This window comes from Salibacterium qingdaonense (assembly GCF_900114715.1).
Taxonomy (GTDB): Bacteria; Bacillota; Bacilli; order Bacillales; family Marinococcaceae; genus Salibacterium; species Salibacterium qingdaonense.
Map to the genome: position 1 here is coordinate 1 of NZ_FOTY01000004.1, position 57671 is coordinate 57671.

General features: G+C 46.5%; 53 protein-coding genes and 1 riboswitch (1 of these 54 running past the window's edge). Of the genes, 40 read left to right on the forward strand and 13 right to left on the reverse strand.

Annotated features, from left to right (window positions below; genetic code table 11):
• Window positions 1-379 precede the first annotated feature (379 nt).
• From BM058_RS04750 to BM058_RS04820, 15 genes are all read left to right on the forward strand, one after another.
• Complete coding sequence (locus BM058_RS04750; RefSeq protein ID WP_090926094.1) at window positions 380-718, forward strand: nucleotide pyrophosphohydrolase; 339 nt, start codon at window positions 380-382, stop codon at window positions 716-718.
• A 1-nt stretch (window position 719) separates the two neighbouring features.
• Window positions 720-1514 carry a 4-hydroxy-tetrahydrodipicolinate reductase gene (gene dapB / locus BM058_RS04755; RefSeq protein ID WP_090925888.1) on the forward strand — a complete coding sequence of 265 codons (795 nt, stop codon included), beginning with the start codon at window positions 720-722 and terminating at the stop codon, window positions 1512-1514.
• Between the two features lie 12 nt (window positions 1515-1526).
• Window positions 1527-1946 (forward strand): methylglyoxal synthase, encoded by a 420-nt coding sequence (mgsA, locus tag BM058_RS04760; RefSeq protein WP_090925889.1) that lies wholly within the window; start codon window positions 1527-1529, stop codon window positions 1944-1946.
• Entirely contained in the window at window positions 1939-2631 is a 693-nt protein-coding gene (bshB1, locus tag BM058_RS04765) for a bacillithiol biosynthesis deacetylase BshB1 (protein ID WP_090925890.1), read from the forward strand. The genes mgsA and bshB1 overlap by 8 nt, the downstream gene beginning before the upstream one ends.
• Window positions 2632-2642: 11 nt before the next feature.
• A complete protein-coding gene (bshA, locus tag BM058_RS04770; protein ID WP_090925891.1) occupies window positions 2643-3791 on the forward strand; it encodes an N-acetyl-alpha-D-glucosaminyl L-malate synthase BshA in 1149 nt (382 codons plus the stop codon).
• A 13-nt stretch (window positions 3792-3804) separates the two neighbouring features.
• Complete coding sequence (locus tag BM058_RS04775; RefSeq protein ID WP_090925892.1) at window positions 3805-4977, forward strand: hypothetical protein; 1173 nt, start codon at window positions 3805-3807, stop codon at window positions 4975-4977.
• Entirely contained in the window at window positions 4967-5932 is a 966-nt protein-coding gene (locus BM058_RS04780; protein ID WP_090925893.1) for a biotin--[acetyl-CoA-carboxylase] ligase, read from the forward strand. The genes BM058_RS04775 and BM058_RS04780 overlap by 11 nt, the downstream gene beginning before the upstream one ends.
• Before the next feature lie 58 nt (window positions 5933-5990).
• On the forward strand, window positions 5991-8801 hold the full coding sequence (gene dinG, locus BM058_RS04785; RefSeq protein WP_090925894.1) for an ATP-dependent DNA helicase DinG: 2811 nt from the start codon (window positions 5991-5993) through the stop codon (window positions 8799-8801).
• Window positions 8802-8816: 15 nt separating this feature from the next.
• Window positions 8817-10124, forward strand: a complete 1308-nt coding sequence (locus tag BM058_RS04790) for an amidohydrolase (RefSeq protein ID WP_090925895.1) — start codon at window positions 8817-8819, stop codon at window positions 10122-10124.
• A 33-nt stretch (window positions 10125-10157) separates the two neighbouring features.
• Complete coding sequence (locus BM058_RS04795; RefSeq protein WP_090925896.1) at window positions 10158-10634, forward strand: PepSY domain-containing protein; 477 nt, start codon at window positions 10158-10160, stop codon at window positions 10632-10634.
• A gap of 135 nt (window positions 10635-10769) precedes the next feature.
• A complete protein-coding gene (locus tag BM058_RS04800; protein ID WP_090925897.1) occupies window positions 10770-11957 on the forward strand; it encodes a pyridoxal phosphate-dependent aminotransferase in 1188 nt (395 codons plus the stop codon).
• 103 nt (window positions 11958-12060) lie between these two features.
• On the forward strand, window positions 12061-12756 hold the full coding sequence (locus BM058_RS04805; RefSeq protein WP_090925898.1) for a DnaD domain-containing protein: 696 nt from the start codon (window positions 12061-12063) through the stop codon (window positions 12754-12756).
• 15 nt (window positions 12757-12771) lie between these two features.
• Entirely contained in the window at window positions 12772-13434 is a 663-nt protein-coding gene (nth, locus tag BM058_RS04810; protein WP_090925899.1) for an endonuclease III, read from the forward strand.
• The gene (locus tag BM058_RS04815) at window positions 13427-13933 is read left to right on the forward strand and encodes a YpoC family protein (protein WP_090925900.1); all 507 of its coding nucleotides are present in this window, start codon (window positions 13427-13429) and stop codon (window positions 13931-13933) included. Before nth ends, BM058_RS04815 begins: the two co-directional genes overlap by 8 nt.
• 33 nt (window positions 13934-13966) lie before the next feature.
• Entirely contained in the window at window positions 13967-17563 is a 3597-nt protein-coding gene (locus BM058_RS04820; RefSeq protein ID WP_090925901.1) for a dynamin family protein, read from the forward strand.
• Window positions 17564-18255: 692 nt separating this feature from the next.
• Here BM058_RS04820 and BM058_RS04825 read toward each other — a convergent pair.
• Together BM058_RS04825 and recU are read right to left on the reverse strand one after the other, a co-directional pair.
• Window positions 18256-21018 (reverse strand): PBP1A family penicillin-binding protein, encoded by a 2763-nt coding sequence (locus BM058_RS04825; RefSeq protein ID WP_090925902.1) that lies wholly within the window; start codon window positions 21016-21018, stop codon window positions 18256-18258.
• An 87-nt stretch (window positions 21019-21105) separates the two neighbouring features.
• Window positions 21106-21699, reverse strand: a complete 594-nt coding sequence (recU, locus tag BM058_RS04830) for a Holliday junction resolvase RecU (RefSeq protein WP_090926095.1) — start codon at window positions 21697-21699, stop codon at window positions 21106-21108.
• Window positions 21700-21847: 148 nt separating this feature from the next.
• On the opposite strand from recU, the gene BM058_RS04835 reads away from it, so the two are divergent.
• From BM058_RS04835 to BM058_RS04850, 4 genes are all read left to right on the forward strand, one after another.
• Entirely contained in the window at window positions 21848-22102 is a 255-nt protein-coding gene (locus BM058_RS04835) for a DUF370 domain-containing protein (protein ID WP_090925903.1), read from the forward strand.
• Between the two features lie 150 nt (window positions 22103-22252).
• Window positions 22253-22732: a hypothetical protein gene (locus BM058_RS04840; RefSeq protein WP_090925904.1), complete on the forward strand. Its 480-nt coding sequence runs from the start codon at window positions 22253-22255 to the stop codon at window positions 22730-22732.
• A 41-nt stretch (window positions 22733-22773) separates the two neighbouring features.
• Window positions 22774-23145 carry a YppE family protein gene (locus BM058_RS04845; protein WP_090925905.1) on the forward strand — a complete coding sequence of 124 codons (372 nt, stop codon included), beginning with the start codon at window positions 22774-22776 and terminating at the stop codon, window positions 23143-23145.
• A gap of 20 nt (window positions 23146-23165) precedes the next feature.
• Window positions 23166-23996 carry a sulfurtransferase gene (locus BM058_RS04850; RefSeq protein WP_090925906.1) on the forward strand — a complete coding sequence of 277 codons (831 nt, stop codon included), beginning with the start codon at window positions 23166-23168 and terminating at the stop codon, window positions 23994-23996.
• Here the strand turns inward: BM058_RS04850 and BM058_RS04855 are convergent.
• The 4 genes from BM058_RS04855 to BM058_RS04870 all read right to left on the reverse strand — a co-directional run bounded on the left by BM058_RS04855 (window position 23993) and on the right by BM058_RS04870 (window position 27050).
• Window positions 23993-24604, reverse strand: coding sequence for a trimeric intracellular cation channel family protein (locus tag BM058_RS04855; RefSeq protein WP_090925907.1), 612 nt, complete (start codon window positions 24602-24604; stop codon window positions 23993-23995). The two genes, BM058_RS04850 and BM058_RS04855, sit on opposite strands and share 4 nt — an antisense overlap.
• 54 nt (window positions 24605-24658) lie before the next feature.
• Entirely contained in the window at window positions 24659-26335 is a 1677-nt protein-coding gene (locus BM058_RS04860; RefSeq protein ID WP_090925908.1) for an ABC1 kinase family protein, read from the reverse strand.
• 56 nt (window positions 26336-26391) lie between these two features.
• Window positions 26392-26721, reverse strand: coding sequence for a phasin family protein (locus BM058_RS04865; RefSeq protein WP_090925909.1), 330 nt, complete (start codon window positions 26719-26721; stop codon window positions 26392-26394).
• A gap of 149 nt (window positions 26722-26870) precedes the next feature.
• The gene (locus BM058_RS04870) at window positions 26871-27050 is read right to left on the reverse strand and encodes a hypothetical protein (protein WP_090925910.1); all 180 of its coding nucleotides are present in this window, start codon (window positions 27048-27050) and stop codon (window positions 26871-26873) included.
• A 290-nt stretch (window positions 27051-27340) separates the two neighbouring features.
• Between BM058_RS04870 and ilvA the strand changes: the two genes are divergently transcribed.
• From ilvA to BM058_RS04895, 5 genes are read left to right on the forward strand one after another with little or no spacing between them, the layout of a single operon-like run.
• Entirely contained in the window at window positions 27341-28588 is a 1248-nt protein-coding gene (ilvA, locus tag BM058_RS04875; RefSeq protein WP_090925911.1) for a threonine ammonia-lyase IlvA, read from the forward strand.
• Window positions 28589-28621: 33 nt separating this feature from the next.
• The gene (locus BM058_RS04880; RefSeq protein WP_177195438.1) at window positions 28622-29374 is read left to right on the forward strand and encodes a DUF3891 family protein; all 753 of its coding nucleotides are present in this window, start codon (window positions 28622-28624) and stop codon (window positions 29372-29374) included.
• Between the two features lie 26 nt (window positions 29375-29400).
• The gene (locus BM058_RS04885) at window positions 29401-29922 is read left to right on the forward strand and encodes a type 1 glutamine amidotransferase domain-containing protein (protein WP_090925913.1); all 522 of its coding nucleotides are present in this window, start codon (window positions 29401-29403) and stop codon (window positions 29920-29922) included.
• A 46-nt stretch (window positions 29923-29968) separates the two neighbouring features.
• On the forward strand, window positions 29969-30328 hold the full coding sequence (locus BM058_RS04890) for a thioredoxin family protein (RefSeq protein WP_090925914.1): 360 nt from the start codon (window positions 29969-29971) through the stop codon (window positions 30326-30328).
• Window positions 30303-30737, forward strand: coding sequence for a TlpA disulfide reductase family protein (locus BM058_RS04895; RefSeq protein WP_090925915.1), 435 nt, complete (start codon window positions 30303-30305; stop codon window positions 30735-30737). Before BM058_RS04890 ends, BM058_RS04895 begins: the two co-directional genes overlap by 26 nt.
• Before the next feature lie 91 nt (window positions 30738-30828).
• Here the strand turns inward: BM058_RS04895 and BM058_RS04900 are convergent, their stop codons facing one another.
• Complete coding sequence (locus BM058_RS04900; protein WP_090925916.1) at window positions 30829-31557, reverse strand: metallophosphoesterase family protein; 729 nt, start codon at window positions 31555-31557, stop codon at window positions 30829-30831.
• Window positions 31558-31751: 194 nt separating this feature from the next.
• Here BM058_RS04900 and BM058_RS04905 point away from each other — a divergent pair, with 194 nt between their 5' ends.
• Complete coding sequence (locus tag BM058_RS04905) at window positions 31752-32891, forward strand: conserved virulence factor C family protein (protein ID WP_090925917.1); 1140 nt, start codon at window positions 31752-31754, stop codon at window positions 32889-32891.
• A gap of 57 nt (window positions 32892-32948) precedes the next feature.
• On the forward strand, window positions 32949-33158 hold the full coding sequence (locus tag BM058_RS04910; RefSeq protein WP_090925918.1) for a hypothetical protein: 210 nt from the start codon (window positions 32949-32951) through the stop codon (window positions 33156-33158).
• Between the two features lie 54 nt (window positions 33159-33212).
• Here the strand turns inward: BM058_RS04910 and BM058_RS04915 are convergent, their stop codons facing one another.
• The 3 genes from BM058_RS04915 to BM058_RS04925 form a co-directional block, all read right to left on the reverse strand.
• A complete protein-coding gene (locus BM058_RS04915) occupies window positions 33213-34196 on the reverse strand; it encodes a DUF2777 family protein (RefSeq protein ID WP_090925919.1) in 984 nt (327 codons plus the stop codon).
• An 89-nt stretch (window positions 34197-34285) separates the two neighbouring features.
• Window positions 34286-35227 carry a hypothetical protein gene (locus BM058_RS04920; RefSeq protein ID WP_090925920.1) on the reverse strand — a complete coding sequence of 314 codons (942 nt, stop codon included), beginning with the start codon at window positions 35225-35227 and terminating at the stop codon, window positions 34286-34288.
• Between the two features lie 27 nt (window positions 35228-35254).
• The gene (locus BM058_RS04925; RefSeq protein WP_090925921.1) at window positions 35255-36304 is read right to left on the reverse strand and encodes a toxic anion resistance protein; all 1050 of its coding nucleotides are present in this window, start codon (window positions 36302-36304) and stop codon (window positions 35255-35257) included.
• 190 nt (window positions 36305-36494) lie between these two features.
• On the opposite strand from BM058_RS04925, the gene BM058_RS04930 reads away from it, so the two are divergent.
• The 5 genes from BM058_RS04930 (at window position 36495) to kapB (ending at window position 44582) form a co-directional block, all read left to right on the forward strand.
• Complete coding sequence (locus BM058_RS04930) at window positions 36495-36908, forward strand: DUF2203 domain-containing protein (RefSeq protein WP_177195439.1); 414 nt, start codon at window positions 36495-36497, stop codon at window positions 36906-36908.
• A 15-nt stretch (window positions 36909-36923) separates the two neighbouring features.
• Window positions 36924-37712 (forward strand): NRDE family protein, encoded by a 789-nt coding sequence (locus tag BM058_RS04935; RefSeq protein ID WP_090925923.1) that lies wholly within the window; start codon window positions 36924-36926, stop codon window positions 37710-37712.
• 215 nt (window positions 37713-37927) lie between these two features.
• Window positions 37928-42523, forward strand: a complete 4596-nt coding sequence (gene gltB / locus BM058_RS04940; RefSeq protein ID WP_090925924.1) for a glutamate synthase large subunit — start codon at window positions 37928-37930, stop codon at window positions 42521-42523.
• A 39-nt stretch (window positions 42524-42562) separates the two neighbouring features.
• Complete coding sequence (locus BM058_RS04945; RefSeq protein ID WP_090925925.1) at window positions 42563-44047, forward strand: glutamate synthase subunit beta; 1485 nt, start codon at window positions 42563-42565, stop codon at window positions 44045-44047.
• A gap of 157 nt (window positions 44048-44204) precedes the next feature.
• Window positions 44205-44582, forward strand: a complete 378-nt coding sequence (gene kapB / locus BM058_RS04950) for a sporulation phosphorelay system protein KapB (protein WP_090925926.1) — start codon at window positions 44205-44207, stop codon at window positions 44580-44582.
• A gap of 154 nt (window positions 44583-44736) precedes the next feature.
• Here kapB and BM058_RS04955 read toward each other — a convergent pair whose 3' ends face one another.
• Window positions 44737-46446 carry a PucR family transcriptional regulator gene (locus BM058_RS04955; RefSeq protein WP_090925927.1) on the reverse strand — a complete coding sequence of 570 codons (1710 nt, stop codon included), beginning with the start codon at window positions 46444-46446 and terminating at the stop codon, window positions 44737-44739.
• Between the two features lie 160 nt (window positions 46447-46606).
• Between BM058_RS04955 and BM058_RS04960 the strand changes: the two genes are divergently transcribed.
• From BM058_RS04960 to BM058_RS04985, 6 genes are all read left to right on the forward strand, one after another.
• Entirely contained in the window at window positions 46607-47821 is a 1215-nt protein-coding gene (locus tag BM058_RS04960) for a cystathionine gamma-synthase family protein (RefSeq protein ID WP_090925928.1), read from the forward strand.
• Between the two features lie 20 nt (window positions 47822-47841).
• Window positions 47842-49068, forward strand: a complete 1227-nt coding sequence (locus BM058_RS04965) for a M20 metallopeptidase family protein (RefSeq protein WP_245736847.1) — start codon at window positions 47842-47844, stop codon at window positions 49066-49068.
• Window positions 49068-50108 carry a homoserine dehydrogenase gene (locus BM058_RS04970; RefSeq protein ID WP_090925929.1) on the forward strand — a complete coding sequence of 347 codons (1041 nt, stop codon included), beginning with the start codon at window positions 49068-49070 and terminating at the stop codon, window positions 50106-50108. The genes BM058_RS04965 and BM058_RS04970 overlap by 1 nt, the downstream gene beginning before the upstream one ends.
• 27 nt (window positions 50109-50135) lie before the next feature.
• On the forward strand, window positions 50136-51578 hold the full coding sequence (locus tag BM058_RS04975) for an aldehyde dehydrogenase family protein (RefSeq protein WP_090925930.1): 1443 nt from the start codon (window positions 50136-50138) through the stop codon (window positions 51576-51578).
• An 80-nt stretch (window positions 51579-51658) separates the two neighbouring features.
• Window positions 51659-52870 carry a M24 family metallopeptidase gene (locus BM058_RS04980; RefSeq protein WP_245736849.1) on the forward strand — a complete coding sequence of 404 codons (1212 nt, stop codon included), beginning with the start codon at window positions 51659-51661 and terminating at the stop codon, window positions 52868-52870.
• 115 nt (window positions 52871-52985) lie between these two features.
• Window positions 52986-54353: a TRAP transporter large permease subunit gene (locus BM058_RS04985; RefSeq protein ID WP_090925932.1), complete on the forward strand. Its 1368-nt coding sequence runs from the start codon at window positions 52986-52988 to the stop codon at window positions 54351-54353.
• A 46-nt stretch (window positions 54354-54399) separates the two neighbouring features.
• Here the strand turns inward: BM058_RS04985 and yidD are convergent, their stop codons facing one another.
• Window positions 54400-54651, reverse strand: coding sequence for a membrane protein insertion efficiency factor YidD (yidD, locus tag BM058_RS04990; protein ID WP_090925933.1), 252 nt, complete (start codon window positions 54649-54651; stop codon window positions 54400-54402).
• 126 nt (window positions 54652-54777) lie between these two features.
• Window positions 54778-55665: a 4-hydroxy-tetrahydrodipicolinate synthase gene (gene dapA / locus BM058_RS04995; RefSeq protein ID WP_090925934.1), complete on the reverse strand. Its 888-nt coding sequence runs from the start codon at window positions 55663-55665 to the stop codon at window positions 54778-54780.
• A gap of 142 nt (window positions 55666-55807) precedes the next feature.
• Window positions 55808-55990: riboswitch (Lysine riboswitch) on the reverse strand.
• 214 nt (window positions 55991-56204) lie between these two features.
• On the opposite strand from dapA, the gene BM058_RS05000 reads away from it, so the two are divergent.
• The 3 genes from BM058_RS05000 to nfsA all read left to right on the forward strand — a co-directional run.
• Entirely contained in the window at window positions 56205-56477 is a 273-nt protein-coding gene (locus BM058_RS05000) for a hypothetical protein (RefSeq protein WP_090925935.1), read from the forward strand.
• Between the two features lie 49 nt (window positions 56478-56526).
• Entirely contained in the window at window positions 56527-56922 is a 396-nt protein-coding gene (locus BM058_RS05005) for a type II toxin-antitoxin system PemK/MazF family toxin (RefSeq protein ID WP_090925936.1), read from the forward strand.
• Window positions 56923-57047: 125 nt separating this feature from the next.
• Window positions 57048-57671, forward strand: the 5' portion of a protein-coding gene (nfsA, locus tag BM058_RS05010) for an oxygen-insensitive NADPH nitroreductase (protein WP_090925937.1). The gene runs 132 nt beyond the window's last position; the window shows 624 of its 756 coding nt (coding positions 1-624); it begins with the start codon at window positions 57048-57050; its stop codon lies beyond the right edge, outside the window.

The following is a 57671-nucleotide window of genomic DNA, read 5'->3' on the forward strand; positions in this document are numbered from 1 at the left end:
AACCGCGCTCGGTAAGGCAGCAGCGTCAATGGGCCCGCATGGTACGGATGACCGATATTCTCCGGGACCCGGCCCGGGCATCCAACGGGACGACAGCCGGTGTCATACCGCTGCATGCCGCCCATTCCACAGCGATGGGCCATATGGTAAAGAGCCTTTCCTAACCCTCGCTGGAAGGTCTGTTTTCGCCAGAAAGCAGACCTTCCGGCGAGGCCACCAAGCGGAGCGCGGTAGGAGATTCACGGTGTACAATAAGAGAGGGCCGGAAACTGCCGTCTTTCAGGCTTACCGAGAAAAACTTGACGCAGACACAAGGTGCCCGGTGATTGTCAAACGAATAGGAATTCGATACGATAAAAGGGAAGGTGAGGGATGGACCATGGATTCAAAACGAATGCAGGATATGCAGCAGGAAGTCGAAAAACATATCGGACAGTATAAAGAAGGGTATTTCAGCCCGCTTGCCATGATGGCCCGCTTATCAGAAGAAACAGGAGAACTGGCAAGAGAAATTAACCATTATTACGGAGAAAAGCCAAAGAAAGAATCAGAGCAGGACAAGCCGCTTGAGCAGGAAATGGGAGACATCCTATTTGTCCTCATTTGTTTTGCCAACTCTTTACATATCGATCTGGACGAAGCGTTTGACCTGGTCATGGACAAATTCCGGACGAGAGATGCCGACCGATGGACAATGAAAGAAGAAGGAGAGAAATAACATGACAAGCATTATTATTGCCGGACCACGTGGGAAAATGGGGAAAGAAGCTGTGCACCTCGTTCATGAGACCGAAGAATTTGAACTGGCGGCTGCTGTAGACTCCAGAAATGCAGGAAAAAAATTGCGCGACCTTGCCGGTATGCCGGAGGAGACTGCTCTTATTTATGACGATATGCAGACGTGCCTGGAAGAAACAGAGGCCGATGTTCTTATTGATTTGACGACACCGGAAGCTGGAAAGAAACACTTGGAACTGGCACTTGATTATTACGTGCGGCCGGTTGTCGGTACGACCGGTTTCAGCAATGAAGACATACAACGGCTGAGACAAAAATCCGAAGAAAAAGAAATGGGAGCTGTGATTGCCCCGAATTTTGCTGTCGGAGCTATCTTAATGATGAAACTCTCCCAGATGGCTGCCCGTTATTTCTCTGATGTGGAGATTATTGAAATGCATCATGACAATAAACTGGATGCCCCATCCGGTACAGCTTCCAAAACAGCGGACATGATTAATGAAGTCCGCACACCAAAACGACAGGGACATCCGGATGAAAAAGAGGAGCAGACCGGCGCGCGCGGAGCTGAAACAGATGGTATGCGGATACACAGTGTGCGTCTTCCGGGACTTGTTGCGCATCAGGAAGTGCTTTTCGGAGGGGCCGGTCAGTCTCTTAAGATACGCCATGATTCCTACAACCGGCAGTCTTTTATGCCTGGTGTTAAACTGGCAGTGGAGAGTGTCCTGCAGGTAAAAACACTCGTCTACGGTCTCGAAAATCTAATGGAATAGAGGTGCCTTCCGTTGAATATTGCTTTAATTGCGCATGATAAAAAGAAAGAAGACATGATCCGGTTTGTGCAGGCGTATGAACCGGTTCTGCGGAACCACCATCTGCATGCCACCGGTACAACGGGGTCCCGTATTGAAGCAGAAACCGGCCTTTATGTTCATAAGCATTTGTCTGGCCCTCTTGGCGGAGATCAGCAGATTGGAGCGCTCATTGCCGAGAACAATATGGACCTGATCCTGTTTCTCCGGGATCCATTGACGGCTCAGCCGCACGAACCAGACATAACAGCACTTCTCCGGCTTTGTGATGTGCATACCATACCGCTTGCGACCAATATGGCGACAGCTGAAGTACTTGTGAAAGGCCTGGATCATGGTATGCTTGATTTTCGAAATGTCCAACCGCCTAGAGAGGACGCAGGTTATGAATAAAAAAAGACTTCTTTGTATCGGCGCTCATCCGGACGATGTGGAAATTGGTATGGGAGCAGCAGCAGCGAATCATGCTGCAAAAGGCGATATAGTGTATGTATGCTCTTTAACGAAAGGAGAATTATCCTCCAATGGAACGGTGGAAATGAGACAGCAGGAAGCTGAAGACTCTGCCGCTGTTCTTAAGGTCTCCGGACGGTATCAGCTTGACTTTCCCGATAGAGCAATCACGAAAACACATGAACAGTACAATACCCTGATTGAGACCATCCGGGAGGTAAAACCTCATGTTGTGTTTGCTCCGTACTATGAAGACCGTCACCCTGATCATTCGGCATGCAGCGTTGTGGTGAAAGAAGCATTGTTTGATGCCGGGATTCGTAAATATCCTGAAGTGGCCGGCCCTCCACATAAGACAGCGGCTTTTTATTACTATTTTATCAACGGAATCGGGCTTCCCGACTTTTACGTTGACGCAGCGGCGTGGCAGCAGCACAAAGAAAAAGCTCTTTCCTGCTTTCAAAGCCAGTTTCAAAAAACTTCAGGCAGTGTATCTACTCCATTAACGGAAGGCTATGTCGAGAGTGTGCGGGCAAGAGACGCGGTTTTCGGAAAACAGGCCGGAACGGATTATGCTGAAGGTTTCAAAACTGCTTCGCCGCTCGTTTTATCTTTCATTCCGTAAAGGAGAACACTATGGCGTTTAAAATTGGCATAACATGTTACCCGACCGTCGGCGGTTCGGGAGTCGTGGCGACAGAGCTTGGAAAATTGCTGGCTGAAAAAGGACACGAAGTTCATTTCATTTCAACGAGCCTGCCGTTCCGCCTGAATCAAACAAATTCCAACATATATTATCATGAAGTGGAAGTGAATCAATACGAGGTGTTTCAATACCCGCCTTATTCCCTGACACTGGCGAGCAAGATGGCCGAAGTTGTAAAAAGAGAAGGGCTGGATATTCTGCATGTTCATTATGCCGTGCCTCATGCTGTTTGTGCGCTCTTGGCAAAAGATATGATTGATGATGATATCCAGGTCGTAACCACGCTGCACGGCACCGATATCACGGTACTTGGACACGATCCATCGTTAAAAGACATCATCCGGTATGCGATTAATAAATCCGATAAGGTGACGGCGGTGTCACACTCTCTCGTGCAGGAAACAAAACACATGCTGCAGACCTCAAAACCAATTGAAACAATCTATAATTTCATAGATGAGCGGGTGTACAGTGATGAAAACCCTCCGGAGGATCTCCGGCTTTCCTACGGTATTAAAACGGAGGACCGGGTAGTTATTCATATATCCAACTTTCGGCCGGTCAAACGGACGGTGGATGTTGTAAAAGCTTTTGCTGCCATGCATTCCCGTGTGTCGTCTGTATTACTGATGATCGGGGATGGTCCGGAGAAACAGGCAGCCTGCCAGACAGCTGAAGCCCTTGGCATTGCAGACCGGGTAATGTTTCTTGGCAGTCAAAAACAGATTGCGGATTTTCTGAATATCTCGGATGTTATGCTGCTTCTTTCTGAAAAGGAAAGCTTTGGACTTGCCGCTCTGGAAGCAATGGCGTGCGGAGTACCGGTGGTCGGCACTGACGCAGGTGGTATACCGGAAGTTATTGCTGACAGGAAAACAGGGTTTATCACACCGGTTGGGGAGCCGGAGGAAGCTGGAGCTGCAGGAGCAGAACTGCTGGAAGACCCTTCGCTGCATGAAATGATGTCCAGAAACAGCAAACAAAGGGCAGCTGAAGTATTTGGGTCAGAAAGCATCGTCCGGCAGTATGAAACGTTATATGAAGAGAGCGGATCTTCCAGGATAGTGCAGGAGAACTGAAGGTGGATGCGATATGAACAGGAAAGGTTCAGCCTGGAGTGCGGCTCTGGAAACTCTTGAGTTCTTGGAAAAAAACAAGGTTAAAGGGTATGTCATAGGAGGAGCTGTACGAGATACGATACTTTCGCGTGAAATCGAGGATATTGATATTGTACTGGAAGGAGCCCCTGACATCGTTTGGTCTTTGTTTCCACATGCTGTACAGCCTTCTTCATCTTTTCCTGTATTTATTGTTCCCCGGCATGGATACGTGTTTGAAATAACGACGTTCCACCCGGATAAAGAGTCGCTGCAGATGAACCTTGAGCATCGGGATTTTACGATGAATGCGATGACCGTGGAGATAAGCGGGAACCTTATTGACCCATACGGCGGCCAGAGCGATATAAACAGGCGGCTGATCCGTTCTGTTTCGTCTCCGCTGCAGCGTATGAAAGAGGACCCGCTTCGGAAACTGCGTGCTTTTCGATTTGTTTCTGAATTTAACTTCAGCCTGGAAGAATCAACCTGGCAGGCGGTATGCGCTGATGGAATCGGTCTTCAGGATACAGCGAAAGAACGCATTCAACGGGAAATTGAAAAAATACTCGAAGGGAAGGCATGCTCCAGAGCTTTAGAGCTGCTGCTTGCTTCCGGGGTGATAAGCGATTTTCCAGATTCCATCAAACCGGAATACATCTTAACGAATCAGAAATCCCCGGAACTGGAGGATTTTTCAACGATCGAAGAAAAATGGGCGGTATTTTTCTTCCTGCTGTACAGCGAACAAGCATGTTGTTTCGTAAACAGTTGGCCGATAAAAAAAAGGATCCGATCCCGTATTCATTACATCATAAAGATGTGTACTGCCAATCCGGGCGGGGTGAACTGGGACACGGAGATGGTTTACCAAAACGGATGGAGGACTGCCATCCAGATTGAAACGGTCAGTCAATGGTTGACAGGTGTTCAAGACAACAAAAGGCTGGAACATATCTTGAATCTTGCCCAATCCCTCCCGATTGTGTCCAGGGATGACCTGCAAGTGGACGGGAGGGACATAGTCAGGCAGCATCCCTGTCTGCCGGGAAGGTGGATAGGTTATCTTCTGGATTATCTGGAAGAAGAAGTGCTGTACGGACGTACTGCCAACAAACGGGACGAATTACTATCCCTTGTAAAGGAGAAACTGTCACATGAGAGATAAGCTGCTGCAGGTGCTTGAAGATACAGCGGATGTCTATGTTTCCGGTCAGGAAATCAGCCGGCTGCTTGGCATCTCACGCACCGCTGTATGGAAACATATGGAGGAATTAAGGAAGGCCGGCTACGAAATTGAAGCGGTGCCCCGGAAAGGGTACCGTTTGACCCATATCCCCAACTTGATAAGTGCTGATGAAATCAAATCACGGCTCCATACAAAAACATTCGGGCAGAAGTTGGTATATAAAGAGGAAGTGACTTCCACCCAGGAGGAAGCACACAAACTGGCGGGGAAAAATGAACCGGAAGGAACAGTAGTTGCCGCCGATAAGCAGCTTCAGGGAAGAGGGAGACTGGACAGACCCTGGGTTTCTGCTTCTGGAACGGGGCTTTGGTTCAGTATTATACTGCGTCCCGATATACGGCCGCAGAATGCCCCGCAGCTGACACTCCTGGCAGCAGTCGCTGTAACAGAAGGCATTGCCAATGCGTCCGGACTGCAGCCCCGCATCAAATGGCCGAATGACATTTTACTAAACGAGAAAAAAACAGCCGGTATTTTGACCGAGATGCAGTCGGATCCGGACCGTGTTCAAGCTGTGATCATTGGTATAGGATTGAATATTAATCACGACAAAGATCATTTTCCGCCTGAACTTCAGTCTAAGGCGACATCTCTGGCCCTTGAGAATAACGGGACTGCGTTTCACCGTGCCGATATTACTGCTTCTGTCCTGAGAAGTCTGGAGTATTGGTACGGGACGTATCTGACTGGCGGGTTTGGGGCAGTGCGCAGACGCTGGGAAGAACTTGCCGATACAATCGGGAACCATGTCCGGGCTGTGAGCCGGTTTAAAACGGTGGAAGGATACGCCGAAGGTATCACAGATGACGGTGTTCTTCTTATTAAACAAAAAGACGGAACAATAGAGAAAATTTATAGTGCTGATATTGACTGAAGCTCGAATATGATATACTGATGATACCCGTAGACACGAAACGGCCGGGGTGAAACCTATGACGAAAAAATATGTTGTTATTGATACGGAAACGACAGGCAACGCTCCTAAAAATGGGGATAAAATTATTCAGATAGGAGCGGCTCTTATTGAAGACGGCCGAATAGAGAAGGTATGGTCTTCGTTTATCCAGCCGCATTCTTCTATTCCTCTCTTTATCCAGCAGTTGACCGGTATTTCTTCCGAAGACGTGAAAACAGCTCCGGAGTTTGCCGAAATAGCTCCAATGCTGCGGGAATGGCTCGAAGACTCTTATTTTGTTGCTCATAATGTTCCCTTTGATCTTCAATTTATTAATAGTGAATTACAGCAGGCAGGGTTCCCGCCTTTTCAGGGGAGTGCGCTGGATACAGTGGAACTTTCCCGCATTCTTTTTCCGTCTGCTCCGGGATATCAGCTGTCCAGACTGACCAAGTGGCTGGGTATCACCCACAGTCGCCCCCACCAGGCCGACAGCGATGCGTGGGTGACTGCTGCTTTACTGCTTCAGCTGCTGAATAAACTGGGTGGTCTTCCGGAAACGACAAGAAAGTGGCTTCATTCGCTCGCTCCGCATCTTGAAAGTGATGTATCATCTCTAATGAGAGAGCCTGAACTAAAACAGCATACCGTTATTCACTCCGACGCGCTGTGGATGGAATATAAAGGGATTGTTTTTAAAAGGCCGGTAGAGGACACCACGAACCGTGGTAACATCGAAGGCCGCGATGGAGAAGAAGACTCATTTTTTTCTCCGGAAGGAGCACTCGATGCAGCTGACAGGGAAACCTTTGAGTATCGAGAAGGTCAGGCCGCTATGGCGGATAAAGTGGGTCGTGTGCTCAATGAACGCCGCCATCTTTTGGTCGAAGCAGGGCCTGGTATCGGAAAAACGCTGGCTTATCTCGTGCCGGCTCTTTATTTCAGTAAACGGACCAGGCAGTGCGTGCTTGTTTCCACGAACACCATCGCCCTGCAGGAACAACTGATGCAAAAAGAACTGCCCCTGCTTAGACAAACCATTCCGTTTTCCTTTTCGATGATTCTTTTAAAAGGAAAAAGCCACTATCTCTCACTCCGCCGGTTTCGCCAGGCAATCGGTACGACAACCGGCTCTTATGAGGAAATCCTTACCATCGCGCAGATACTGGTCTGGATTCTTGAAACAGATACCGGCGATGTGGAAGAGATTAATATTCCGGGAGGCACAGGGAATGTGTTTTGGGAAAAAGTGTGCACAGATGACTTGGATAAACGGGGACATTTTCCTTCATGGGAAGCACTCGATTACTATCCACGTGCCGTTAAGCAGGCTGAGCAGGCTGATATTGTGATCACCAACCACGCGCTGCTCTTTACAGACATGAAAAACGAAAGAGGGCTGCTTCCATCCCATCAACATGTTGTTATCGATGAAGCTCATCACCTGGATGAATTGGCTTCCCGGCATTTAGGCGTAGAAATCAGTTATTTTCATGTAAATCAGGCTCTGAACCGGCTCGGTGTTCTGGAAGACACGGGTCTGTTTCAACGCCTTTTTGTGCTTGAGCAGGATAAAGCGTGGGCGTACTCCATGTCTTGGTTTCAAAAACGTCAGGATTATTTCACGTTATTAAAGTATGAAATAGACGAACTGTTCCGGATGGTACATGAATTTTGTCTTCAACAGGCCGAGCCCGAGCATACGGATGTGGGACGGCTGTCGCTTCGGTATTTTCCGGAGCACATGCATCATCCTTCGTGGTTTGGAATACAGGAGGCACTGGAGCGGGCTCTTGCTGTTTTTTCAGAAGAAGCAGAAGAGCTGGAGACGTTCAGTGCCGATTTTGCCTCCCGGATCCACCCGGATTCACCCGAAAACGGGCTTCTTCAGGACTTTTCTTCGGCTCTTGAGGAGGCGGCTTCACTGTTTGATTATCTTCATTCTTTGTTTATGATAGAAGATTCCAATCATGTGTACTGGATGGAAGTGGAGAAAAAGGGAGCAGCTAATGCTGCCTACCTCTACCGGAGACCGGTGGATGTGTCGGATCTTTTGGCCGATCAGTTATTTGCAAAGAAAGACAGTGTCATTATGACCTCTGCTTCTCTTACGTTGAAAGGTTCCTTTTCCCACGTCATCACAAAATGGGGACTGGATGACTTTGTTCCCGATACCATGCAGCTTTTCAGTCCCTTTCCAGTCCATGAGCAGGCAAAACTGCTCGTGCCTCAAAACATGCCTTCTGTGAAAAAAAGGTCGTTTATCAGGGAAATGGCGGAATTTATTTTTCATACCGCGCATATTACCGAAGGAAAAATGCTGGTTCTTTTTACATCATTTGATATGCTGCGGCGGACATACGATCAGCTGAAGCAGTGGGATGAGGACAATCAGTTTTCTTTTATCGCTCAAGGCGTGAAGAGCGGCAGTCGTTCACGTCTGATGAAAATGTTTAAGCAGCAGGAGCAGGCTGTACTGCTCGGAACGAATTCTTTCTGGGAAGGTATCGACCTGCCGGGTGAGGATCTGAGTTGTCTGATCATTGCAAGACTTCCATTTCCGCCACCGGATGAACCAATGACACAAGCGAGAATGGAAGCGGCAGAAAAGAATGGCTTATCCCCCTTCAAAAACGTATCCCTTCCCCAGGCTGTACTGCGTTTTAAACAGGGCTTTGGCAGACTGATCAGGCATAGAGAAGATAGAGGAATTGTTGTTGTGCTCGATGAAAGAATGATGACAGCCGATTACGGAAAAACTTTTCTGGAATCTATTCCGGAACTGCCGGCTGCCCATCAACCCGTCGATCGTCTGTTGGATGACATAGCTTCATTTTTTTATGATTAACAGGAGGGGTGTTTGTTGCAGCACTTCATCATTGAACATATTCATCTGCTTCCTGATGGAAACAGGGAATCCGTAAAGAAAAATTGTTATATGGAAGTCAGAGATGGAATCATCACGGAACTGGAAGCTATGCCGGTGCCAAATGACAAACCATACTCCATTCCACGCATAGAGGGGAGAGGCAGATGGGTGCTGCCGGGTATGTATAATACACATATGCATACCCCCATGACGCTGTTAAGGGGAACAGCCGATGATGTCCCCCTTAAACATTGGCTTGAAAAAGAAATATGGCCCCGCGAGGCCAAACTAAACCGGAGTATGGTACAGGCCGGCACAGATCTTGCCCTGGCGGAAATGATTCGTTCAGGGACAGTTGCTTTTCTGGATATGTACCATCTTCATATGGATCTTGTCTTTGAACGTACGCACGACAGTGGCATGAAGGCCGTATTGAGCAGAGGCATGATTGGATTCGGAGACCGGGCGGCGTGGCCGGCGAAACTGAACGAAGCGGTGGAACTTGCGCTTTCCTGGAATGAGGAAGGGCAAGGCAGAATAAAAGGCATGCTTTTTCCCCATGCTCCTTATACATGCCCTCCTGAATTCATGACACAAATCACAGCTGCCGCCCGGGAAAATAATCTGATGATCGGCACACATGCAGCAGAAACAGCTGGAGAAGTGCAGGATTACAAAGAGAGGTACGGCCGTACACCGGCTGTTCATCTGGACGAGCTCGGCTTCTACGAGCAGCAGGCAGTACTGACTCATGCCGTTCACGTGTCCGAAGAAGAGACGACCCTTTTAAAAAAGAAAGGCGCCGTTATTTCCCACAACCCGATGAGCAATGCCAAATTAGGCTCCGGTACGGCTCCGGTCGGACGTTTTCTTGAAGCCGGTATCCCCGTCACTCTTGGAACAGACAGCTCCGCCTCCAATAATAATCTGGATATGTTCCAGGAAATGAGAATGGCCGCTCTTTTACAAAAAGGAGTTCAAATGGATCCTGGAGCAGTCAGGGCAGAAGACATTTTCCGGATGGCATCTTTCAATGGGGCAAAACTCCTCGGCGTTGACAAAGATGGACTGCTTCAGCCTGGAGGACCTGCCGATTTTATTATGCTGGACGGAGATCAGCCCCACCTGCAGCCGGATAATCGCATGGCATCTCATGTGGTGTATGCCGCTTCCGGCCAGGATGTTACGGATGTATTTGTTGATGGGAAACGGCTCATGAAAGACAGAGAACTGATAACAATCGACGAGGAGCGGGTGTTATACAATGCCCGGTACTGGCATGAAAAACTGGAGCAGAGATAATGATAAAATGACAGGACAGAAAGGAAGTCCTTTATGAAGCGCCGGCTTCTTCTCACAGGATTAGCACTTATACTGACGGCAGGTCTCTTTTATCTTGGGTATACAATCGTACGTTCTTCGCTGGCGGAAACGCTGGACGAAGCAGAGAAGATTGTGCTCGCTGAAGAAAATGTCGAATCGGTGCAGGAATCCTTCTACTACCATGGAAATGAAACAGTACACAGCGTGTATGCCGGGTTATCGGACGGTTCCGAGGAATGGTTCTTTCTAAAGCAGGGCAGTATAGCTGTGCGTCTGCCTGCAGAAGAAAGCATATCATCCGCTGAAGCAGAAGACATCGTTCTTGATCGCTTTAACATACAGAATGTCCGCAGTATAAAGCCGGGCCTGGAAAATGGCACTCCGCTGTATGAAGTGACGTTTGAAGACGACGATACCCTTTATTACTACTATTTGTCGATGGAAAACGGGGATTATATCAAACGATACAGCATCCAGAAACAGGGGTAAAAATACCATAATGGAAAGAAAAACTCAAAAACCGGTAACTACGCTGCACCGTGCAGACACGGCTTGAATTTGGACAAGGTTTTTATTACACTTACGATAACCTGTTTTGTAACGTAACGAGGAGGAATAAAGAATATGGAACTATCTAAAAGAGTTTCGGCGCTCAGTCCGTCTTCCACACTGGCTATCACAGCAAAAGCCAAACAGTTGAAAGCCGGGGGACATGATGTTATAGGACTTGGTGCCGGGGAACCTGATTTTAACACGCCGTCGTACATAATAGAAGCTGCGGCTGCATCCATGAGGGATGGGTATACAAAATACACACCGTCCGGCGGTATGCCTGAATTGAAGCAGGCCGTCGCCGATAAATTTGAAAAGGACCAGCAGCTGACATACAAGGAAGAGGAAATTATCATAGGCAACGGAGCGAAACACATTCTATATACGTTGTTTCAAGCTCTTCTGGATGAAGGAGACGAGGTCATTATCCCGGCTCCCTACTGGGTGAGTTATCCGGAACAGGTAAAACTGGCCGGAGGGAACCCGGTGTTTGTTAAAGGGTCTGAAGATAACCATTTCAAGATTACTGCAGACCAGCTGGAAGACCACGTCTCTTCTTTGACAAAAGCTGTTATTATTAACTCGCCCGGAAACCCGACAGGAAGCATGTATACGAAAGAAGAACTGAAAGAGCTGGGGGAGACCGCTCTGAAACATGATCTGGTTATTGTTTCCGATGAAATCTATGAAAAATTGATTTACGGGGATGCATCGCATGTTTCGCTGGCGCAGCTTTCACCGGAACTGAAGGAACAGACGGTGCTCGTCAACGGGGTCTCCAAATCCCACTCGATGACAGGATGGCGGATTGGATATGCCGCAGGCAGCAGAGAGCTTATAAAAGCGATGACCAATCTTGCCAGTCATTCGACTTCTAACCCCGCTTCCGCTTCGCAGTTCGGTGCGCTTGCCGCCTACACCGAAGATGACGGGTCTGTGGAGACGATGCGACAGGCATTTGAAGAGAGATTGAATGTCGTATATGATAAACTGATAAATATACCGGGTGTTTCATGTGTGAAGCCCGAGGGAGCGTTTTACCTGTTTCCAAACGTGAAAGAAGCTGCCGGAAAAGCCGGTTATGAAACAGTGGATGAATGGGTCGAAGCCCTGCTTGAGGAAGAAAAAGTGGCGGTTGTACCGGGAAGCGGCTTTGGTTCTCCGGATAATATCCGCCTTTCCTATGCGACGTCTCTTGACCTGTTGGAACAGGCCCTGGACAGAATAAAGGCTTTCATAGAAAAAAAGACCGCCGTATAAGACAGGCTTTTTATTGCGCTCGGCCCCCGGTGAGGGGGTTTTTCTTTGACTGGAAAAAGAGTAGTTGAAGCCTTAAAGAACGCGGCTGAAAGGGGGAGGAGAAATGAATCAGGACGAAGCGCTTCATTTATTGAAGTACGGAAGCACCACGGTTTCCAACCTTCTTTTTGATTACTATGCCGAGATCGGTCTCGACGAAAAAGAAATGATGATGCTGCTCCATATTCACCGGTTTATTGAGGAACATCACCCCTTTCCGACACCGGCCGAGTTGTCTGAACGGATGGCGCTCACAAATGACGAATGTTCCAGTCTACTGCGGACCCTGATAAACAACGGGTTCCTGGATATGCATAAAAACGAAGATGACAGTCAGGTCATGTATGAAACGTTTTCACTCGATCCGTTATTCCGCCGTATTGTCGAAGCTTTATACCGCCCGGCTGAGGAGAACCGGACCGAAGCGGATGAAGAAGGCGGGATCTACCAGCTGTTTGAAGAGGAATTTGCCAGACCTCTTTCCCCAATGGAATTTGAAACGATAAATGTGTGGATGGATCAGGATAAATACAGTGCCGAGCTGATTAAAGCGGCTCTCCATGAATCGGTATTGTCGGGAAAACTGAATCTGCGGTATATTGACCGGATTTTATTTGAATGGTACAAAAATGGTATTCGAACGAAGCAGGAAGCAAAATCCCACAGTGAACGATTCCGTAAATCGACTTCCTCTACGGGAACAGCTTCTAAAGAAAAGCTTCCTCATTATCCAAATATAAACTGGCTGGATGAACCATAAAAGGGCGGATGAACGATGCTGACAAAAAAACAGATACACGAAGTTCTGGAAACCATCAAAGAAATGTACCCGGAAGCCGAATGTGAGCTGCATCATTCCAATGCTTTTGAACTGCTGATTGCCGTTGTACTGTCGGCGCAGTGTACCGATGCACTGGTGAATAAGGTAACACCGGAACTTTTTAAAAAATATAAAGAGCCGCAGGATTATCTGGACGCATCCCAAGAGGAGCTGGAACAGGACATACGTTCCATCGGGCTTTACCGGAACAAAGCAAAAAATATAAAAAAATTATCCGCCTCGCTCCTTGAGCAGTTTGGAGGGGAAGTTCCCCGTTCGAGAGAGGAATTGATGAGCCTGGCAGGCGTCGGCAGAAAGACAGCCAATGTTGTGGCGTCTGTCGCATTTAAAACACCTGCTATCGCAGTAGACACTCATGTGGAGAGAGTATCAAAGCGTCTTGGTATCTGCCGCTGGAAGGATAATGTCCGGGAAGTGGAAGAAACACTGATGAAAAAAGTTCCCGAGGAGGAATGGGCTGATACGCATCACCGGCTCATCTTTTTCGGCAGATACCACTGCCGCGCGAGAGACCCGCAGTGCACGTCTTGTCCGCTCCTGCATTTATGCCGGGAAGGGCAGAAACGGATGAAACGAGGGGAGATACAGCATGCATGATAAACTGATGATTCCCACCCGTCTTGCTGTACCACCCTTTTATCATCAATACACTGTAGATGCATCTTTTCTTCACGAAAAAGGAGCTCCGTTCAGAGAAGAAATTTTATGGGAAAACGGCTGTATTGACGAGGCTCCGTGGAACAATCCTCTGACTTTTGTTCCGACATTGTTCGAGGAGTGGGAGGAGCGTCTGAACGTTCTCGAAACGTGTTATGCCAAGCGGGATTCAGCGGCCGCCCAACCTGTCATGATAGAACAGACAGCAGCACTGTTATCCGTTCTGTCGTGGATGAACAGATGCCGGGTTCCAGGAGGGGATCCGGATGTTTTCACCGCCGCTGCGGCCGATATGAGAAGGATGCCTTCCAACGTCGGTGGAAGGCTTTCTTTTATTGTAGGCAGGCCGTCTCATCATCACAGTTTTATGCAGCTTCGAAGTCTGTTTGTGGAAAGCAGAAAGCAGTTTGCCCTTGTAAAAATTGAAGAAAAAAAATAAACGGATCGTTTCACACAACACGGAGGGAAAATCATGCCAGAGGTACAAACGAAAGATGCTGGTTCACTTTTGAACCTCCCTTTTTCTGAAGAGGATGAAAAGCGGCTGAAGGCCTTGTCTTCCAAACGACAGAACCCTGCCTTTGAAGTCGCCTTCTGCGGTCATTTTTCAGCGGGGAAGTCGACGCTTTTGAACAACCTGCTGGGCAGCGAACTGCTGCCTTCAAGCCCCATTCCAACCAGTGCCAATATTATATCGATTCAATACGGAGAAGCCGGTCTCGCCATCACAACCGGAGATGGAAAACAACGGCACTGGAAGGATGAAATTCCGTGGGATCAAGTGAAATTGTGGGGAAAGAACGGAGAGGAAATCAAAAATATCGATATTCATATCCCGCTTCCGTTTTTATCAAATGCCACCCGGCTGCTTGACACTCCGGGAGTCGATTCCACCGATCCAAATCATCAGCTCGTTACGGTGGACCAGCTTTATACAGCCGATTGTATTGTTTATGTTACAGATTATAATCACGTGCAGTCCGAAACGAATCTTCGGTTCTTAAAGGATATGAGCAGGGAGAACAAACCTATTATTCTTGTTGTGAATCAAATTGATAAGCATAACGAAGAAGAAGTACGTTTGACATCGTTTAAAAACGGGCTTCATGCTACTCTTTCCAGAGCCGGAATACAGCCGATGGAAATATTTTTTACCTCGATGAAAGTATCTGATCATCCTTTCAATGAAACCGCCCGTTTAGCTTCTTTTTTAAAGCCGCTGCTTTTTCATGGGGACACCCTTTCTTCGCGCAGCATGCCGATGCTAGAGTCCGGCGCGGTAAATCAATTGATGGAACGTTTGAAAGAGGATAAAGAGGAAGCATACGAGAAGTGGCTGGAAAACCTGACGTCACGCGGTATTGATCCAAAAGATGCAGAGCAGGCTGAAAACAGGGAAGAAGATCTCCAACAGCTGGAACAGAAAAAGAAAGCTGCCATCCAATCGCTCTACGATGAACGAAATCAGTTGTTGAAAGATGTGACTCTGTTTCCGTACACGACGACCGAAAAGGTAAGGCACTGGCTGGAAAGCTGCCACCGTCAGTTCAAAAAAGGGTGGCTCTTCTCCCGCCGGAAAACCGAAGAGGAACGCGCCGCACGAAAGCAGGCCGTTTTGGAAGAATTGAATGAAAAGGTGAAAACCGAACTGATCTTTCACTTAAAAAATATACTCCTCGGTGAAGCCCTCTCCTGTATGCAGGACCCCGCTGCTTTTGAAAAAAAGGTACAGGAATGGAATTTCACCGTAGACGGAGAGCTTCTGGAGCGGTTTGTGCCGACTTCAGAATTTGACCGTCAGTTTGTGTATACGTTCACTGATAAAACAGCAGATGCAATCGCTAAGCAGTTGAAAACGGAAACGGACCCGTTTTTTCAGGCATACGAAGAAGCTTTACACGCTCAGTTCCATGAAAAAAAGGCTGCGTTACAAAAAAAACAGGAGCATGCGGAAGATTTGACCCGGGAAAACAGGGAGTGGAAGGAAACGGCGGATTATTTCGAGAGAAAAATCGAGGAATGCCGTGATTATCTGAAAACGTACGACAGCGGCCCGGACTTTTGGCAGCTGCTTCGTGACACTTCAGAAGAAGATTACCCGGACGGAGGGATTCCAGATATCGTTATAACGGAAGAAGAGGAGCCCGTTTCGGACCGAGTGGAAGAACCGGAAGAATCGGGAGAGCAGCCTGCCGTTGCTGCGCCGGAATTCGATGATTCCTTCGTTGAACCGCTCCGACGTTATCTCCATCAATACGGGGATCGTCCCTTGTTTGAACAGGAAAAGAAAAAGCTGACGCGGCTCCTGGATCAATATGACAACAATACGGTTACCATTTCTCTTTTTGGAGCTTTCAGCGCGGGTAAATCAAGCTTTATTAATGCAATGATCGGTGCCCATATTCTTCCTGCTGCCCCAAATCCGACGACATCAGCTGTGAACCGCATTCAAAAGAGCACACGAGAATACCCTCACGGAACAGTAGTGCTGGATACGAAAGAAGAATCTGTCCTGGAACAGGAGATACAGGCTGTATCCCGTGAACTTGGTACAGAATTGAATCTAGCAGCTCTTCAAAACTGGAAGAAACCAAATCAGAACCGATTAACGTCCTATCAGCGGACGTATGCTGATTACTTATTCACCCTGCAGCAAAGCCTGAAAAAAAAGACTGTCCAGCCGGGAGAGCGCATTGAAACAAAAATAAGGGAACTTCATAACTGGGTAGGCAAGGAAGAGTACGCCTGTCTTATTCAGCAGGCTTCCATTTATTATGACTGCGCCTGGACCGAAAAGGGTCTCGCATTTGTTGATACACCGGGCGTTCACTCGGTTCACGGCCGTCACACGAATGTTGCTTTTGAACAGATGATCCATTCCAGTGCTGTTTTGTATGTCACGTACTACAACCATGCATTTTCCAAAGCGGATCAAGTGTTTTTGCAGCAAATGGCGGGAGTCAATGAGCAATTTGATTCGAACCGGTTGTATTTTATTATTAATGCAGCGGATCTTGCCGATTCGAAAGCAGAATTGAATGTAGTCAGGGATCATGTGCAGACGCAGCTTCTCCAAAATGGATTGGACCATCCGGAGATATTCGCGCTTTCAAGCAAAGAGGCACTTGCCCGCAAACAAAACGATATTTCCACAGACCAGGGGAGGGCGTTTTCTGCGTTTGAACATTATTTTGAAACAGTGACGATGGATACGTTAAAAGCCGACCATCTGCACCAGCTGTATCAATATGGAATGCACATGTATCATCTCCTGCAGTCCCTCCTTGATGACGTCACGGACAGCGGGGAAAGTCCAGAAAAAATCATGAACGATCGTCTGCAGTCGGTGGATACATTCGAACAGCAGATAAAGTCTCTTCAGTTTGAGGAACTGCTCCCATCTCTACGCCACGAACTGCAGCAGCAATGTTCCTACCTGCAGGAGAGGGTGAAACTGATGGTGCTCGACTACTTTCCCGAGGTTGTTAATCCAGCCGTTCTTGATGGTTCTTCCAAACGGGAGCAGAAATCAAAGCTGCAGGGGGCGCTGCAGGAAATGGAAGGACTCACCCGGACTTTTTTGGAACGGGAGATGCAGACGATTATTTTCAGGCTGCAGGAACAAAGTAGAAAAGGCATGGATCAAGAAAATCAACGCTTTGCATCCGAAACTATTCCAGAGGATGTCACAGTAGAAGCTCCGGATCCAACGAACCTGCAGGTGTTGACTGGTGAAGATAATGTGTCCCTCAGCATGAACGCGCAGAGCGGATCCTTCCTTGATTATTATCAGTCCGGGAAAGATTTTTTCGGGAACCGGGGTGTACAGACACTAAAAGAAGATTTCGCAGAAACAGTTCGTATGGAAGCCGGCAGGGAAGTTGCTTCGTTGGAAGAAAGGCTGCACCAGCAGCTGCATGAACATCTTCAGGCACAGGCAGAAACCTGCAGAAATTATTTTCAAAATGAAGCGGAGCAGGAGAAAGAGAGAATTCACTGGTACTTTGATCCTTCGAAAAAGCCGGCACTTGAGGAAGAAGCTTTATTTTTACAAAGCTACTTTCGTTAAAATGATAATCTCGGACAAAACTTTTGTTGTGATAGGTTATAGCGGGTGATGCTTTAATTCTTCATCAACCGTAAGTGTCTGCTCCTGTCTGCCCATACGGATGCTGAAAAACGATGACCTTATAAAAAACGCTTCCGACAATCATTTAGATCGTCGGAAGCGTTTTTTGATGCTTTCTATGTAAAAATCCGACCGATGGGGCTGTATCAAAAGTCGTTAAACGTTAAGGCATCCGCTGCAGGCGGACGCTTGCACTCCAGAGCACAAGGGCGACATCGATTCGCCGGGGCTCACCGTGTCTTCTTTGCACTCCGGAGTACAAGGGCGACATCGGTTCGCTGGCGCTCACCGTGTCTTCTTTGCCGCGGGCAGCGCCTCAGCTACATGGTGGTAAAGGAGGATCGGCTAAGTTCGGCACGTCCTGTGCCGACGCCGATCTGACTCACATCGTGTGAGCCTCCGTTTGATGGGATCTTCGGCTGCTGCTTCGACGAACAGGATGTTCTAGTGCCGGCGATGGTCACAGGACGTGACCGGTTTTAGCCGGCGAACTGCTGAAATGGCGTCGCCGCCTTCCGCTTCTGCCTGGGGTGAATTTTCTATATTACAGAAAAGGAGCTGCACCTTTTGATACAGCTCCATCACCTTTCGGATTTTTATTAGTCTATATGCTGTTACTGAAGCCTTCAACTTTAGTTCGTAGAATCGTCATCATCGGTGCCGGACGAGTCTGGATCACTGTTGTTATCTGTGCTGCTGCCGGAGGAATTGGATTGTACCTCGCTGTCGTCGTTGTCACTTGATCCATTGCTGCTGTCATCTTCCGAATCGCTGTTGTTGTTACTGGAGCCGTCATTACTGCTGTCATTGCTGCCGTCATTGCTGCTGTTATTATTATCGTTATTTTCATCATTGTCATTAGTGTCTTCATCGTTACCCGATTCATCGTTATTTGACTCATCGCTGCCTTCTGAGTCGTCTGTATTTTCGCTGTTGTCGTTCTGCCCGTCTTCGCCGTTTTCATTTTCATTGTTATCGTCTTCTTCGTTCATGTCTTCATCCATGTCTTCGTCATTTTCGGGGACATTGACCTGAACCTCTGAAGATGAACTGGATTGATCCGGTCCTTCTTCATTAACGACGGTGATACGAAAACCGTGTGTCGCACCAGTTTGAGGGGAGGACAGAGTATAACCTGTGTCGTCCTGGCTCGAAACGGTTTCGTACGAACCATTTTCCGTCCGGTGTTCCACCTCGAAATAACGCCCGCTCTGTTCACTTTGATCGTAATTCCAGGTCACCTGAATTTCATCATCTTCTTCATTATACACCGCATTTAACCCGGTGATGGACTCCGGCTCCGAGAACGTGTCCGAAATGTTTTCCGGCCCCGTACCTTCGACAAAGAGTTCCGTGATTATTTCACTTTGCGGAGTATATTGGCTGGCCCGTTGGCCGCTGCTGCGTTCTAAATCAATGGCATTGACCGAATCCGGCTTTTGAAAGCCCGGGGTATCCGTACCTTCTGATACATGGGACATAATGAGCCGGAATATTTCCTTGGCAATGTCGCTTTCTCCGCCGCTCAGGTAATTCTCGCCCCGGTCGGAGCTGAAACCGGTCCAGACGGCTGCCGTATAACGCGGGGTGTAGCCTGCGAACCATACGTCCGGATCACCCCCGGAAGGGATGCCGTACTGCTCATGTTCAGATTCAGTAAAGTTGGTCGTTCCTGTCTTACCAGCGAGCGGCAGGCCTGAAATGTCAGCTCCGGTTCCGGTTCCTTCATCGACAACGTCTTGCAGCATATCTGTGATCATGTACGCGGTGTAATCCTGCATAGCCTGCCGGGATTCATGTTCCATCGTGATTTCCCGGCCGTCCCGGAATTCGATGCGCCGTACCGCATGAGGTTCGGAATACGTTCCTTCATTTCCAAAGGCGGCATAAGCGCCTGCCATGTCAAGACTTGAAAATCCGGGATTTATTCCCCCGAGGGCAGCCGCCGGGTAGACATTTTCGATCGGCAGACCGAGCCCCCGGGCGAAATCGCCTGCCTGCTGCAGCCCGGTCTGCTGCAGCGCTTTGACGGCCGGCACATTGATGGAGTCGATGAGTGCCTGTCTCATGCTCACAGAGCCTCTGAATGTCCCGGAGTAGTTCTGAATCTGCTGATCGCCGTCTTCAGTGTACGTATGCGGCTCATCGACAAGCTGGTGATACGTGGACCACTGATTGTATTCAATTGCCGGACCGTAATCGAGCAGCGGCTTAATCGTGGATCCGGGCTGGGCGCTTCCGTTGCTCGCATAGTTGAATCCTTTGGCGATATCCTGACTCTGCCGGTTGCCGACCATTGCTTTAATAGCACCGGTTTCGGTATCCATTAATGTGAACCCAACCTGGAACTGGTCACTGCTTGGATAGTTATCGATGTGCTGGTTCGTATTAATAACTTCTTCGGCATACTTCTGGGCATCAGGATCAAGCGTGGTATAGATTTTCAACCCGGCAGAATAAAGCTCATTGGAAGAGATACCTTCCACATCTTCCATCTCATTCTGGACGTGGGTGATAAACGAATCATATACCAATCCTTCCTGTGTCGGATTATAATCGAGCTGATCATTAATATTAACGGATTCGGCCTGCTCTGCTTCTTCGCTCGAGATGAAATCATTTTCCTGCATCAGACCGATAATCATGTTTCTCCGTTCTTTGGCGGTTTCCGGATTCTGAATGGGCTCATAATGGTTCGGTCTTCTCGGAATAGCCGCAAGAAGCGCAGCGTCTTCGATGGTTAATTCATCAATATCTTTATTAAAATACACATCTGATGCTTCACCGATACCGTAAGCCCCTTGTTCAAAATAGATCATGTTCAAGTACATCTCAAGGATCTGCTGCTTGGAATACTGCTGCTCCAGCCGGATGGCAAGGTACTGCTCCTGAACTTTCCTTGTAATCGTCTTATCCGGTGACAAAAAGGCGTTCTTTACGACCTGCTGTGTAATGGTGCTGGCACCTTCCGCACCAAAACCTTCGGATACGTTTGCGGCCAGTGCACCGAACACACGAATAATATCAATCCCGAAGTGATCATAAAATCGTGTATCCTCTACAGCAATAAACGCTGATTTGGCATGTTCCGGCAGGTTATTAATATCTATGAGATCGCGGTTCTGTCCGGCCTGAAGCCTGGTCACCTGCTCGCCGTTCTGGTCATATATCTCGGCTGCTTCGGAGAGAACGAGTTCTTCGGGATCAAGGTCGGGTGCATTGCTGATCATAAAACCCGCTGCGATACCTCCTCCGAGTACAAGCAGCATTCCAGTGATAAATATAGCAAGAATTATTTTCTTAAAGACAGAGCGTTTGCCTGATGTTTTCCTTTTTTTGCCCGAGGTCTGCTGTGCCCGGCGTTTTTCCTGTCTCGAGCGGTAATCCTGGCTCATGGTTTGTTTTCTTCCTTTCTCTTAAGATGTTTCATTTTGGCATGGGTTTATCACAAAATTAGTCGGCCCATGCTCCAAAACGTTACATTATGAAAAATAAATACGATCGATGATGTCAAGGTAATCTATGCGCGGGCTGTATTTAAGGGGAATCATATGACCGTTTTCCCTTATATCCGGCAGTGGTATGGATTTTCGTTCCTTTTGTTCAAAATACCACTCTATAAAACGGGCGGCATCGTATAAATACGTCTCTTCAAGAAGCGTGAAACGAATAATTAAAAACGCGATTCCCTCGTGTCGGAGCACTTCACTCATATGCTCCATCTGATGGGCATGGATGTTGCCAAAAGGAAAAGAAGTTTTATTTCGTGTTTCTTTTGCTTCAAAATCAATATAGCGGCCGCGGTAAATACCGTTATAGTCTGTTGTCGACGGCTGTTTAAAATAAGCTTCGGTAATCTTTGCAGCACTTCTTTTCGGATAGTCGACATCCACAATTTGCACGGGGGTGGGTTTCTTATGAATAACAGCTCTTCCGGTAGACCGGTAGTACTGGTTTGTATCGTTAAGATCCTGCTCCAGTGTCATCCCCCGATTTCCAAATAAAGGAGGGGAAGGGGAGGTGTGCTGCCGGCGGGAACCGGTATACTTTTTCCCGCCGGGGTATCGAAAGGCCATAATACCACCTGCTTTGCTGTATTTCATTTCTCCATCATAGCATATACCTGCCATGGAAAGAACCATCTTTCTTCACACAAAGGGGAAAGTAGACAATGGTGGGGAGACTCATGTTATGATGAAATGGTAAGGGAGAGTGAAAGAATCAATGAATGAGAAGCCGGTTAATCTTGGTTTTGGCAATATGATGCCGCCTGAACGAATTATATCCATTGTCAGCTCGGATTCCGCTCCTACGAAACGGTTGATTCAGGAAGCCCGGGACAGAAAAATGCTGATTGATGTAACAAACGGTAGAAAAACAAGGAGTATTATCCTTGCAGATAGCGACCACGTTCTGCTCTCCGCGATTCAGCCTGAAACGGTGGCACAGCGGTTAAATGAAAATGAAAGTGGTGGTTAGTGCGAAGCTTCGGTTCATACCGGAGCTTTTTTTGTAGATTTCAGGCTGATTTATACCTCCTTTTTCGAATAAACACTAGTTCTGTCAGTTCGGCAGGGTTTCTTTTTTCCAAAGAAGAAAGAGAGAAGCAGGAAAAAGGAGGAATGCAAAATGACAGAACAGTACTGTAAAACAAAAGACATTGCTCTGCGTCTTCAGATTTCACCGGCCACCGTTTTAAAATGGGTCAAAAAATACCGTATCCCTTACACCGTCAACGCAAGTGGTCATTACTGCTTTGCCGAAGATACTGTTCCAGAATTTCTGAAAATCAAAAATCAACATCAGCAGGAAGGTTCACGTGCAGTGGAAAACAGTGAGCATGTAAGCCGCTCTGTTATGCTGGATCGACTCGCACAGACAGAAGAAAATGTTCAGATACTGGAACGGATGATTATGAACAAAGCAGACGATATAGTGACTTTTCAAATGGTGGAGCAGCGCAGGAAAATAGAAGCGTTGACGAAAAAAATGGACAAGCTGGAAAAACAGATGGAGGAGCAGGGGCGTGCGCCGCGCCGGAAACAGGAAGAGGCGGCCGGTATGCCTTATTCGAACCATCCGCCGGCAGGACTCTTTCAGTTTGAATGACCATTTCCTCGTGATAAGATGGAGATAAGGAGGAGACGGATATGCAGCAGGAACAAAAACAAGAACTTCATACGACCATACAATTGTTAAAAAAGTATAATGACGAATCCCTTCAAAATTTTACAACAATAGCACAGGATCCGGAGTATACGCCTGACTTCTACGAAGAAGTCAAACCATTTGCCGACCGGATGAAAGAGACGGCCGATGCTTGGAAACCACTGGCCGAACAATGGATTATAGAAGAAAAACCCACTTACTTTTACTTGAAGCAGATTGATGATACGCATGAGAACATGTGCATCTCTTCCATACGGTCATTTCAATCTGATACGAAAAAGAAACGGTTTCGGGAGATGATTCAGTCTATTGACTATATTTTAACCGGAATGGAAGAACAGCTTCATTTATAGAACAAAAAAGGGTGATAACAGTGAAGTACATTGTAGAACCTGAATGGGTGGAGAAGGTACGGAGCAGACAGGACGTACGTATCGTAGACTGCCGTTTTCAGCTTGGGAAGCCTGAGGCAGGAAAAGAGGCATATGAAAAAGAGCATATACCTGGTGCTGTCCACATGGATCTGGAAAGAGATTTGAGTGCAGCGGAGGGCCCATATGGAGGCAGACATCCGCTTCCGGACATGGATCAATTCTCAGAGAAGGTATCAGAAGCAGGTATTAATCATGATACCGTTGTGATAGCTTATGATGATCAGGGAGGAGCGATGGCTGCACGGTTCTGGTGGATGATGATGTATGCTGGACACGCCCGGACATTTGTATTGGACCGTCCGTTTTCGTTATGGAAGCAGGAGAGGTATCCTGTTGAAAGCCGGCAGCCTGAAGTAAAAAGAAGAGAATTTACGACCAGTATTCAGCCGCAGATGCTCGCATCCGTAGAAGAAATGAAATTGGCGCTTCATGAAGCATCGAGCCGGATCATCGACGGGCGTGATGAAAAACGCTACCGCGGAGAGGCGGAGCCGGTAGATCATACGCCCGGGCACATTCCGGGCGCAGAACATTATTTCTGGAAAGATGTACTGAATGAGAATCAAGTCTGGAAACGTCCGGAAGAGCTTAAAAACTACTTTCATGAGCTTCCGAAGGAGGAGAAGATTTATTCCTACTGTGGGTCGGGTGTAACGGCATGTGTAAATGTGCTGGCCCTTAAAGAAGCCGGCTATGAAAATCCGCGGCTCTATGCTGGAAGCTGGAGTGACTGGATTTCCTACAGGGATCTTCCGGTAGAAAAAGATTAATGCTGCTGTCTTATTGGGCGGCTTCTTGGAAGCCGCCATCCGTAGTGTACAGACAGCATTCTGGCAGCAACAATCAAAGCAAGCATTGTTATGTAGCCCGGCATGGAGGAAATCCATCCCATACCGATACCGATACCGGCAGGAACTGTCCAGGCGATGTAGATTTCCTGGCGCAGAAACAGTGGTTTTCTGCCTGCCAGCACATCCCGGATCATTCCGCCGCCGGTACCGGTTAACGCGGCAGCGGCTATGGAAGCACTGAGCGGCAGGTTCATTTCAGATGCGTAGATGGCCCCCTGAACGGCAAAAGACCCCAGTCCGATGGCATCAAACATAAGCCCCCATTTTCTCCACGTTTCAAATAAAAACCGCGGCAGCAAAAATGCAATCGTCATAATGACAAAAGCGGTGAGAAACAAAGCTTCCTGTTCCCATAGATTAGTGATCGGAACCCCAATCAAAAGATTCCGCACAGCTCCACCGCCAAATGCTGTCACGAACCCGAGGATATAAATTCCCATTAGATCATATTCTTCTTCCATTGCAGCAAAAACACCACTTAATGCAAAAGCGGTAGTGCCGATAATATTGAGAATGTCCCACGTCACCCGGGGCCGCCTCCTTTGTTAACAAAAATACCCGGCCGTTTGAGGCCGGGATATTCAAAATCGTCCGGATTTGAATATAGCATACAAAAGCCATAAAAACATAATAAATGAAACGATGAAACTGACTTCAATGACCGGCAGTGTAACGAGTGGAGAAGAGGAATCTCCAAACGTAGACCCGACGATCAGACCGACCATGATGATGCTGAACGCAAGCAGTATGATGCTGAAAGAAAGACGGTTGCTGATCCGGTCCATTTTATTCAAAAAGATATTCATCTTCGGTACTTTCATCTCAATACCGACGTGGCTTTTGTTTAATTTGGCGAGTGCATCGCGGAATTCTCTTGGGATATCGAGGAGGTAATCCCGCTGCCGCACTCCTTCTTTCCACCAGTCTTCAGCGATGTTTTTAGGGTTTAACTGTTCCATTGCCAGTTTCCTGCCGTACGGCTCCGCTATTTCAACAATGCTGAGATCCGGATCAAGATGTTCGATGATGCTTTCGAAAGTGATCAATGCTTTGGCCAACATCGTATATTCTTTGTAAATCTGAATCTCGTACCGATGGGATGTTGCAAAGATGTCATTAATCGCTTCACCGAACCGGATATCCTGAAAAGATTTCTCGTAGTATTTGGAAAGCAGATAATATACATCTTCTGCAAACTGATCGTGATCAATTGTATCCGGAATATCGGCCATTTCATATATGGCCGCAGCTACCTGATCCGGTTTTTTCCGGGTCATGGCAATAATATAATTGATGAATTGACGACGCATTTCTTTATTGAGCCTGCCAATCTGTCCAAGATCAATCAGCCCTGCCGTTTCATAGCCGGTGAAGATAATATTTCCGGGATGCGGATCGCTGTGAAAAAATCCGTCCACCATGACCTGGTGAAAGAAAGCGTCTGTGAGGGAACGCGCGATTTCTTTTTTGTTAAACTGTTTATCGGTATGCTCAAGTTCGGAAAACTTTGTACCATCAAGAAACGAAATGGTAAGCACCCGCCGGCTCGAATAGGATTCGAATACCTCTGGAATCTCGAGAGCAGGGAACTGTTCCATGTTGGTTTTCATTTTCTCAGTGTTTCTTGCTTCGACGTAGTAGTCTACTTCATCCCTTATGGCATCTACATATTCCTCGATAACGTCCTGTAACTGATAATACCTTGCCCATTGAAACCGCTGAGAGAATAGTTTGGCAAGGTCTCTTAGTATGTCAATGTCTTTTTCTATTGTTTCCTTGATATGGGGACGTGATACTTTGACAGCCACGTCTGTACCGTCGTGGAGTCTGGCTTTATATACCTGGCCGATGGAGGCTGCAGCGATCGGTTCGTTGGAAAATGATGCGAACAAATCTTCCACACGATGTCCAAGGTCGTGTTCCATAATCTGCTGCGCCTTTTCAAACGGAAAAGGAGAGACTTCATCCTGCAGTTTCTGCAGTTCCTCAATGATGGATGGAGGAAAGATATCTTCTCTCGTGCTTATCATTTGACCAAGTTTTATAAATGTAGGTCCGAGTTCTTCCAGCACTCTGCGGATCCGCTGTCCTACCGAGTGCATGTTAACATCATCTGAGTTTGACGCCATGCGTTTTGGAAGGGACAAAATATGGAACAGACCTACTTCCTGCAGTACATAACCAAATCCGTGCCGGGCAAGAGTAGCAGCTATCTTTCTGTAGCGGTTCGCATGTTTAAGACCTCGTGATATTTCCATGTAACAATTCCTTTCCAGGAATATAAAACCTCTAATTGGCTTTTTGATTTATCCATTCAGTCTTCGTTATTGTCCGGTGCGTTATCTTTATACTGTTCAAGTTTATTTTCCAGCTCATGAAGTTTGGTTTCAATCCGTTCAATGTCGGTATCCGAGGCAAGTCCCAGGTCCCGGAAGGCATCTCTTGCTTTATCTTTTGAGCGTCCGCTCCAGTCCGATTCCATATGTTTCCCGCGTTCTATCAGTTCTTGTTTCCACTGCTCGGCTTCCCGTGGTGTAATTCTGCCGCGTGTAACCAGATCGTCAATATACGTTTGAACTTTTTCTTTTCCGTAGGAAGCAGCGCCGAGACCGAGAAAAAATCCTTTTTTCAGCATATCATTCATTACATTTTCCTCCCCAGTTTTATTTTCAGCAGTTTCGTTGTGTTTGGCTGTATGATTTTCTACAATAGAAAAGAACGTCCTGAAAAAGGCTCACCTGAAAATAGAATACTCTATTCAGACAAGCCTGCAGGGAAATATAATTAAAGTCCTTACCCGTTGTCGCGGAGCATGGAATAAATGAAGAATACAAGGACGATCACCGATATGACAGACAGTCCTGCTATTAAGCTGTTGTCCGCGTCATTCCAGGCGTTTACCGAGGATGCTGATGCTGCAGCCGGTATAGTGAAGATCATCAGGGCAAGCAGTACTGCACTGAGTCTTTTCATTAAAAAGGCCTCCTTCATTGTGTTGTCTTTTATGTACATTGGTTAAAACACTTCACCTTAGTATATGATTATCATACATGGTGAAGCAGAAAAGAAACAATAGTAATACCTCTTTTTATTATATCCGCGGAAACACAATTTATCAATCCGCAAACGGACATCTTCACGTTCATTTCAAGTGTACGGAACAGTCGTTAGGGCGTACGTATCATGTTACAATAAAAAAGTGTATAAAGAAGTATAATGTAAAATGTATCCGGAAATGCAGCGACAGGAAAGGAAAATGAGAAATGCCAGGGATTCATATAGAAGACATCATAATAGCCAATCAAACACTAAAGGATGTAGTCACACATACACCACTGCAGAAAAATCAGGTTCTTTCCGAACGTTATGGTGCCAATGTGTATTTAAAAAGAGAAGATCTTCAGGTTGTACGCTCCTTTAAAATCCGTGGGGCTTACTATCTTATGCAGAGTTTATCAGAAGAAACACTTAAAAATGGTGTGGTATGTGCGAGTGCAGGAAACCACGCCCAGGGGGTTGCCTATTCGTGCAAGGCGCTGAAAGTAAAAGGAAAAATTTTCATGCCGACGACAACCCCGAAACAGAAAATAGGACAGGTTAAATTATTCGGAAAAGAATATGTCGATGTCGTTATCACCGGTGACACGTTTGATGATTCGTACCAGGAAGCGATGGCGTGCAAAGAGGAAAACGATATGGCTTTTATTCATCCGTTCAATAATGAAAAGATTATTGCCGGACAAGGTACGGTAGGAATGGAAATTATGAATGATATTGAAGAACCGATTGACTATTTGTTCTGCACGATTGGCGGAGGCGGACTCATTTCGGGCATTGGAACGTACGTTAAATCGATTTCGCCTGAAACAAAAGTGATCGGCACTGAACCCGGTGGAGCTCCGGGCATGAAAGAGTCAATTGAAAAAAGTGGAGTGGTGGAGCTTCAGGACATGGACAAGTTTGTGGACGGTGCGGCCGTGAAACGGGTCGGTGATATACCTTATGAAGTGTGCCGCGGTCTGCTTGATGATATTTCTCTCGTTCCGGAAGGGAAAATCTGTTCAACGATTCTTGAATTGTATAACGAAAACGCTCTGGTGGCTGAACCTGCCGGTGCTATGCCTATTTCAGCACTCGATTTTTATAAGGAAGAGATTAAAGGAAAAACTGTTGTATGTGTTGTGAGCGGCGGGAATAATGATATCGGCCGTATGGAGGAAATGCGGGAGAAATCACTCCGCTACGAAGGGCTGCAGCATTATTTTCTCATCAACTTTCCACAACGTGCCGGTGCGCTGCGTGAATTTCTTCATGAAGTGCTTGGTCCCGATGATGATATTACGAGGTTTGAATACACAAAGAAAAACAACAAATCAACCGGACCGGCCCTTGTTGGTATTGAACTGGCCGATCCCGGTGATTATGATCAGCTTATTAAGCAGCTGGAGAAGAAAAACTTCCAGTATAACGAAATTAATAAAGAAGAAAGCCTTTTTCATTTTCTCATTTAATCAAGGCAGAAGAAGAGGGAGGAGGGCAGAATCTTGATTATCAATGAAGAGGAAACTTTCTATGAATGCATACCTCAGCATGAGCATGCCCGGATTTCTGGTGAGATCATAAAACGATGGGCGGATGAAGCTGTGAGACACGGCCCGTATTGGAACGAGCTGGTTCTGGCTGTCCGGGAACACGACCGGGCATGGATTCCACTGGACAAGAATCCGCTTACGGATGAAAAAGGCTTTCCTTATGACTTCACCAATTATCCGGAAAAACCAAAAACGGAGGCGTATCAGCGGGGTGTTCTCGAAACTGCCGGTATACACCGCTATTGTGGTCTTTTAGTCAGCCGGCACTATGCTGCTTTTTTTGAAAAAGCACTGACAGAAACCGGGACCAGGTTTCGTAAGCAGGAAAAAGACCGGCAGCAGAAATGGCGCGTGGAGCTCCAGGAGCCGGATACGGAAGATTTTCATTTGAAGCTCCTGCAGTTTTGTGATGACCTTTCCTTGTATTTGTGTACGAACATTCCGGGAGCATCTAAAGAGAAAGAAAACACTTGGTTCAAAAACGGGTTCCGGCAGCATTTTGATTTTCTGAACAAGGAGACGATCCAGGCGGAATTCAACGGAAAGCAAAACGTGCGTGTCACTCCTTTTCCGATGCAGACTGCGCTTGACATTGCCATCCACGGCAGACAGGTTTTAAAAGAAGAAGCAGAGGAAAAAGGGTTTTCCGAGGCTTTCCAAAAAAGCGCCCTGCACACAAGACATTTCCGCGTGCATGGTGGATAATTGAAGGTTGTAGAAAGGAGAATAAGATGTCCTTAGACAAAAAAAGAATCATTGAGCTCGTTGAGGAAGATTTTGAAGATCTGGAACTCTGGGTGCCGGTTATGAGACTAAGGGAAGAAGGAATAGATGTTGTATTAACCGGAAAAGAAAAAGGGAAAATTTATTATGGTAAACACGGGGTTCCAGTGGAAGCAGAAGCTTCGTTTGATGCTGTTTCCCCCGCAGAATACGACGGAATTCTCGTGCCCGGCGGCTGGGCGCCGGACAAACTGAGGCGCTATCCGGAAGTCATTGAAATGGTGCGCCATATGGAACATCATCAAAAACTGATAGGTCAGATATGCCATGCCGGATGGGTTCTTATTTCGGCGGATATCCTTACTGATAAGAAAGTGACGAGTACCCCGGGCATCAAAGATGATATGAAAAACGCAGGAGCCGTCTGGTATGATGAAGAAGTGGTCATCGACGGCCACCTTGTATCCAGCCGGCGTCCGCCGGATATACCTGCATACTGCCGGGGGCTCGTTCAATCGCTGAAAAAGTGACAGCCAGCAAAACAAAAGTCGATAGATCCGGATTAGAGGAGTTATCATGAAAGAAGTTTCTGCACAGGAAATCCAGGCAATAACAAACAATGGCAGAACAGCGGCGGTTTTTTTCTACACTCCATTATGCGGAACATGTCAGATGGCATCGCAGATGACAGGTTACGTGGAAACTATTTTCGATGCCGATTTCCTGCAGGCTGATATAAACACGATGCCTGTTACCGCCCAGGAAGAAGAGATCCGCAGTGTGCCCTGTCTAAAAGTGTTTAACGAGGGCAGAATTGTACGTACAATCTATGCATTTGAATCGATCCCATCTTTGCTGAAAAGACTGCATGGTCTGCTGCCGCTGATGGAAATAAAGGAGGAACAGGACAATGAAGGAAGCGAAAACAGCACCTGATTTTGAACTTTCAACGCTTGGCGGGGAAAATCAGGTACGCTTACATGAATGGAAGGGTAAACCGGTAATGCTTACATTTTGGGCATCATGGTGTCCGGATTCGCACCGTGATCTCGCAAAAAAACAGTCTTTTTATGAAAATCTGGATCAGGATAAGATTCAGTTTCTGACTGTTAATGTAACCGGCAGAGAAGGATCTGCCGAAGCTCCTGCCCAATTCATGGAGGAGAATGGATATACGTTTCCGGTGCTTTGCGATGTGAATACGAAAACGTATGATAAGTATCAATGCATGGGTGTGCCGACAACGTTCATTCTTGATGAAGACCTCCGCATTATCAATCGTTTCAATGATAAGGCGGCTTTTGTTGATATCATTAAAGGAGTGGAACCCTTACTGGTCCGCTGATAAGGTAAAAAAACGAAGCCCGGTTCCGGCCGGACTTCGTTTTTTACGAAATACTTTATATTTTCCAGAGGCTGCACGGGGAAATAACGTCTTATGACGGCTTTGTTCCATTCTTAATGACCTGTTTCATCTGGCTGCTGTTTGGATAATCATTGGCATCATACTGCGCGGTTACCCGCTCGTTGTCATAGTCAACCCGGTGAATGGAAGCTTCAAATTCACCATTTTCAATGTGAAGCAGAACGTAAGACGGCCGTGGATCACCATCGAAAGGAAGACCTACACTGCCGGTGTTGATGAATGTTTTTCCACCTGCTTTTCGAATGTAGGGGGTGTGAATATGACCGTAGACAACAATATCGGCGTCCGGCTCGGTGCCGAGTGTATGAAGAAGAGCTTCATCGGAAGCGTCGGCAGAAACAGCATCAAAAAGGTTATCCGGTACAGCGTGAAAGGCATGAAGGGTGACAGATTCATCATACGTATCCAGAAAGTGCTCCGGCAGCTGATCCAGATAATGAATATCATCACTGCTCAGGCGTTCTACCGTCCAATCCTGTTCCTGGTTCATAAGCGCAAGCGCAGAGTCTGGAACTTCTCCTTCCCTGACTCCGCGTACAACCCACTGGTCGGCATTACCTTTCAGTACTTTTGCAGGGGTGGAGCGGACGGTTTCCAAGGCGTTTTTAGGTTCAGGTCCGCGATAGCACAGGTCTCCAAGAATGTACATTTGATCAATATTCTTCTCTTTTAAATCATTCAGCACTGCTTTCAGCGCGCGGGCGTTACCGTGGATATCAGACAATAATGCAATATTCATAAAAGCATCCTCCTTTAAGCAAAGATTCAGAGCTTTCTTTTTCATTATACATGAGACAACGGAGCTGTCATAACGATTTTCACAGGATCCGCCCAATTGGAAGAAACAATAATCATTGTGTTACAATCATTCATATCTATAACTCAGACGTGCCGGACTTACACATATCATATAGTAAAGAGAGGAGAGAGACGATGAACATTATATCCATAGAACCAACCCCAAGCCCTAATACGATGAAATTGATTATGGATGAATCGCTCCCGTCAGGGAAAAGCAATAACTATAAAGCAGACAATAAAGAAGAAGCACCGGACTTTATCCGGCCAATACTCGAAATCGAGGGGATTACGGGGATCTACCATGTGTCCGACTTTATGGCTCTGGAACGTCATCCTAAAGCGGAATGGGAAGGACTGCTCGCTCAGGTGCGGAGTATTTTCGGAGAGGACGCTGAAACAAAAGAGACGACGATGGAAATGGATGATGCGTTTGGAGAAGTGCAGGTGCAGCTGCAGATGTTTAAAGATATTCCCATGCAGATCAAGGTAACATCCGGAGATGAAGAAAAACGAAAAGGGCTTCCGGAACGCTTTCAGGAAGCTGCGTTTCAAGCTCAGACCGAAGACGATAATATTGTTATGCAGCGCCGTTGGGAAGATCACAGCCGTCGTTACGGCGACAATCTCGATGATATAGCGGAAGAAGCAGCAGAGGAAACATCAGCTGCTTATCCCAAAGAACGCCTTCATACTCTCGTGCAGCTTTCTTTGTCAGGGGAAGAGAATGCCCGCGAGTTTGAAGATCGGTTTATTGACGTGACACCCGAAATGCTGGATGATCCGGATTGGCGGAGCCGGTATGCCGCGCTGGATAAAATGAATCCAAAGGAAAAAGATCTTCCTGTTCTTGAAAAAGCGCTGCATGACGAGAAGTCATCGGTCCGAAGACTTGCTGTAGTTTACATTGGAATGATTGAAAAGCCGATTATTCTGCCGCTTTTGAGACAGGCAATGGATGATAAATCCGTTACCGTACGTCGAACAGCTGCCGACTGTTTTTCCGACTTGGGAGACCCGGCAGGCATACCAGCTATGATAGAGGCACTCAACGATAAAAACAAACTTGTGCGTTGGAGAGCGGCCATGTTTTTGTATGAAGTAGGAGATGAAACAGCCATAGAGCCACTTCGTGAAACCGCGAACGATTCTGCATTTGAAGTAGCCCTGCAGGCTGGTCTTGCTCTGAAACGTATTGAAGAAGGAAAGCAGGCTGAAGGTTCGGTCTGGAAACAGATGACCGAAAAAATGCAGGAAGATAAAATGAAAGAGTAGATTGACTACTGGATGAAAGCATGGTTTCATCCGACTGAAAAGAGGGAGAAGGGCACTATGACGAAAGAGGAATTGAAAAAACAGCTGCAGGAAAAGGAAATGAAAGAAGCGCTGGAACTGCTTGAAGAAGCGGAGCAGGGTGAACTGGCCGAACTGGAACTGGTGGAGTCCCTTGGTCTGCTTCGTGATGAACATTTGAATAACACGCTGATCGAAGTACTGCAAAACGAAGGTGTGGAAATTATTTATATCCCTGCAGAAGAGTAGTAGAAAAACGCTTCCGGTTGTCCAAAATGGATAACCGGAAGCGTTTTTTACTTATCAGGATTCGTGGTCTTTGGAGTAGGCGCTTGTGTAAGTGGAAATTCGGCGTACTCCGTTATCGGCTGTAAACTCAAATCGATCATAGACGTAATCCTGTGCATCGGATTTCAGCACACGCTCATAATGGTGCTGGACGACCAGTGTAGATGAAGTCGACTGAAACATTAGAAAGTTGACTCCCTTAAAGGTGGAAGTTCCTTCAGATTGCAGCAGTTCATGCAACAGACGATTGTGGCAGTCCATTAAATCAGACTTTGAGAAACCAAAGTTTTCAAGGTCCTGCAGCAGACTTCGGCGGGATGGGTGTTCCAGTTCATTCAAAAGAATCGTGAAAGGCTGAAATTGTTCGGTATGAATACGGACATTGTCTCCTTCATTCAAAGTGACCGAAGCTCCCGTTTCGTCTTTGAAAGTGAAATTCCGGCTGTGGGAGACTGAATGCCATTTGCCTTTAATCTTCACTTCAAACTCAAACGGACAACCTTCAAGTTCCAGTTCATCTCCATAAATTGGTTCATAAAGGAACGGACGGCCCTGCTGTTTTTTTATACGGTACGTGACATAGGCAGGTGCCTGTTCTTCGTGTTCCTGGTTGTTTTCTTCAGGTGCTTCCTCAAATGAGGTTTTTACTTCTTTCCATGTTTCTGCTTCAGATGTGGAAGCATCAGCCGCAGTATAAAGATCTTCGATAACCTGCTTCAAAGCAGTCTTAACAGTAGCATCAAAGTCACCTTCCGGCTGGTGTCCGGTGCTGTCAATTTTACTCCCGGGGACAACTATACTTTGTTCCTTCATTTGCAAAATGACCTCTGATCGATGAACAGCTGGTACGTCAAACAGGCCTGTAATGGTCACTTTTCCGGACCATATCTTTTTCGGCGGGGTCTGGACTTCTTCCAGCCTGCCAAAATATATCCCGTCTTCTCCCTGGTCTACGAGGACCGTGCTGCCTATATGTTTGGAAGCTTCTTGGCGATTCATGGTAACCCTCACTTTAATAGTAACTTTTCGTTCGATATCTATCTTTATTATACGCAATCGAATGCAGTTTCAGCAAGCCTGACAACCGTTTATTCCGAAGGGGTATTCCTTTTTACCGGGTACCTGCGTTCATTTAATTCAATAAGCTGTTCCATCTGCTCTAATTTGGTGTGCTCCGTTTTTTCCCGCAGCTTTCCTACGTTCACTTCCATTTTGACGAGAGCTTCATAAAGCTGTTCTGTCTGTTTCTCCTGGTTATCGGAAGAAAGAGATAAAAAGGTGTCCACCAAAGAGGGAATATCTTTAGTGAGCATACGTTTTACGGTGTATCTGTCTTCCACATCAAGTGTATCAAACAAATCACCAGTCCGCCGGATTTCTTCCATAAGACTGGAGAGGCGGTTATTGATTAAGGCGGGCAGTTCCTGCCATGATTCCGTCTTTTTCTTTTCAAGCTCCATCAGCTGATGAAATGGTTCTTCACCGGAATGAATAAAATCTTTTTCTCCTGATGGTTCGGCATCTTTTTGTTCTGTAGGAACAGGGGCAGGGTTTTGATTTTGGATCAAATCTCCGAGCAATGCATCATCGAGCTGCTCGAGCTTATCAAAAATACCCTGAAAGTACGTTGACTGCTGAATGCTTCGGACAAAAGTCTGTCCGTTTTTGATATACTGCACCGTTGCCTCTTTACATCGTTTCTGCCGGTTTTTAGGAAGGTAGGCTTTACGGAAGTATTCAATAACAATCCTTTTCTTAATGGCGGCCCCGGATTTATGGTTTTCGTAACTTAGGAGCTTCATCCGTTTCTGATTCACTTTGAGACGGAAATGAAATGTATCCCCGTTTTTTTTGAAATTCTGAGACGATTTAATCTGTCTACCGTATTCAATTAAACGATCCAGAGCTTTCTCCGTTTCCTGAACGATGACAAGACCGTGCGCGTCAGAAAAAATGTGATCATCCACCGGCCGCATGTGGTCCGGCAGAAACCGTTCCAGCCATGGATGCAACAGCCAGTCTTTAGCCAACTTGAATCACCTTTTTCATATAAACTATTATTCGAGTAATTTTGTTCTCATTTCTTCATTAAGTTCATCGAGTTCCTGGATGAATTTTTTACCGGACTGGACGATACGCTCGTTGGACTGCTCTGTCATTTCAATAGCGGCGTTAACGTCCTCGTAGGCTTTACGGAATGTTTCAATCGCAACAGCCGGTTCTTCCAGAGTTTTCAGGGTATCTTCGGTATTTGTTTTAAGCATCTCAGCGTTGCTCAAAATCATGTTTTCTGTTGCTTCGTTGACATTTTGCACCGCATTGATTACTTTTCGCTGGTTGCCCAGGGCAAGCTGAATAGAAGCTGTCACTGTAATAATATTTTTGGTCATCGTAATGGCGTTGAAAATGGCTTCTTCCAGTTTTTCATTATTATCCAGAATAAGATCAACGGAAGCAAGAGACTGTTGCAGCACCATGACTGCCTGATGCATATTTTTAACCCGGGTTATTACTTTTTCCTGCCCCTTCTGGAGCGGGGAAGGATTATCTTTCCACTCGTCTTTGGTCATTTCCTGTTCCAGCATTTCATTGAGCTGGTTGCCCGTTTCGATCTGTTTCTGGAGTTCTGTGATTCGTTCCTTTGCAGTTTCTTTCAACTGTTCCAGCATCACATTGTCTTCCTGGAGTTTGTCACGGCCGGAAAGCAGAGCTTCAATAATGTTTTCAACCTGTGCTTCCACCGTTTCATATTTTCTGGCGTATTGTTCCATCGGACTTCTCCCGAGCAGCTTATTCCATGTTTTTTTCAGCCGGCCTTCTTTGAGGTATTCCGGCTCGAGTTCACTAACCATTCCCTTCAGCTCATGGAGTTTCTCCGGAAGTTCGTTATCTTTTTGATTCATCATTTCCCGGACCGGCCGTTTCAGTGCATCAAGAGATTCACCAGCTTTTTTCTGTTCCGGCTCGCCAAGGCTTCCGATTGAGGAGAGCAGATCGTCTGAGTCTTTCTCCTGTCTGAAGCGTTCCAGGTATTTTTCCGCTTCATTCACGGTTTCTTTTGCACTTTCGGATAAAACAGAGTTATTCTGTTCATTTTCACTGGTCATAAGGCTTCCCTCCTGACAAAGAATCGATTAAATCCTGTTTGCCCGATCATTGATTCTGCTTATGTCTATATTATATCATTTTTTGACGGCCTTCGTAGCACATTGCTTTTCATTCCTCCATATTTTGTGTACGATAACATTTACAATAAGATTCAAAATTACAGAATTTAATCGGAAAAAGGAGGTTAGAATGTTCAGGAAATATTATGGTTTAAAGGAAGCCAATGCCGTCCTTCCAGATGTTCGGGAAGAAATCGTTCATCTGCAGCACCTGCAGCATGAATATAAAAACAGTTATCACCATCTTCAGGCAGTAAAAAAAGGCAGGCTGCAGGAAGGCATGAAGTATAAAGAAGACATTTTTGTACTGGAAACTGCCATTGATTTTATGGAAATTCAGGCTCTTCACCTGATACAGCAGCTGGAATCATCAGGCATCTATATAAAAAGTATTGAAAAAGGTATTGTCGATTTCCCGGCACGTCTTCAGGGTAAATCTATTTTTCTATCATGGAAACAAGGAGAAGAGTATATCTCCAACTATTATGAGTGGTCCGAATCGATCGATCATCGAAGAGCTATTGGTAAAACCGATGATGACTGACAGGGGGCAGGACAGATGTGTCTGATAGGAATAGGATACCGGATTCATCCTGATTATCCATTGATTGTTGCAGCAAATCGTGATGAGTTTTTTGACAGGCCGGCCGCTTCCCTGCACTCCTGGCCGGATTCACCAATTATAGCGGGGAAAGACCTGCAGCAGGGCGGGACCTGGATGGGGGTCACTAAAAGCGGACGATTTGCTGTTGTAACCAATGTGAGAGATCCGGGAGAAACAAAAGCACCGAAATCCCGGGGGGAAATAGTGAAAAGCTTTCTCGAAACGGATTATCCGGACCGTTTCTTTGAAAGCCTGCAGCAAAACCGGCATCAATACGGCGGGTATAACGTAGCAGGCGGGGGTCCGGATGGGGTGTACTATGCGACAAACCAGACATCGGACAAAAAAATAGCACTTACTCCCGGAATATACGGGTTAAGCAATGCATTTTTAAATACGCCCTGGCCGAAAGTGGAAAAAATCAAAGCGGACTTTTACAGGCTGCTGAACACTTCCGGTGCATCGATTGGAACAGGAGATTTTTTTAACATGTTATCCAACTCAGAAGAGGCAGATGCCCGCCGGCTTCCCGACACTGGTGTGGGACAAACCCTTGAAAAAAAATTGTCACCACTGTTCATAAAAATGGAAGGGTATGGAACACGTTCTCAGACAGTGTTTATGCTCTCGAAGCAGGGCAATGCTGTTTTGGAAGAAAAGACATACCTCGAGGATGCTGAATTGTCGGAACATACAAGATTTGAATGGAATGTGAAAGAGAGTAGTGCGCCGAGAGATAATTGAATATTTTTTCTTTATATATTATAATTATGCATATTCATTTCCGTGTTTTGGATAGTCAAACTAGAGGGAGAGCGCAAAGAAACCGTTTACAAAGAAATAAATCTTTGTTATATAATTTGCCGAAATGTCAGAAAAATGATATGCTTTTGTATATTACTTTTTAAAAAGAGAGAGCTGCCAACGGTCAGCAAGATTTGAAAGAGGTGGAGAAGGTAATGACACAGCCTTATATCTCACAGAGAGCAGGCCTTTATAGTCCTGATTTTGAGCGTGACAACTGCGGAATCGGGTTTTTAGCCAATATAAAAGGGAAAAAATCTCATGATATAGTAGAGAACGCTCTGACTATACTATCGAACCTGGAACACCGGGGTGGTCAGGGAGATGAGCCGAACACAGGAGACGGTGCGGGAATGCTGCTGCAGCTGCCCCATCAGTTCTTCCGAAAGTGGGAGGCGAATCTTTCATTCACCCTTCCGGAAGAGGGGTATTACGGCGTTGGTATGATGTTTCTTCCGGCCGAGGAAACAAGGCTCCGCCGCAGCATAGAAGAAATAAACACTATTATAGAAGAAGAACAGGGACTGCTCGGTTGGAGGGAAGTCCCGGTAAACGACAGCATGATCGGAAATGCTGCGCTGAATACGAAACCAGCTGTTTATCAGGTGTTCATCGAACGAGTTGGAGCGGAATTGTCCCAGGATGATTTTGAAAGAAAGCTGTATGTTATCCGCAAACGGATAGAAAATGAAGCTGGAAATGCCGTCGAAGAAGGAGATTCTTTTTATTTTGCGAGTCTTTCTTCGCGTACCATTGTATATAAAGGTATGCTCACTACCGAGCAGCTGCCGCAGTTTTATTATGAACTGCACGATCCGGCGTTTGAAACGTCTGTGGCAATGGTGCATTCCCGTTTTTCAACCAACACATTTCCAAGCTGGGAAAGAGCGCATCCAAACCGTTACCTCATTCACAACGGCGAAATCAACACGATAAAGGGTAATGTGAACTGGATGCATGCACGGGAAGCTGTCGTTCATTCCGAGAAATTTAAAGAGGATCTGGATAAAGTTCATCCAATTATTGATCATCACGGCAGCGATTCCTCGATGTTTGACAACACATTTGAATTTCTGACACTGGCAGGTCGTTCCATGCCTCATTCGGCTATGCTTATGATTCCGGAGCCGTGGCAGAATAACGACCATATGCCTGAAGATAAAAAAGCATTTTATAAGTTTAACAGTACACTGATGGAGCCATGGGACGGACCGACGGCGATTGCCTATACAGACGGCCGGAAAGTAGGGGCCTGTCTGGACCGTAACGGCCTGCGCCCGGCACGTTATTATGTAACAAAAGACGATCACATTGTCATGTCGTCTGAAGTCGGTGTTCTGGATATCGATCCCGAAGATATCCTCTATAAGGAACGTCTTCATCCCGGTCATATGCTCGTTGTAGATATGGAAGAAGGACGTATCGTTCCGGACGGGGAAATTAAACAGGATATTGTGAATCAGAACCCATATAAAGAATGGGTGGAAGAATGCCTGACAGATCTTGAAGACGTCATGGAAAGCCGTGAAGTATACAATACGGATTTTGATCATCTGAAGGAAAGACAGATCGCCTACGGTTACACGTATGAGGAGCTTGATAAACTAATCAAGCCAATGGCTGCCGGCGGACAGGATCCGGTAGGTTCGATGGGGTATGACTCTCCGCTTGCTGTTTTATCCGAGAATCCCCAGCTTCTTTACAACTATTTCAAACAATTGTTTGCCCAGGTAACAAACCCCTCCATCGATGCCATTCGTGAAGAGCTGGTTACCGCTGTAGGGACAACGATCGGCACAGAGGGAAATCTCCTTCATCCTGGACCCGAGGGCGCTCGTCACCTGTATCTTAAGACCCCGGTCCTGAATAATGAAGACTTTGCCAAACTTCGTTCCAACAAGATTGAAGGTTTTGAGTCTGTAACACTGCCGATGGTTTTTAATGCATCAGAAGGTGAAGGGGCTCTTGGTCCTGCACTTGAAAACCTGTTTGCGTCTGCGGATAAAGCTGTAGAGGAAGGTGCAACACTTATTATTCTAAGTGATAGAGATGTAGACAGCACCCAGGCGCCGATTCCGGCGCTGCTCGCTGTCGGCGGCCTGCATCATCACTTTATCCGTAATGGAATGCGGACTCAGGTCAGCATCGCAGTAGAAACAGCAGAACCGAGAGAAGTTCATCATTATGCAGTACTGCTCGGTTACGGGGCGGAAGCAGTAAATCCGTATCTTGTATTTGACAGTATTGATGAAATGATCAGAGATAAGTGGCTGGAAGATACATCTTATGTAGAAGCAGTGCAGCATTATATAAAATCTGCAACCAAAGGAATCATGAAAGTATTGTCGAAAATTGGTATTTCGACGATTCAGAGTTACCGCGGAGCCCAGATTTTTGAAGCTGTCGGAATCGCTCCGGAAGTAGTGGACAGGTACTTTACCTGGACTCCTTCACGTATTGGCGGTGTCACACTTGATATGATTGCTAAAGAAGTGCTGATCCGTCATGCCAAAGCCTATACAGAGCAGGAAGGCGCGGACAGAACCCTTGAACCGGGCGATGACATGCAGTGGAGACGAAACGGAGAGCCTCATCAATATAATCCGCATACCATCCACATGCTTCAGCATGCAGCGAAACAGAACGATTATGAGTTGTTTAAGAAATATTCAAAAGCTATCAATAAACAGGAAGATAAACAGACGACCCTGCGCGGGATGCTGGAATTTGAAACCGAAGGAAGAAATCCGGTATCTCTTGATGAAGTAGAGTCAGCCGAAGATATAGTCAAACGGTTTAAAACCGGAGGTATGTCTTTTGGCGCAATTTCGGAGGAAGCTCACGAAGCACTGGCGATTGCGATGAATAAAATCGGCGGAAAATCCAACTCCGGTGAAGGCGGAGAAGACCCGGACCGGTTTATACCGGATGCCAACGGCGATTCCCGGCGCAGCTCGATTAAACAGATTGCGTCCGGCCGCTTCGGAGCAACAAGTCATTATTTGGTTAATGCAGATGAAATTCAGATAAAAATCGCCCAGGGAGCGAAGCCGGGTGAAGGCGGTCAGCTTCCCGGAAACAAAGTGTATCCCTGGATTGCCAAAGTCCGTGGGACTACGGCGGGAGTAGGCCTTATTTCGCCGCCTCCTCATCACGACATTTATTCCATTGAAGATCTGGCTCAGCTTATTCACGACTTGAAAAATGCCAACCCATCGGCGACCGTCAGTGTAAAACTGGTATCTGGAACCGGAGTCGGCACGATTGCTGCAGGCGTTGCAAAAGGACGCGCCGACGGGCTTGTCGTGAGCGGTTATGACGGCGGAACCGGAGCAGCAGCGAAAACGAGTATTAAACACGCTGGTCTGCCGTGGGAAATAGGTTTGTCGGAAACACATCAGACACTTGTGGAGAATAATCTCAGGAACCGTATTAAAGTTGAAACCGACGGTAAGTTGATGACCGGCAAAGACGTAGCCGTTGCTGCGCTGCTTGGAGCAGAAGAGTATGCTTTTTCGACGGCACCGCTCGTTGTACTCGGCTGTGTCATCATGCGTGTATGCCATCTGGACACCTGTCCTGTAGGAGTGGCAACACAGAACCCGGAACTACGGAAGAAATTCATGGGGAGTCCGGACCATGTCGTTAACTTTATGCACTTTGTTGCTGAAGAACTTCGTGAAGTAATGGCGGAACTTGGATTCACAAATCTGAATGAAATGGTTGGAAGAACCGATATGTTGAAGCAAAAAGACAGCGTGAACAACTGGAAAGCTAACGCTGTAGATTTAACCAATCTCCTGTACCGTCCGAAGAAGCTGGATCAGTCCAAACACTTCGGTCACCGGGAACAGGATCATCAGCTTGAAGAATCTCTGGATGTCACGACACTTTTGAAAGCAGCGGACAATGCTGTTCAGAATAAAGAACCGGTGTTTGGCGAATTTGCCATCCGCAATACCGACAGAGTAACAGGAACCATTGTAGGAAGTGAAGTAACCAAACGTTACGGGGTGGACGGTCTTCCGGAAGACACAATCCGTTTTACGTTTCGGGGATCCGCCGGTCAGAGTTTCGGCGCTTTCCTTCCGAAAGGAATGACGCATACCCTCATCGGTGATGCCAATGATTATTTCGGTAAAGGATTATCCGGAGGAAAAATTATTGCTTTTCCTCCTGAAAATTCAACATTTGCTCCGGAAGAAAGCATTTTAATCGGTAATACAACCTTTTATGGCGCCTCTTCCGGTGAAGCTTATATACGCGGAGTTGCAGGAGAACGCTTTGCCGTGCGTAACAGTGGTGCTGATATAGTCGTGGAAGGACTGGGCGATCACGGCTGTGAGTATATGACAGGTGGTACTGTCGTAAACCTGGGAGCTACCGGTAAAAACTTTGCTGCCGGCATGTCAGGCGGAACGGCCTATGTTCTGGACCGGGATGGGACGCTGGCATCGTTTTGCAACCAGGGAATGGTGAACCTGGAACCGGTCGAGCAGGAAGAAGATATAAAACGGCTGAGAAGTATGATTGAACGTCATGCTTCCTATACTGAAAGTTCACTGGCAGAAAGCATACTGCAGCAGTGGAAGAACATGCTGCCGAAATTTGTGAAGGTTATTCCATATGACTATAAACACATGCTTGCCTCTATCGAAAACGCTAAGAAAGAAGGGCTTACTGAAGAAGAAGCCATCATGAGCGCGTTTAACGAAACGAAGACAGCTGCATCCCGCGTGGGAGGAAAATAAAAGACGTCATCAAGATTTATTACGTTTGGAGTGAAAGGTATGGGTAAAACGACAGGTTTTATGGAGTACGAAAGGGAAGCTCCTCCGAAAATAAAACCGATGGAACGTGTGAAAAACTGGCAGGAATTTCAGCTTATAATGCCGGAAGAGAAACTGCAGGAGCAGGGTGCGCGCTGTATGGACTGCGCAATCCCTTTCTGCCAGGCCGGAACCACGATGGAAGGGTCAGGCGAAATTGGCTGTCCGGTTTATAATCTGATTCCGGAATGGAACGATCTTGTTTACCGCGGGCAGTGGAAAGAAGCATTAGCCCGTCTGCATAAGACAAACAACTTCCCGGAATTTACTGGAAGAGTCTGCCCGGCCCCGTGTGAAGGCTCCTGTACAGTAGCTTTAAACGATGATCCGGTAACCATCAAATCCATCGAATTCAACATTGTAGAAAGAGGATTTCAGGAAGGCTGGATTACGGCGGAACCACCCAAACAAAGAACTGGGAAAAAAGTGGCGGTTGTCGGATCCGGACCTGCCGGACTCGCAGCAGCCGCCCAGCTCAATAAAGCCGGTCATCAGGTTACTGTTTTTGAAAAGGATGACCGTATCGGCGGTCTTTTGACATACGGTATTCCGGATGTCAAACTTTCCTATCATATTATTAAAAGACGACTTGATATTATGGAAGAAGAAGGCGTTGAATTTGTCACAAATGCGGACATCGGACTGAATTATCCGGAAGAAGATTTGAACCGGGATTTTGATTCTGTCATTCTGTGCACCGGAGCACAGGTGCACCGTGATGTACCTGCAGAAGGAAGAGGTCTTGATGGTATTCACTATGCCATGGATTTTCTCCGTTCAAACACAAAGTCGCTCCTTGACTCAGAACATGGGGATGACAACTATATCTCTGCCGAAGGCCGGGACGTCATTGTCATCGGAGGCGGCGACACCGGAGTAGACTGTATTACGACATCCATCCGTCATGGCTGCAACTCTCTGATTCAGTTTGATATTCACCCGGAAAAAGATGTCATGCGTCCTGAAGATAATCCATGGCCGCTATATCCGGTTGTCTATGGACAGGAAGAAGGTCATAAGGAAGCAGAAGCTGTTTTTGGTGATGATCCCCGCACGTACAAAGTCATGACGAAAAAATTCGTTGGTGACAAGAATGGACGGGTGAAAGAGCTTCACACTGTGGATGTTGACACAGTCTATGAAGACGGGAAAAAAGTAAGAAAAGAGATCCCTGGAACAGAGCGTGTCTGGAAAGCCGATCTTGTATTTCTCGCAGTAGGTTTCACCGGCCCGGAACAGGACCTGCTTGAAAAAATGGAAATTGAAACAGACGAACGGAGCACTGTGGATGCAGAATACGGATTGTATCAAACCAACAAGGACCATATATTTGCCGCAGGAGACAACCGAAGAGGTCAGAGTCTTGTTGTTTGGGCTATTCATGAAGGTCGTGAAGCAGCACGTGAAAGCGACAAGTACCTCATGGGCACGACCAATCTGCCTTAATAAAAGGGACGAATAAAAGGGACGGGCGCTAAGCCCGTTTCTTATCCTGCGAACTTAAAATTTCACGCACCGTAATTATATTAGAAATTTATAGAAACGAGATGTTAAACTATAATAGCACATGAAGATAAAAAATATAGCGTAAAGGAGCCATTTCATGACAAATTCTTTTATAAAAGCTTCTTATAAAACAGGGGTTTATGCTGGAGAGAAGATAGATGAAAAAAATGATAAAACGCTAATGAAAGTAGCTGCTGTCTTAAAACACCCGATGCAGGGTGACCTTCATCAGCCCAGGCAAGTCGATGTACCACTTTTCCATGAAAGAAAAGCTCTTGCTGAACATGAAAAAGTCTGGGTTCCTACCCCGAACGTAAAAGCTTTCGATGAAGAAATTCCACCATATCGTGAGTCTTTATTAAAAGCCGTCGTTGATCTGGAGAACGACCTTACCCGCAGGAACGATGATTATTCAGTAAAATCACTTGAAACACTGAAAGAGCTGAAACGGGATTATCGCATCGAGGAAGATTAAAGAGTCGATTAATAGGAGCCGGGGAAGTAATGGCACCGATGAGAATAGAAACGCTTCCGACTGCCTTTTCAGGTAATCGGAAGCGTTTCTTCTGAGATATCTTTTATATTACACGGAAGCATTTCATCAACTATTGAAGTTTCTTCATAATTTTTCACTCTTCCGTGGATTTTTTATCAGACGCCGCACTTATGTTATGAAGGCGTATGGAGAGATCAATTAAAAACCAATCATCGGAATCATCAAGACTGCAGCTGGTCATTTTTTCAACTTTTCTCAGACGATAGGTTAAAGACTGCCGGTGCAGATTTAAGTCTCTTGCGGTCTGACTTATGTTTCCTTTGTTCCGGTTAAACACAACGAGCGTATGAACAAGGTCAATTCCGCGCTGGCGGGAGTAACTTAAGATCGGTGCAAGAATTGCTCCTGTAATACTGCGGAGTTCTTCATTTTCGGTTAAGGCGAGAAGGGCACGATCAAACCGGGTGTTGGCATATGTTGTAACAAAACCGGCACCTTTTTGGCGGCGTCCGATATCAAGAGCCGAACGTGCCTCCTTATATCCTTCGTGAAAAAAATCATCTCCAAATGTTTTCGCAATACCCCATGACAAGTCAAGAGCAGAGTGTACCTGACGTACCCGGTATTCCAGCAGTTCGATAAATGGATACGCTGTTTCGACACCTTTTTCGGTGTGGGTTTCTACGAATATAATCAACTCTTCTTTCTGGAAGGTGGTCATTGTCCTGGCATGCAGCATCCGCCCCGTATGGTACACTTCTTCTTCCAGCCATTCTCCCAGCTGCCTGACCCAATTTTCAAAAGATGTCATGGGGGGCTGTTGTTCATCGTAAAGGTAATCCAGCTGCTCCGGGTGGCAAGTAATGCATAAATAAGGGACGTTCAAATGATAGCCGAGGGATTTTGCTCTCGATAATGCGGCATCTCTCGATTCAAATGTTCCTTCGGCCAGGCTCCATACAAAATCATTTTTCAGTCTCATTTCTGTTTCCACAGCGGCCTGATCATGCAGAAAACATAATGCCGAAGTTGTTACAGCATGTTCAAGAAGGATTAACATATTTTCTTCATATATATCATCTTCAGGAAGCTGTTCCGGCCATTCGATTAAGATAAATCCTTGAATTTCTCTGGCCCCCTGTACCGTAAGCTGCAGGGCTTTATTTTGATCCATATGAACCCAGTGCATTTTGTTAGGAAGCGCCCCGGTGTCATAAGCTTCTTCCATCTGAAAAAAAAGGGGGTCCCCGTGCTGTTGAAGGTGTGACTTCCAACTATTTTCAAGGTTCTGCGCTCCGGCAGTTTTAGCTTTCAGACCTCCCCGTCGGTCTGCAATAAGAGCCGGCATCCTTAAACGCCGGGAAAGGTAAGCTGCGATCTCTGCTGTTCCTTCTCCATTCAATATAATCTCCAGCAGTTCTCTTCGAATTCTATCGGAATACTCCACAAAACTTCGCTCTTGCTGATGCAGGGCTGTTGATATGGCATGGCTGACATCTGCAAAACGAACTTCCCACGGCAGCTCAATAAGAGGAAATCCCCGGGACTGGCAGTGTTCAATAACAAGAGAGGGGATTTCCATTAAATATCGTCCCGTGGCAATAATAAGTGCCGCCGCATTTGAATTCATGACTTCCTCTGCGAAGGATAGAAGTTTCTTTTCATCATTCTCGCATCCAAATGCGGCTGTCAATACAACTTCATTGATGCGTACAAAGTCTTCAACCGGCAGCTCGATAATAGAAACCCATTCCACCGGATTGTTCAATGCAGCTGGTGTTTCCGTTTTCGTATCTGCTTTTCTAAGAATCGGCAGTTCAAGCATTTCTTGTACACTGAACATAAAGACACCTCCCGCTCAACCCATGTGAGAAAATATGTTATGCATCTTGGTGAAACAGCACGAATGACTTTTATACAACTTGATGAATGGAATCATTTCCTTTCTATCGTATGATAAAAAGAGAGGAAAAGAAAGTATGACGTGAAAGGAAGTGTGAACCATGAGAAACGAAGAAAACCGGATCATTCAACAGTCAACCAAAGCCGTGTGGTCCGGCGAGAAAGAATATAGAGCCCACGGAGCAACACAAGTGCCTGTGGTACACAGTGTCGCTTATTCCTATGATGATCTGGATCACTGGTACGATGTGGCCGTAGGACGTGAAAAAGGTCATATCTACGGGAGAAACACGAACCCGACAGTGGAATCGTTTGAGCAGAAAATACGAGATCTTGAAGGAGCAGAGGCTGCGACGAGTTTTTCCACCGGAATGGCAGCTATAAGCAACTCCTTGTCTACTTTTTTAACACCAGGGGACCGGATTGTATCTATGAATGATACGTACGGTGGTACAAATAAAATTTTCAGTGAATTTCTCCCCCGGATGGATATTGATGTAAGACTCTGTGAAACGGGTAATCATGAAGAAATAGAAAAAGAAGTACGTAAAGGATGTAAGATTCTTTATTTGGAAACACCTACGAATCCGACCGTTAAAATCACGGATCTGGAAAGAATGGTACGGGCAGCCCGGGAAGTTGGTGCTATGGTCTTTGTCGACAACACATTCGCTACTCCAATCAACCAGAATCCACTGGAATACGGGGTGGATCTAGTTATTCACAGCGCGACAAAATTCCTTGGCGGTCATGCCGATGCCCTTGGCGGCGCTGTGTGCGGCAGTCGGGATCTCGTGGAAAAGATTTTTCATTACCGTGAAATTAACGGCGCGACAATGGATCCGATGTCGGCCTATCTGCTGTTAAGAGGGATGAAAACCCTTCATCTTCGTTTAAAACAGTCCTGTGATTCCGCGATGACAATTGCCCATTATCTGAAAAATCATGAATTGGTGGATGACGTCTTTTATCCAGGCTTAAAAGACCACCCCGGGCACGATATCGCCGCCAGTCAGATGAAACAGTTCGGCGGTATGCTCAGCTTCTCCATGAAAGGCGGAATGGAAGCAGTACGTGATTTTCTGCCGAAGCTGCAGTACGCCAACCGCGCAGCCAACCTTGGTTCAGTGGAAACAACCGTCGGCCCTGCAAGAACGACTAGTCACGTAGAAAATACACCGGAAGAGCGGGCTGCACTGGGAATTCCGGAAAGTCTCGTCCGCTACTCTGTCGGCATTGAAGATCCAGATGATTTGATAGCGGATCTGGAAGCGGCTTTTGATTCTTTAAAAGAAACAACTGTTTCCAAAGAGTAACAGATAAAGGGGGCTGTATAGTGCAATCAGAGCATTATCTCTACCAGAAAGCAGCAGCAATGCAAACGGAGTTATCATCATGGCGGCAGCACTTACACAAGTATCCTGAACGGAGTTTTCAGGAAGAAAATACAGCAGCCTTTGTCGAGAAAGAACTGCGCAGAATCTCTGGAATGGAGGTTTTTTCCGGAGAAAAAGATACCGGGCTGAACACCGGTGTGATCGGAATTCTTAAGAAAGGAAACGGTCCGGCAGCAGCACTCCGGGCTGATATGGATGCCCTGCCCATTCAGGAAGATAATGACACATCCTACCGTTCGGTTCATAACGGCGTGATGCATGCCTGCGGACATGACGCTCATACGGCCATGCTGCTCGGAGCTGCCCGTCTTCTGGCCGAAGAATCGAGTTTCGAGGGTACGGTGAAGTTTATTTTTCAGCCTGCAGAGGAAATGACAGATAGAAACGGAAAATCCGGTGCTCCTTATATGATTCAACACGGAATTCTTCAGGATGTCTCTGTTGCTTTTGCTCTTCATATGGATCCTGAATATCTTCCTGGTACCGTCCGTCTGCACGAAGGCCCGAGTATGGCAAATGTGGACACCTTTCAGGCGGAAATACTAGGAACAGGAGGGCACGGAGCATACCCGCATCTTGGAACGGATCCTCTCTGGATACTGTCTTTTGTCATACAGGCTGTTCAGGGGATAACTTCAAGAAAAACATCTCCGCTTTCTCCATCGGTAATCAGTATCGGCGAAGTGAAGGCTGGCTCATCTACAAATGTGATCCCGGATCAGGTGAGGATACAGGGAACGATAAGAAGCTATGATCAGCAAACACGCCTTCATCTGGAGCAGGAGCTGGAACAAGCCTTCTCGATTGTTGAAGCAATGGGCGGCACGTACCATCTTCAAGTGGATAAAGGGGAACCTGCTCTTCAGAACGATAAAATGGCTGTTCATCTGTTTGATCAAACGTTACAGACTATATTCCCTGATTACTCCATTTTACGGAAGCCATACGGCCTGGGCGGCGAAGACTTTGGATACATGGCCGAAAAAGTGCCGGCTGCCATGCTTTTTCTGGGGGCAGGTTTTGAAAATAGCCAGCAACGGGGTCTGCACATGTCCCGTTTTGATCTTGAAGAAGAAATGCTGCCGGTAGGCGCTTCCCTTCTTGCAGGCACGGCGCTTCAGTATTTTCAACACAATGAAAAGAATAAGGAAGGGAGTGGAATGTAATGGCACACAAACTGGCTTTTATCGGATTCGGCGGTGTCGGCCGGGGACTTGCTCAAATCATCCAGGAGAGGGAATCTTCTCTGAAGAAAAAATACGGAACGGATTTTCAGATGGTCTCCATCGCCGATTTATACAAAGGGTCACTGCATCACCCGGATGGTTTGAATATACAGGCTGTGTTCGATTCCCTTGAAAAAGACGGAACCCTTCATCATTATCCGGATGAGGAAGGATTAATCAGGGGTTGGGATAGTCTCACTACAATTGAACGATCAAACGCGGATACGATGGTTGAAATCACATTCACCGACATCCAAACCGGACAACCGGCCATCGATCACTGCAAAAAAGCGTTTGCCGCGGGAAAAAATGCCGTCTTGACGAATAAGGGGCCCGTTGCCCTCGCTTACTCTGAACTACAGGAAATGGCGGCGCAGCATAATGTCCAGTTTAAGTTTGAAGGCACGGTTATGAGCGGAACACCCGCGATCCGCATGCCTCTAACCTCTCTGGCTGGAAACGAAATCAGCGAAATACGGGGCATATTTAACGGTACCACCAACTACATCCTTTCGCGTATGGAAACCGGAATGACGCTCGACGATGCACTCGAAGAAGCACAGGATAAGGGATACGCAGAAGCGGATCCGACAAGTGACCTGGAAGGCTGGGATGTTCTCTATAAAGTTATCATTCTCGCCAATGTCGTCATGGATGCCGGACTATCCAAAGAGGATGTGTTTTGTGAAGGCATTACCGTACTGTCTCCGGAAGATGTTCAGCAGGCATCTTCTGAAGGTAAAAGGTGGAAGCTTATCGGCAAAATAAAAAATGACCAGGGAACCGTGTCGGCTTCGGTCTCCCCTGAAAAAGTTCCGCAGGATGATCCTCTCGCCGGAATATCCGGAGCCCTGAATGCCGTCACGTATGAGTGTGATCTTTCAGGTCCGGTGACACTCATGGGAGCAGGCGCAGGTATACCTGAAACTGGTTTTGCTTTATTAATTGATTTAGTCAATATAGAACGTAACCATGTCTAACACTTCACATGAAAGGCGGCGGGTAACATGGCTGAACAAATAGGAAAACAGAAAATGCTGCTGGCTGGAGAATGGGTGGAAAAATCAGAAGAGATTGAAGTGCGGAACCCGGAGAACAATGAAGTAATAGGTACTGTTCCGGCCGGTTCTGCTTCCGATATGAAACAGGCGGTCGAACTTGGCCGGGAAGGTGCAGAAACAGCTTCCAATTTATCAGTCCGGGAGAGAATGGACATTCTGACGAAGGCAGCAGATTATATCGAAGCACACCTTGATACATTTGCTGTAACCATTGCCATGGAAGGAAGCAAAACCATTAATGAAGCCAGAAGTGAGACGGCAAGAGCAGCGGAAACGATCCGTATCAGCGCGGAAGAGGCGAGACGTCTCACCGGAGAATCTATAAACTTCGATCAGATGCCTGGTAATACAGATCGGATGGGGTATTATTTCCGTTTTCCAGTTGGAATCATTGCGGCGATTACACCTTTCAATGATCCGCTGAACTTAATCGCTCATAAAATCGGACCTGGTATCGCAGCAGGCAATGCCGTCATTATTAAACCGGCAACAGAAACGCCGTTAAGTGCTGTTAAGATGGCGGAAGCATTTATGAATGCCGGCCTTCCGCCTAAAGTGTTAAGTGTTATTACCGGCCGTGCGGGAGATATCGGCGATGTTCTGATTGAAAGCCCGGACGTCAATATGATCAGCTTTACAGGTGGAATGGAAACGGGAGAAAGCATCGCTAAAAAAGCGGGATTGAAAAGGCTGTCCATGGAACTGGGTTCCAATTCTCCGGTTATTGTAAGGGCGGATGCTGACCTCGATGCCGCTGCAGCATCGTGTGCAGACGGTGCTTTTGCAGCCGCAGGGCAGAACTGTCTTTCGGTGCAGCGGATTTATATCGAAGAAGAGGCTTACGATTCTTTTCGGTCCCGCTTTCTTCAGGAAACAGCTGACGTAAAAACCGGCAGTAAATTGTCGGAAGATACAGACGTGGGGCCGCTGATTAATGAGAAAGAAGCCAAACGAGTGGAGCGTTGGATAGAGGAGGCAGTGGAAGCCGGGGGTACCATTGCTGCAGGCGGTACCCGCAGCGGAGCTTACGTGGATCCAACTGTCCTGGAAAATGTTCCGGACGACGCTCTTATTGTTAAAGAAGAAGTATTCGGCCCGGCCGTGCTGCTTTTTAAAGTGAAACACCTTGATGAAGCGATAAAACGTTCTAATGATGTCAACTACGGTCTGCAGGCCGGGATTTTTACAACCAATATCAATGCCGCCCTGAAAGCTTCGAAAAAACTTCATGTCGGGGGCGTTATGATTAATGACAGCAGTGACTTTCGTATTGATGCCATGCCATTTGGCGGTGTAAAAGGTTCCGGCCTTGGACGCGAAGGCGTAGAATATGCAATAAAAGAAATGTCGGAAGAACGGATTGTCGCTTTTAAATGGACGGACGAGTAAAAAAACAAATGGGGCGGCGGTCTATCAGTCCGTCCTCTTTGTAACATTGTGAAATGGACAGCCAGGAAAGGGGTGGAAATGTGTTTTCAAATGAAGAATATTTGGTGAGAATGAATCAAACGAAACAAAAAATGATGGAATACGGTATTGAAGTGCTTCTTGTATCCAACCCATCCAACATGTTTTATCTGACCGGTTATAATGCCTGGTCTTTTTATGTACATCAGATTCTTGTTGTTATGATTGATGAAGAACAGCCGATTTGGATCGGCAGGGAAATGGACGCCCACAGTGCTCAGGTTACAACCTGGCTCGATGACAATCATATCATTCCATATCCCGATGAATTTGTACAGTCAACGATTAAGCACCCTATGGATTTTGTTGCAAACATTCTGACCGAAATCGGACAGGGCAATCGAAAGATCGGACTTGAAATGGATGCTTTTTATTTTACGGCTATGTGTTATGAACGAATCATGCAGGGACTTCCAAATGCTGAATTCCGGAATTTCAGCACACTTGTAAACTGGGTGAGGCTCATTAAATCCGACACGGAAATCGAATGCATGAAAAAGGCATCCAGAATTCTGGAAAACGCAATGAATGCCGCGTATGATACAGTAGATATCGGTATTCGCGAAAATGATGTGGCTGCCGCGATTTATCAAGCGCAGATCAGTGGGACTTCAGATTTTGGCGGTGACTATACCTCCATTGTTCCAATGATACCGTCAAATGAAAATACAGCCAGCCCGCACCTAACATGGACAGATAAACGGTATCAATACGGAGATTACATGACCATAGAAATTGCCGGCGCCTATAAACGCTATCATACTCCAATGGCAAGAACGCTTGCTATCGGGGAAGCACCAGATAAAGTACAGGATCTCGCCGATGTTGTCGTGGAAGGCATTGAGACTACGATGGAACACATCAAACCTGGGATCACGGCTGAAGAAGTAGAAGATATCTGGAGTAAAACTATTGCAAAGCGCGGCTATTTCAAAGAATCACGGCTGGGGTATTCCATTGGATTAAGTTATCCGCCTGATTGGGGAGAACACACCGTCAGTTTCCGAAAAGGGGACCGGACGATGATGCAGCCGAATATGACATTCCATCTAATGCCGGGCATCTGGCTTGATAATTACGGCGTGGAAATCACTGAATCTATCCGTATTACGGAAAACGGCTGTGAGACGTTCGCCGATGTTCCTAGAGATCTTCATATAAAAAAACCGTCCCAGGTTAGTTCGTTTACCTCGGAGAAAAACCAGGCCACGTGAGCTTATCCGCTCTGCAGTCCGACGGCACTGCAGAGTTTTTTTCGCAGAGCTGATGGTGGAAACAAAAAGAGCATGATACGATGAATATGGATGGTACACGAAAGAAGGGAAAATCATGAATAATAACTATCTCGGAACCGCTTCCTTTGCCGCGGTCATTTTGTATCTGTTTTATGTATTTGTTTCCGCAGTAGCCGTTCAATATATATTCAGCGGCGTGGCAGCTCTGCTTTTGTTTTTCTCCTTATTTAAAATGAGCCCGCTGAACCGAAGCGTTATTCTTCTACTTCTGCTTATTGGAAGCAGTCTTTTTTATTTCTATGACACGAATTATATCGAAGTATTAACAAGCTTCGGTGAAAATATGAATCTGCTTGCTCTTTTTCTGCTTATACCATTACTCGGCATTCTAATGTCGGAATCGGGATACCTGCAGGCACTGCAGGCTTATTTTCTGGAACGGGAAAAGCGTCACGCTTCCCACCCTTACCGAATGGGATTTTTATTAACAGCTTCCATGGGTTCCATCTTAAATCTGGGTTCAATGCCGCTTGTCTATAACATAGGATATGAAAGCTTCTCTTCATTCGAAAATAAACGGTTTGTGATGATGCTGCTCAGGGCCTTTGGCTTTTGTATGCTGTGGTCTCCTTATTTTATTAATGTAGGATTAATCTTGAGTCTATATAATATTTCCTGGATCCATATCGGAGGTCCTGGTTTGGTGCTGGCTCTGATTTATGCAATGTGTATCCCGCTTTTTTTCCGTCAAACAGTATTTCAGAATGAACGAAGGGTGATTAATCAACAGACGCAAGTTGAGGATATAAAGACAGTGAAACATCGTTTAATGATGCTTGGAGGTTTTGTTTTGGTTCTGCTCACCCTCTCGTTTGCGGCGGAATCTCTGTTTTCCATCTCGATGCTTGCGTCTGTATCTCTTATCGCGCTTTTTTTACCGGTAATCTGGTCGGCTTGTACAGGAAACAGTCGTACATATATTCAATCTGGATTGCAGCATATCAGGAATTCTTTCGGACGTCTGTATAATGAAATAGGCATTTTTATAACGGCCGGCTTCTTTGGCGAGGCTTTGTCATTGAGCGGGGCGGGGGAATGGTTGTCTACGATGATGTTAAAAGGGTCTGGAGGAATTATCCCTGTTTTAATCCTGATGCTGATCGCAACGGCTGTAGCACTGGCATTTGTTGGTATACATCCGGTCATCATTGTCCTTGGGTTTGGAAGTTCCCTGCAGCCGGCACATTTTGGAGTGGAGCCGGCATTTATGGGACTCATGCTGCTGACGGCATGGATGATGGCGGTGCAACTCTCTCCATTTTCCGGATCGGTGTTAATGGCGTCCAATCTCATGAAAGAGACACCTTGGACCGTCATTCGTAAAAACGTTCCGTTTATTGCCGTTATGACTGTAGTCATGACAACGGTACTAAGCGTTATGGAGTGGTCCGGTCTGCTTTAACAGGGGGGCGTTATATTGATCTTCTCTCGGGAATGACAAAAAAACATCATTCCGATCCTTTGGTGTCACGTCCCTTCCGGTTTTTTGGGAGAGGTACCGGATCGAAACCTCCCGGATGGAAAGGGTGGCACTTACTTATCCGTTTTATCGTCAGCCATAACCCTTTCCACGCACCGTGCGTTTGAACCGCTTCCATCCCGTACTGGGAACAGGTTGGGAAGAAACGGCAGGAAGGGGGAGTGAAGGGAGATATGAGTGTACGGTATCCTTTAATGAAAAGAAGCAGTACTTTTTTCATTTACAGGCCTCCTTTTGCATATGCCATAAAGAAACTGCGGTTCCATAGCAACGGAGACCGCAGTTTTTTTGATTGGTGTACTGCATCTTGACAGCACCGGTCATAAAACACTCTTTTAACGAAGCATCAGCTCACAAAGAATGTCGTTTTCGGCTGAAGGGAAGACCGGAGGACGTTTAATTCTTCTTCTTTGAGACGTATCATAGGGAGCCGGACGTCTGCAGAAATAACACCCTGAAGTTCCAGTGCCGCTTTAATGGGTGCCGGGCTTGGCGCAATCGTGAAGGTTTTCATCCTCGGAATCAGTTCCCGGTGGCACTTCGCCGCGTATTGGGGATACCCATTCACAAAGCTTTGGACCATATCCTGCATTTCGTTGCCAAGAACGTGTGATCCAACGGAAACAACGCCTGTGCCTCCAATCGACATGATAGGCAGGGTCAACGTATCATCACCGCTGTATACATGAAAGTTATCGGCCGTGTTTTCGATAATATGGGCAATCGCATCCAGGTCGCCGCTTGCTTCTTTTACAGCAGTAATATTGTCGACGCGGGACAATTCAATAATCGTCCCCGGATCAAGCCCCGCGGCGCTGCGGCCCGGGATATTATAAAGCATAACCGGCAGGTGTGTGGCCTCTGCGATTTTTTTGAAATGAAGATACATTCCTTCCTGAGACGGTTTGCTGTAATACGGAGTAACCAGCATAACCGCGTCTACCCCCGTTTTTTCAGCCTGCTTTGTGAGCTCAATCGAGGCTTTCGTATTGTTACTTCCTGTTCCGGCAATGACCGGTATGCGCCCATTTACCGCTTTGGCAACGTGTTCAAAGAGCGTGAGTTTTTCTTCGGTCGATAATGTCGGAGATTCTCCGGTTGTTCCTGCCACCACCAGGCTGTCCGACCCATTTGAAATAAGGTGGTTTACAAGTTTTGTTACGGCGCTGTAGTCCACTTCCTCTTGTTCATCAAAAGGGGTAACCATAGCGGTGCTTATTCTTCCAACGTTCATTGTATCCATCACCCTCCGCATGAGATTGAAGTAGTTCGATTATGACAGACGGATGAGGGCCGTTCCCGCAAACTGCTTTCGCGCATGAAAAAGCAGCAGTGGGAGGGTTCCCAATGCTGCATGAACGTTTCAAACCGTTTATGCGTGAGATAGCCCTCCATATAGCACAGACGCACTATATGACAGTTACGTATTTGTTCAATACATAACCAGCTGCAAGCTCATGAGAAGCTGTCAGCTTCGGCGGATTCCCCTTTCAGCGGTTTCGCAGAATCTCATGCTCCTCCAGCCGCATACTGATGGTTTCCGCACCTCTAACCTCACTTCTCTTATAGAAGCAGGAATTTTATTAAACTACAGTAACCTTAACAGATTTTTTATCTGACTGCAATCTATTTTTAATCACCGCCATTCCAGCTGCCTGAAAATACATGATAACCGGAAAATCTACATTTTTTTTTAAAATACTTTTATTTTAAGACAAGATTGCTTTATAATAATCAGTGGGAATAAAGCATGCATGGGGGGCTTGTCTGGATATGTCTCAACTTCAGCAGATTGCACTGGAGCTTCCAGAAGATTTGTATTCTGAAATAGAGCATTTAAGTGAAGAAGAGAAAGATTCCTTTTTTCAGGAAGTGCTGCAGGAAAAGATCGATCAGCGGAAATCCACAGATTTTCATTACCAAATGAAACAGGGATACTTGGAGATGGCTCAAATTAATATGCAGCTTTGCAGGGAATTTGAAGAAGCAGAAGAGGAAGCTCTCCTGGAAGGGGAGAAGTTAATTTATTCTGACGATGATGAATAAAACGTTCCTTTTCGGCATATCCTGTAAACGGGACCGGTGAAGGAGGTGAATGGATGATTTGAGCGATACGAGTCATAATCATCACCAAACCAAAAAAGTAGTAAAGCGTGGAGACGTTTTTTTTGCTGACCTTTCACCGGTGGTAGGATCGGAACAAGGTGGTGTCAGACCTGTGCTGATTATACAAAATGATATCGGCAACAGGTTCAGCCCAACCGTCATTGTTGCGGCCATTACAGCACAGATAAAGAAAGCAAAACTGCCAACCCACGTTGAAATCGACGCAAAAAAACATCGGTTTGACAGAGACAGTGTTATTCTGCTGGAACAGATACGAACTATTGACAAGCAGCGTTTAACAGACAAAATCACCCACCTGGATGATGATACGATGGAACGGGTGAAAAAAGGAATCGCAATTAGTCTCGGCGTAGAAGAGATGTAACGTAACAGGCTTCATGAATAGTCATACATAATGCACAAAGAGGGCATGCTTTCCGTTTTCGGGGAGCATGCCCTCTTTGGTACAATGATGACGACAATGGATGATGAGAAAAGAGGGAATAACAGATGAATGAGGTCATACAAACAATTTTAGGTCATCGTTCCATACGCCGATTCAAAAATGAAGCGTTGACGCAGGAAGAAACAGATCAGATTATCAGTGCAGCTCAGGCAGCCTCGACATCAAGCTTTTTACAGGCTTACTCCATTATCGGAGTAACGGATAAATCCAAGAAAGAAGAAATTGCCGAACTGGCAGGAAATCAGAACTACGTAGCAGAAAATGGTTTCTTCGCCGTGTTTTGCGCTGATTTTTCCAGACATCAAACAGCCGCTTCGCTGCATGACCAGGATATTCACAAAGCAGTGGAAAGTACCGAAGGATTCATGGTGGCGGTAATTGATACGGCACTTGCCGCTCAGAATGCAGCAATAGCAGCTGAATCCATGGGACTTGGCATCTGTTATATAGGAGGACTGCGTAACAATCTGGAGACTGTCAGTTCGCTGCTTGAAACGCCGTCTCACGTTCTTCCTTTGTTCGGCATGGTAGTGGGCCGCCCGGCAGAGCAGCACGAACAAAAACCGAGACTGCCGCAGGAAACGGTGTATCATGAAAACACATACAATCTGGATAGTGAGTCGTTGAAGCAAGAGCTCAAGCATTATGATGAGACGATTCTTCATTAC

Excerpts from the sequence above, each read along its gene's own strand:
- BM058_RS04860 (WP_090925908.1), bottom strand. The coding sequence starts at position 26,335 with ATGGAAATATCACGAGGTCTTAAACATGCGAACCGCTACAGAAAGATA.
- dapA (WP_090925934.1), bottom strand. The coding sequence starts at position 55,665 with ATGAACGTTGGAAGAATAAGCACCGCTATGGTTACCCCTTTTGATGAA.
- BM058_RS04885 (WP_090925913.1), top strand. The coding sequence starts at position 29,401 with ATGTCCTTAGACAAAAAAAGAATCATTGAGCTCGTTGAGGAAGATTTT.
- BM058_RS04845 (WP_090925905.1), top strand. The coding sequence starts at position 22,774 with ATGCAGCAGGAACAAAAACAAGAACTTCATACGACCATACAATTGTTA.
- bshA (WP_090925891.1), top strand. The coding sequence starts at position 2,643 with ATGGCGTTTAAAATTGGCATAACATGTTACCCGACCGTCGGCGGTTCG.
- BM058_RS04825 (WP_090925902.1), bottom strand. The coding sequence starts at position 21,018 with ATGAGCCAGGATTACCGCTCGAGACAGGAAAAACGCCGGGCACAGCAG.
- BM058_RS04970 (WP_090925929.1), top strand. The coding sequence starts at position 49,068 with ATGGCACACAAACTGGCTTTTATCGGATTCGGCGGTGTCGGCCGGGGA.
- BM058_RS04840 (WP_090925904.1), top strand. The coding sequence starts at position 22,253 with ATGACAGAACAGTACTGTAAAACAAAAGACATTGCTCTGCGTCTTCAG.
- BM058_RS04890 (WP_090925914.1), top strand. The coding sequence starts at position 29,969 with ATGAAAGAAGTTTCTGCACAGGAAATCCAGGCAATAACAAACAATGGC.
- BM058_RS04945 (WP_090925925.1), top strand. The coding sequence starts at position 42,563 with ATGGGTAAAACGACAGGTTTTATGGAGTACGAAAGGGAAGCTCCTCCG.
- BM058_RS04960 (WP_090925928.1), top strand. The coding sequence starts at position 46,607 with ATGAGAAACGAAGAAAACCGGATCATTCAACAGTCAACCAAAGCCGTG.
- gltB (WP_090925924.1), top strand. The coding sequence starts at position 37,928 with ATGACACAGCCTTATATCTCACAGAGAGCAGGCCTTTATAGTCCTGAT.
- BM058_RS05005 (WP_090925936.1), top strand. The coding sequence starts at position 56,527 with ATGGATGATTTGAGCGATACGAGTCATAATCATCACCAAACCAAAAAA.
- BM058_RS04865 (WP_090925909.1), bottom strand. The coding sequence starts at position 26,721 with ATGAATGATATGCTGAAAAAAGGATTTTTTCTCGGTCTCGGCGCTGCT.
- BM058_RS04775 (WP_090925892.1), top strand. The coding sequence starts at position 3,805 with ATGAACAGGAAAGGTTCAGCCTGGAGTGCGGCTCTGGAAACTCTTGAG.
- ilvA (WP_090925911.1), top strand. The coding sequence starts at position 27,341 with ATGCCAGGGATTCATATAGAAGACATCATAATAGCCAATCAAACACTA.
- BM058_RS04835 (WP_090925903.1), top strand. The coding sequence starts at position 21,848 with ATGAATGAGAAGCCGGTTAATCTTGGTTTTGGCAATATGATGCCGCCT.
- BM058_RS04935 (WP_090925923.1), top strand. The coding sequence starts at position 36,924 with ATGTGTCTGATAGGAATAGGATACCGGATTCATCCTGATTATCCATTG.
- yidD (WP_090925933.1), bottom strand. The coding sequence starts at position 54,651 with ATGAAAAAAGTACTGCTTCTTTTCATTAAAGGATACCGTACACTCATA.
- BM058_RS04905 (WP_090925917.1), top strand. The coding sequence starts at position 31,752 with ATGAACATTATATCCATAGAACCAACCCCAAGCCCTAATACGATGAAA.
- BM058_RS04800 (WP_090925897.1), top strand. The coding sequence starts at position 10,770 with ATGGAACTATCTAAAAGAGTTTCGGCGCTCAGTCCGTCTTCCACACTG.
- dapB (WP_090925888.1), top strand. The coding sequence starts at position 720 with ATGACAAGCATTATTATTGCCGGACCACGTGGGAAAATGGGGAAAGAA.
- nth (WP_090925899.1), top strand. The coding sequence starts at position 12,772 with ATGCTGACAAAAAAACAGATACACGAAGTTCTGGAAACCATCAAAGAA.
- BM058_RS04780 (WP_090925893.1), top strand. The coding sequence starts at position 4,967 with ATGAGAGATAAGCTGCTGCAGGTGCTTGAAGATACAGCGGATGTCTAT.
- BM058_RS04985 (WP_090925932.1), top strand. The coding sequence starts at position 52,986 with ATGAATAATAACTATCTCGGAACCGCTTCCTTTGCCGCGGTCATTTTG.
- BM058_RS04955 (WP_090925927.1), bottom strand. The coding sequence starts at position 46,446 with ATGTTCAGTGTACAAGAAATGCTTGAACTGCCGATTCTTAGAAAAGCA.
- BM058_RS04795 (WP_090925896.1), top strand. The coding sequence starts at position 10,158 with ATGAAGCGCCGGCTTCTTCTCACAGGATTAGCACTTATACTGACGGCA.
- BM058_RS04815 (WP_090925900.1), top strand. The coding sequence starts at position 13,427 with ATGCATGATAAACTGATGATTCCCACCCGTCTTGCTGTACCACCCTTT.
- BM058_RS05000 (WP_090925935.1), top strand. The coding sequence starts at position 56,205 with ATGTCTCAACTTCAGCAGATTGCACTGGAGCTTCCAGAAGATTTGTAT.
- BM058_RS04805 (WP_090925898.1), top strand. The coding sequence starts at position 12,061 with ATGAATCAGGACGAAGCGCTTCATTTATTGAAGTACGGAAGCACCACG.
- BM058_RS04820 (WP_090925901.1), top strand. The coding sequence starts at position 13,967 with ATGCCAGAGGTACAAACGAAAGATGCTGGTTCACTTTTGAACCTCCCT.
- BM058_RS04895 (WP_090925915.1), top strand. The coding sequence starts at position 30,303 with ATGAAGGAAGCGAAAACAGCACCTGATTTTGAACTTTCAACGCTTGGC.
- BM058_RS04930 (WP_177195439.1), top strand. The coding sequence starts at position 36,495 with ATGTTCAGGAAATATTATGGTTTAAAGGAAGCCAATGCCGTCCTTCCA.
- BM058_RS04910 (WP_090925918.1), top strand. The coding sequence starts at position 32,949 with ATGACGAAAGAGGAATTGAAAAAACAGCTGCAGGAAAAGGAAATGAAA.
- bshB1 (WP_090925890.1), top strand. The coding sequence starts at position 1,939 with ATGAATAAAAAAAGACTTCTTTGTATCGGCGCTCATCCGGACGATGTG.
- dinG (WP_090925894.1), top strand. The coding sequence starts at position 5,991 with ATGACGAAAAAATATGTTGTTATTGATACGGAAACGACAGGCAACGCT.
- BM058_RS04925 (WP_090925921.1), bottom strand. The coding sequence starts at position 36,304 with ATGACCAGTGAAAATGAACAGAATAACTCTGTTTTATCCGAAAGTGCA.
- kapB (WP_090925926.1), top strand. The coding sequence starts at position 44,205 with ATGACAAATTCTTTTATAAAAGCTTCTTATAAAACAGGGGTTTATGCT.
- BM058_RS04900 (WP_090925916.1), bottom strand. The coding sequence starts at position 31,557 with ATGAATATTGCATTATTGTCTGATATCCACGGTAACGCCCGCGCGCTG.
- BM058_RS04750 (WP_090926094.1), top strand. The coding sequence starts at position 380 with ATGGATTCAAAACGAATGCAGGATATGCAGCAGGAAGTCGAAAAACAT.
- recU (WP_090926095.1), bottom strand. The coding sequence starts at position 21,699 with ATGGCCTTTCGATACCCCGGCGGGAAAAAGTATACCGGTTCCCGCCGG.
- BM058_RS04975 (WP_090925930.1), top strand. The coding sequence starts at position 50,136 with ATGGCTGAACAAATAGGAAAACAGAAAATGCTGCTGGCTGGAGAATGG.
- BM058_RS04915 (WP_090925919.1), bottom strand. The coding sequence starts at position 34,196 with ATGAATCGCCAAGAAGCTTCCAAACATATAGGCAGCACGGTCCTCGTA.
- BM058_RS04870 (WP_090925910.1), bottom strand. The coding sequence starts at position 27,050 with ATGAAAAGACTCAGTGCAGTACTGCTTGCCCTGATGATCTTCACTATA.